The organism is Pseudomonas sp. MWU12-3103b, from assembly GCF_023100615.1.
Classification (GTDB): domain Bacteria; phylum Pseudomonadota; class Gammaproteobacteria; order Pseudomonadales; family Pseudomonadaceae; genus Aquipseudomonas; species Aquipseudomonas putida_A.
Window position 1 is genome coordinate 1 of the sequence record NZ_JALMEY010000020.1, and the last position, 57,671, is coordinate 57,671.

Here is a 57,671-nt window from a genome sequence, read left to right on the forward strand (position 1 = left end):
GCTTCTCTCGTCAGAGAGAGTTCCAACCGTCGCCGGGACTGCCATTAGGGAAAATCCTTCTGAAGTGACCACTCGGTTTTTGGTATGGTGCAGCTCGTTTTTTAACGGACTGATGTCATGCCCACGGATCGGCACTCAATTTATGTCAAAGAGTTGCTGTAGAAATGCCTGAACCCATCCCGATCAAGGATCACGAAAAAGAGACGCGTCTGGTCAACAAGCGGTTGATCGCCTGCGCTCTGTTCGTCTTTGCCATCAGTTGCGCTCTGGTGGTGCGTCTGTACATCCTGCAAGTGGTTGAATACGACTACCACTCGACCATCTCTGAAAACAACCGCGTGCACGTCTTGCCGATTCCGCCGACAAGAGGCCTGATCTACGATCGCAATGGTGTGCTGCTCGCTGATAACCGTCCCAGTTACAACCTGATCATTACCCGCGAACGCGCCACTGATGTTAATCAGGAGCTGGACGAGGTAATCAATCTGCTGCATTTACCCGCCGAAGATCGTACGATTTTCGATAAGGCCATGAAGCAGTCCCGTCACCCATTCACCCCGGTGACACTGTTCTACGAGCTGACGGAGGAACAAATCGCCGTGTTGGCGGTTAACGAGTTCCGTCTGCCGGGCCTTGATGTCGAGCCGCAGTTCGTTCGGCATTACCCGTTGGGGGCGCACTTCGCGCATTCGATCGGCTACGTTGGCCGGATCAACGAAAAAGAATCCAAGACCCTCGATTCGGTAGAGTACCGCGGCACGCAGTCCATCGGAAAAACCGGTATCGAACGCTTCTACGAAGCGCAACTGCACGGTCACGTTGGCTATGAAGAAGTTGAGACCAACGCCCAGGGCCGAGTATTGCGGGTGCTCAAGCACACCGATCCGGTCCCTGGCAAAAACATCGTTCTAAGTCTCGACGTCAAACTGCAAGAGGCTGCGGAAGCCGCACTGGGCGACCGTCGTGGCTCGGTGGTGGCTCTCGACCCGTCCACCGGTGAAGTGCTGGCCATGGTCAGCAATCCGAGTTTTGACCCGAACCTGTTCGTCACTGGCATCAGCTCCAAGGAATACTCGGCGCTACGCGATTCCATCGACCGCCCGCTGTTCAACCGTGTGTTGCGCGGTCTCTATGCGCCGGGCTCGACCATCAAGCCGGAAGTGGCAATCGCCGGCCTCGATGCCGGTGTCGTGACGCCGCAGACCCGCGTCTTTGACCCAGGCTACTACCAACTCCCGGATTTCGATCACAAGTACCGCAACTGGAACCACAGTGGCGATGGCTGGGTGGACATGGACGCGGCAATCATGCGCTCCAACGACACCTACTTCTACGATCTGGCACACAAGCTCGGCATCGATCGTCTGCACGACTATATGGCGATGTTCGGCCTCGGCGAAAAAGTCTCGCTGGACATGTTCGAAGAGTCACCCGGTTTGATGCCATCTCAGGCCTGGAAACGTGCCACACGTCGTCAGGCGTGGTTCCCGGGGGAAACGGTGATCCTGGGTATCGGCCAGGGTTACATGCAGGTTACGCCGCTACAACTGGCTCAGGCTACCGCACTGATTGCCAACAAGGGCGTATGGAATCGTCCGCACTTGGCGAAGACGGTCGATGGGGTGGCGCCGGTCGACGAGCATCCGATGCCGAATATCCTGCTTAAAAACCCGCGTGACTGGGATCAGGTCAACCACGGGATGCAGATGGTGATGCACGATGCCCGGGGTATCGCGCGCGCAGCAGCGGCAGGTGCGCAGTATCGCATTGCCGGTAAGAGTGGTACCGCGCAAGTGGTAGCGATCAAGCAAGGCGAGCGCTACAACCGGGAGAAAACCCTCGAACGTCATCGCGACAACGCCTTGTTCGTTGGTTTCGCTCCGGCGGAGCACCCGAAGATCGCCATCTCGGTGATGATCGAAAACGGTGAGGCCGGTGGTCGAGTGGCCGGCCCTGTGGTGCGGCAGATCATGGACGCCTGGTTGCTGGACCAGGACGGCCACCTCAAGCCGCAATACGCGGCGCCGGCCAAGCCGCCGGGAGATCCCCACGTCTAACCCGAGTCAGCTTCACAGCACCGCCTCACGCTGGCTGAGCTGTGAAGCTCTCACGTTTGGGCAACTGACTACTTGCAGCTGTAACCCTCCGGCATCGTGACGCTGTAGTTGCGTTGCATGCGATCCTGGAAGTTCAAATTCTGCAGGCCCTGCTCGACCAGAAACGCTTCGACCTTGGCGGCCTGACAGTCCTCGTTATAAGACGACGCCCGCAGCAGATACACCGTACGCTTACTCGCCTCATCCCGGGCGGTGACAGTGAAGGTACTGAGGGTGGTGTAGCCGATACGCTCTGACGTTCCCACCGGGCCATAGGTCGTATTGGGCTTACTGGTACAGGTCAGTCGGTCATCTTTCTTCTTGGCGTTCTTGCACACGGTCGTAGTGCTGGTTGGAACTTGCCCATAGTCGGTGGCGGTATAGCGATAAGACACTTGCCGGCTGCCGATATCGAGAGTGACGGTCATTTTGATCGGCGCGTGATTCCTGGGCAGGCTGGCGTCGGTATAAACCTCCTGAAAGCCCCTGTCTTTCAGTGCGTTGACCATGTCGCGAAGATAGTAGCGGGCATTCAGTGCGTTCTCATCGGCGCTGTTGGTCGAGGTCACCAACACGGTTGCCTTTCGATCGAACTGATAGTCCGGATCAGGTATTGCGTTGAGTGCTACGTCTATTTGCGTGGCGCAGCCGCCAAGCAACGCGGTCAGCATTAATAGGACGCAGAACAAATAACGGGACATGACAAAGACGCCTTGCAACTAAGGATTGAATAAAAGTTAAACGGATGAGGGGGCGATAAATAAACCGCCACCAGCGGGCTTAGTCTTTCTGGTATTCCAGCAGATCGCCCGGCTGGCAATCGAGCGCGGCGCAGAGCTTGTCCAGAGTTGCCATCTTCACGCCTTTGACTTTGCCGTTTTTGAGCAATGACAGATTCGCCTCGGTGATCCCGAGCAGGGCGGCTAACTCTTTTGAACGAATTTTTTGCGTGGCCATGACTACGTCAAGGCGGACAATAATGGTCATTATATTGTTCTATATGTATTGGCTTTGCTCATCGCTGAGTACTTTTGCGTCACGCATGATAATTGAAAAAATACAGAGTAATACGCCTTTGATTATTTCGTAGGCAGAAGCGGAGGACATGCCGATCGAGAACTGGAAAATCCGATCCCCCGGCGGCAGATCTATCGACAACGCCAGACCTTGCAAGGTCTCTATTATCGGGTAGGTTGCCGGAGAAACGATGCAGAGCACGCCTACTCGCCAGAGGACCCTGATGTTGCGGTCTGTCCAGGTTTCGCCGCGCGACAAGCGCAGAAAGAACAAACCGGTCAGCCATAACGCGTAAGCCGACAGGACCACGGGCAGGAAATCCAGAAAAACGATCAGTGCTGTGACCGTTGATGACAGCCAGGTGTCGGGATCAAGCAATGCCCCTTCGACAAACGGGTCAAGCAATTGCGGCGAGCCCTCAGCAAAGGCATAGAGCAGGCCCGCCAGCATTTCATCCTTTTTGAAGAACCAGATCGTTGCGTTGCCGCCGACCTCCGTTACCCCCAGAACCCAGACGAGAATTGCTGCCAGCAGCCCGATCCAATGCATGCGCTGCAGCGCCAATCCGTTGATGTGAGTACTCATGAAAATTCCTGGTTGCTACAATTTGGTAGCGAATTCTCGATGATAAATTATCTAATAACAATAATTAATTTTGATTTTGTTGCTTGAGCATCTTCTTCTGATCCGGCTCCGCATGGTCGCTCGCAATAGTGCGGGTAGTCGATAGGCTGGCCAACGCGCCGACAGGTGCTCCAAGTGTGGAATCAACAACCCTGTCGGCGAGACTGAAACCCCTGCAACATCAGGCCCCTGGCACCGGGCAACTCATGTCACCTTCCTGACACTTCAAATACTGCTTCAGCGCCTCGACCCGCACCTTGGTCACCTCGGTCAGGCAATTGCTGTAAATCAATGGATAAACACTCCCGCCGTCCACACCGGACGCGGAAAACTTGCATTCGGCATCACGAAAGCCGATCCACGCCCGCTGCGCGCTCACCAGAAGCTTTTTGCTGTCGGCGTTGTCCTTCAAACGATTAGTGATCTGCTGATACACCGCGTTCAGCTCCTTGTCCGCTGCCTTGAATTCCTGCCCGGCGCACTGGTTCATGGTGGCCTGATCGCTGGCGTTGGCGCAGTCGACGGCGGCGTGGGCGAGAGGCGTGAACAGGACGGGTGTCAGGGCCAGGAGCAGGCGTGGGAGCATGGTTAATCTCACTGTGTCGGATGAAAGTGCAGAGCAGTTTAGCGGCTATGGTGTTTCTATTCAGGAACGCGCAGTCGGGAGGCTTCGAGCAGGCGATCCGCTGTGGCTGCAATCTCCTCGCCGTCATGAAGTATTTCCAGCCAGTGAGCAGGAATCGCCCGAACGCCATAATAGGCCCCGGCCAATTGACCGACGATCGCGGCAGTGGTGTCAGCATCATCGCCGAGGTTGGCGGCTTGCAGAATCGCCGCTGTAAAACTGTCGGTGTGATGAAAACACCACAGCGCGGCTTCCAACGACTCAACGCTGTAGCCGCTGCCACGGATATCATTGACTGATTTGGCCAGATAATCTCCTCGAGCAATCGCGGCAACTTTAGGCTCAGTGAAAGCTGAGCGCGGCAGCCTGCACAGTTCGTTTTTGCAGGTACCGAACAGCGCGTTGGCGATCAGTTCGGCAAACAATTGACAGCATTCGATGGCTTCAGGGGCCGCGTGGGTTGTCCGCGAACTGTCGCTGGCGAACTGGCGGATCTGCTGGACGTCAGGGAAGAAAAACAGCACCACCGGCGCCAAACGCATGAGCGAGCCGTTGCCGGCGGTAAACGGGTCGGTTGACCCGGCAAAGGGCTGACCGGTTTGCTGATACTGCGACAGTGCCTGACTGACGGTCATGCCAATATCGAAACAATCCCCCGTCGAGCTCAGATACCCCCATCGCCACCAGTTCAGATAGCGTCCCATCTGGTCCGCCGCATCGAATGTGTTTTTGCTCAGAAGACTCTCCGCCAGGCACAGCGCCATCGAGGTGTCATCCGTCCATTGTCCGGGCTTCAAGTGAAAGGGGCCACCGCCGACCATGTCCGTCAGCGGCTGGAATGAGCCTCGTGGCTTGAACTCCACCGTGGTGCCGACGGCGTCGCCGCAAGCGAGACCGAGCAGAGCGCCGCGATAACGTTCGGATAGAGATGGCTGCATGCTTCGTCCTTGTTTGTTTCCATTTCGCTGGAAAAGGTAACAGGTTCAGCGAGAGGGTTGCGTCAGTCATTCACTCATTCAACGATCGGAAATGCCGCCGAATGTTTCCTTTGGACTGAACAGGTGCAGCCCTTTGATACAACTTCAGGTTGGACATGTGGTCATACAAGCCTACTGTTCAAAACAGGAGGTGACTTATGAAGCCGGTACCCAATAGTTTCGAACGCAAAATCATGCTCAAGGCGCCGCGTTCTTATGTCTGGCGCGCATTGGTCGATGCCGAGGCTTTTGGCCAGTGGTTTGGTGTGGCGCTGGAGGGCAGGCGGTTCATTGCCGGGGAATGGACGCAAGGGCAGGTCACGTATCCTGGTTATGAACACGTGTTGTGGAACGTGCTCGTCGAGCGGGTCGAGCCACAGCAGTTGTTTTCGTTTCGCTGGCACCCGTACGCGGTCAATCCACAGATCGACTATTCACAGGAGCCGACGACCCTGGTCAAGTTCGAGCTGCAGGATTACGAGGGCGGCACTTTGCTCAAAGTGTCCGAGTCCGGCTTCGCGCACATTCCCGACGTGCGGCAGAAGGAGGCGTATTACATGGACAGCCGTGGCTGGGAGGAACAGCTGAGTCGACTTGAACAGTTTCTCGCCGAAAGCGCCAAGACCCGCGAGCGTGATGGTGACTGACTGCGCAATCTTCGAACCCTGGTTGCAACGCTGGGCGCTGGTACCGGACGGTGAGCCGGTCATCACCCCCGGCAGCCGTCTGTTGCCGGTGCGTTTTGGCGACACGCCGGCCATGCTCAAGGTTGCGCTGGATACCGACGAGCAATTCGGCAATCGACTGATGACTTGGTGGGACGGTGAGGGCGCAGCGCGGGTGCTGGCCCATCACGAGGAAGGTTTGTTGCTGGAACGGGCTATGGGCCGGCGTTCGTTGATGCACATGGCGCTCAACGGTGAAGACGACGAAGCCACGCAGATCATGTGCACGACACTATCGCGCTTGCATGCGCCGCGCCCGACGCCGCCACCGCCGCTGGTGGAGCTGGCACCGTGGTTCGCCTCGCTGCGCGTGGCCGCGGCCGAACATGGCGGGACCTATGCCCTGAGCCTGCAAACGGCTGAAGCCTTGCTCGCAGATCCGCAGGACGTGGTGGTGCTGCACGGTGACATGCACCACGACAATGTTCTCGATTTCGCTGCACACGGCTGGCTGGCGATTGATCCCAAACGGGTCCGTGGCGAGCGTGGTTATGACTACGCGAACCTGATCTGCAATCCGGATCTGCCGACGGCTGGCGAGCCGCAGCGTTTGCGCCGTCAGCTCGAAGTGATTGTCGAGGCTTCCGGGCTTGATTGCCGACGCTTGCTGCAGTGGGTGCTGGCGTTTGCCGGGTTGTCGGCCGCCTGGTTCCTGGAGGACGATGCGCAGCAACAGGCTGCCGAACAGCTGCAGATCGCGCAAATCGCCGCTTGCCTGCTGGATGACTGAGAGGGCTAAGGGTTTTCGGAAGGGCTTCTATAGCGAATGTCTTACACGCGGTGGTAGCTTTTGCGACTATTGCCGATTGGATCCACGGCGTAATCTACACCCATCAACTGAGACACAGGGAGTGTTTCAGGATCACGGATGATCGACCATAGCAAGGATCGCTGCCGACAGGGAGTCGATAATGGTCTTGGGAAAAACCCGCTTCGGCGGGTTTTTTTTCGCCTGTACAAAAGCGCTGAAGGCTTGTGTCGAGCACCTGTAGCGAGAGGATTTATCCCCGATGGGTAGCGAAGCGACCCCAAAAAAGGGCCTGCTGCGCAGTCCATCGGGGATGAATCCCTCACCACAGGAATCAAGCAATCAAGAGGCGATCAGCTGCCGCAACACGTAGTGCAGAATCCCGCCGGACTTGAAGTACTCCACCTCATTCAACGTATCAATGCGGCACAGCACCTCGATTTTCTCCTGGCGCCCGTCTTCACGGGTGATCACCAGAGTCAGGTTCATGCGCGGGGTCAGCTCGACACCGGTCAGGCCCTGAATATCCAGGGTTTCCTTGCCGGTGAGGTTCAGGCTCTTGCGGTTCTGATCGAGCTTGAACTGCAGCGGCAACACGCCCATGCCCACCAGGTTGGAACGGTGGATACGCTCGAAGCTTTCAGCGATCACCGCTTTGACGCCCAGCAGGTTGGTGCCTTTGGCCGCCCAGTCACGGCTGGAGCCGGTACCGTATTCCTGACCGGCGATCACCACCAGCGGCGTGCCCGAGGCCTGATACAGCATGGCGGCATCATAAATCGGCATTTTTTCGCCGCTCGGGATGTAGATGGTGTTGCCACCTTCTTCGCCGCCGAGCATCTCGTTACGAATGCGGATGTTGGCGAATGTGCCGCGCATCATCACTTCGTGGTTGCCACGCCGTGAGCCATAGGAGTTGAAGTCCCGCGGCTCCACGCCTTTTTCGCGCAGATAGCGCCCGGCCGGACTGTCAGCTTTGATGTTGCCGGCAGGGGAGATGTGGTCAGTGGTTACCGAATCGCCCAACAGCGCCAGAACCCGCGCGCCCTTGACGTCGGTGATCACCGGCAAAGGTCCGGAAATGTCGTCGAAGAACGGTGGATGCTGGATGTAGGTCGAATCGTCCTGCCACACATAGGTGGCGGCCTGCGGCACCTGGATCGCTTGCCATTGCTCGTCGCCGGCAAACACTTCGGCGTATTCCTTGTGGAACATCGCGGTGTTCACCTGATTCACCGCGTCGGCGATTTCCTTGCTGCTCGGCCAGATGTCGCGCAGGTACACCGGATTGCCCTGCTGGTCGTTACCCAGCGGTTCAGTGCTGATGTCGGTGCGCACGCTGCCGGCCAAGGCGTAGGCGACCACCAGCGGTGGCGAGGCCAGCCAGTTGGTTTTCACCAGCGGATGCACCCGGCCTTCGAAGTTGCGGTTGCCGGAGAGCACCGACGCCACGGTGAGGTCGGCTTTCTGAATGGCTTTCTCGATCGGTTCCGGCAGTGGCCCGGAGTTGCCGATGCACGTGGTGCAGCCATAACCGACCAGCGAAAAGCCCAGTTGATCGAGGTATTGCGTCAGCCCCGCCGCCTTGTAGTAGTCGGTGACCACTTTCGACCCGGGTGCCAGCGAACTCTTGACCCATGGCTTGCGGGTCAGGCCTTTTTCCACGGCTTTTTTCGCCAGCAGACCGGCCGCCATCATCACGCTCGGGTTTGAGGTGTTGGTGCAGGAGGTGATCGCGGCAATCACCACCGCGCCGTTTTTCAGGCGATAGGTGTGGCCTTCGTATTCGTACTCGGTTTCGCCGACCAGATCGGCGTTACCCACGGCCACGCCACCGCCGCCCTCGCTTTCCAGACGGCCTTCTTCTTTGCTGGTGGGCTTGAATTGCAGGTCCATGAAGTCACTGAAGGCCTGCGCGACGTTCGGCAGCGAGACCCGATCCTGCGGACGCTTTGGCCCGGCCAGGCTGGCTTCGACGCTGCCCATGTCCAGCGCCAGGCTGTCGGTAAACACCGGTTCCTGACCGGGCAGGCGCCACAGGCCCTGAGCCTTGGTGTAGGCCTCGACCAGTTTCACCACTTCGGTCGGGCGACCGGACAGGCGCAGGTATTCCAGAGTGACGTCATCGACCGGGAAGAAGCCGCAGGTGGCGCCGTATTCCGGGGCCATGTTGGCGATGGTCGCGCGGTCGGCCAGTGGCAGATCGGCGAGGCCGTCACCGTAGAATTCGACGAATTTGCCGACCACACCTTTCTTGCGCAGCATCTGCGTGACGGTCAGCACCAGGTCGGTGGCGGTGATGCCTTCCTTGAGCTTGCCGGTGAGTTTGAAACCGATCACTTCCGGAATCAGCATCGAAACTGGTTGGCCGAGCATCGCGGCTTCTGCCTCGATCCCGCCAACGCCCCAACCGAGCACACCGAGGCCGTTGATCATGGTGGTGTGGGAGTCGGTGCCGACCAGGGTGTCGGGGAAGGCGTAGGTGCGGCCGTCCTCATCCTTGGTCCATACCGTGCGCCCGAGGTATTCGAGGTTGACCTGGTGGCAGATCCCGGTGCCCGGCGGCACCACGCTGAAGTTGTCGAACGCGCTCTGGCCCCAGCGCAGGAACGCATAGCGTTCGCCGTTACGCTGCATTTCGATATCGACGTTCTGTTCAAAAGCGCTGGCGGTGGCGAATTTGTCGACCATCACCGAGTGGTCGATCACCAGATCCACCGGCGACAGCGGGTTGATTCGCTGCGGATCACCACCGGCCTTGGCCATGGCGGCGCGCATCGCGGCGAGGTCGACCACGGCGGGTACCCCGGTAAAGTCTTGCATCAATACTCGGGCAGGGCGGTACTGGATTTCCCGGTCGGAGCGGCGCTCCTTGAGCCAGGCGGCAATAGCCTTGAGGTCGGCGCCGGTGACAGTTTTTTCATCTTCCCAGCGCAGCAGGTTTTCCAGCAGGACTTTCAGCGACATTGGCAACTGGTCGATATTGCCCAGGCTTTTCGCGGCATCCGGCAGGCTGAAATAGTGGTAGGTTTTTTCGTCTACTTTCAGAACTTTGAGGGTCTTCAGACTATCGAGGGACGGCATTACGATCACTCCTTTGAGTCCGCACGGCTACGGACGGAGGGGACGGGCAGAGCTATCAACGTAGCCCTGTTTTCAGTAGCTGGCTAATAACTGGACTCTATGGGCAAGTCCAAGGTTCCGAACTCGGCTATCATGCGCCGGTTTTCGTGACAGGCTTTGCTTCACCGCAAGGCTTGAGCAGCAGGGGCCGAATGTCCGCCCTCTGCCCAGGAGTAAGAATGAACACCCTATTCATGCATTGCCGGCCAGGCTTCGAAGGCGAAGTCTGTTCGGAGATTTCCGACCTCGCCGCCCAACTCAACGTCGCCGGTTACGCCAAGGCCAAACCGGCCACCGCGTACGCCGAGTTTGTCTGCACCGAAGCCGACGGTGCCGAACGGCTGATGCGCGGTCAGCATTTCGCCGAACTGATTTTCCCGCGGCAATGGGCGCGGGGCGTTTTCATCAATCTGCCGGAAACCGACCGTATCAGCGTGATCCTCGAGCACATGGCGGACTTCCCGGTCTGCGGCAGCCTGTGGCTGGAAGTGGTCGACACCAACGACGGTAAAGAGCTGTCGAACTTCTGCAAGAAATTCGAAGGCCCGCTGCGCAAGGCGCTGACCGGTGCCGGCAAACTGGTGGACGACGCGAACAAACCGCGCCTGCTGCTGACCTTCAAAAGTGGTCGCGAAGTGTTTCTCGGCATGGCCGACGCCGGCAACTCGGCGATGTGGCCGATGGGCATTCCGCGCCTGAAGTTTCCGCGCGAGGCACCCAGCCGTTCGACTTTGAAACTGGAGGAGGCCTGGCACCACTTCATCCCGCGTGATCAGTGGGACGAGCGCCTGCACAGCGACATGACCGGCGTCGATCTCGGCGCAGCACCGGGCGGCTGGACCTGGCAATTGGTTAACCGCGGCATGCTGGTGACCGCCATCGACAACGGCCCGATGGCCGAGAGCCTGATGGACACCGGACTGGTGCAACACTTGATGGCCGACGGCTTCACCTTCAAGCCTAAGCAGCCGGTGGACTGGATGGTCTGCGACATCGTCGAGAAGCCGGCGCGTAACGCGGCGATGCTTGAAGAGTGGATCGGCGAGGGCCATTGCCGCGAAGCGGTAGTCAATCTCAAGCTGCCGATGAAGCAGCGTTATGCCGAAGTGAAGCGCTTGCTCGAACGCATCGCCGATGGCTTCAAGGCGCGCGGGATCAAGGTGGATATTGGCTGCAAGCAGCTGTATCACGACCGCGAGGAAGTGACCTGCCACCTGCGTCGGCATGACATCAAGAAAGCCAAATCCCGCTAAGTCACCACTAAACCCTGTGGGAATGATCTCTGTGGTGAGGGGATTTATCCCCGATGGGATGTAGCGCATCCCCTGTCTCTGGGGCCGCTTCGCGACCCATCGGGGATAAATCCCCTCGCTACAGATGACTGAGCACCCGGCAATGCGCGACAATGCCGGCCAGTTTCAGGAGTGAATCATGAGTGAAATGATCGATACCCCGGTCGACGGCACCCTCGACGCCACCGGTCTCAATTGCCCGGAGCCGGTGATGATGCTGCATCAGCACATCCGCGACCTGGTGCCTGGCGGTCTACTGAAGGTGATCGCCACCGATCCCTCGACCCGTCGCGACATTCCCAAGTTCTGCGTGTTTCTCGACCACGAACTGGTAGGGCAGCACGAAGAGGCTGGTACTTATCTGTACTGGATCCGCAAGAAACAAGCCTGACCCTCAGGCAAACGCAAAACCCAATGTGGGAGCGGGCTTGCTCGCGAAAGCGGTGTGTCAGTCACTGTAAATGTCGACTGAAACACCGTTTTCGCGAGCAAGCCCGCTCCCACATTTTTTTATCCTGCGTAAGGGCTTCAGCCGGCGCTGCGACTCATACGGATCCGCTTGCGCGCACTGCGGGTCAGGCGGATCGACAGCATGAACGCCGCGCAGCTCAGACCAACGATCAAACCCTGCCACAAGCCGCTCGGGCCACGCGGCTCGCCGAGCCAGTCGGTCAGGCCGAGGGCGTAACCCACCGGCAGGCCGATGCCCCAGTAGGCGAACAGGGTCAGGATCATCGTCACCCGGGTGTCCTGATAACCGCGCAGAGCGCCGGCAGCCGTCACTTGGATCGCATCGGAAAACTGAAACAGCGCCGAGTACACAATCAGCATCGCCGCGATGTGGATCACCGTCGGATCAGCCGTATAGATCGACGCAATCGGCTCGCGCAGCAACAGCATCATGCTCGCCGAAATACAGGCGTAAGCCAGTGCAGTGCCCATGCCGACACCGGCGGCAAAGCGTGCTTCACGCGGCTCTTCACGACCCAGTGCCTGGCCGACGCGTACGGTCACCGCCATGCCCAGCGAATACGGAATCATGAACACCAGCGAGCTGACGTTCAGCGCGATCTGATGCCCGGCCACCACGGTGGCGCCGAGGCTGCCAATCAGCAGGGCGATCACCGCGAAGATGCTCGACTCGGCAAAAACGGCGATGCCAATTGGCAGACCGATTGCCAGCAGACGCTTGATCACCGCCCATTGTGGCCAGTCGAAGCGGCTGAAGATCTCGCTCGAACGATAGGCCGGCGCCCAGCGCTCGTAACCGGCCAGCCCCAGCGCCATGACCCACATCACGATGGCCGTGGCCCAGCCGCAACCCACGCCGCCCATGGCCGGCACGCCGAAGTGGCCATAGATGAAGATGTAGTTCAGCGGAATGTTCAGCGCCAGACCGCACAGGCCCAGCACCATCGCCGGACGGGTGCGACCGATGCCGTCACTGGTGCAGCGCAGCACATGATAGAACGCCACCGCCGGCAGGCCGCTGGCAATGCCGTGCAGGTATTGCATGCACGGGCCGATCAGCTCGGGATCGACCTTCATCAGGTGCAGCACCGGTTCGGCGGCGACCAGCATCGCTGTCGCGATCAGGCCGACTACCAGCGCCAGCCACAGCGCCTGACGCACGATCGGGCCGATTTCGCTGTGGGTGCCGGCGCCAAAACGCTGGGCGACTTTCGGCGTGGTGGCCAGCAGGGTGCCGGTCATCAGCAGAAACACCGGGACCCAGATCGAGTTGCCCAGCGCTACCGCCGCCAGATCTTTAGGCCCAACGCGGCCGGCCATCACCGCATCGACGAAGCCCATGGCGGTGGTCGCCAGCTGCGCGATGATGATCGGCAAGGCCAGGGCGAGCAGGTTCCTGAACTCCAGGCGAATTCGCGCGGGGCGGGTGAGTGAGGCAGCGAGAGGTTGATCAGTAACAGAATTCACAGGCAAAGCGTCCACAGGTGTTGATGCGCAAGGCGCCGCATTCTACGCCGCTGACGTGACAGTCAGGAAAAATCCTCTGTTGCGGATTTGTAATCATCGATGCCATCCACTGTGGCGCTGGCCCAACGGTGGATCTGCACCTAAACTGCCGATCCCCTCAAGGAGCCCGCCATGCTGATTGTTGCCGACGAAAATATTCCGCTGCTCGATGCCTTTTTTGCCGGTTTCGGCGAGATCCGCCGGGTGCCGGGCCGTTCCATCGATCGTGCAACGGTCGAGCAGGCCGATGTGTTGCTGGTGCGCTCGGTGACCAACGTCAACCGCGCGTTGCTCGAAGGCAGCAAAGTGCGTTTCGTCGGCACATGCACCATCGGTACCGATCATCTGGATCTCGATTATTTCAACGAGGCCGGCATCAGCTGGTCCAGCGCGCCTGGTTGCAATGCGCGGGGCGTGGTCGATTACGTGCTGGGCAGCCTGATGACTTTGGCGGAAATTGAAGGCGTAGGTCTGCCACAACGTACTTACGGCGTCATCGGTGCCGGTGAAGTCGGCGGCCGGTTGATCAAGGTCCTCAAGGGCCTGGGCTGGAATGTCAAAGTTTGCGATCCGCCGCGTCAGGCAGCCGAGGGTGGCGATTACGTCAGCCTCGAGCAAATCATCGAGCAGTGCGACGTGATCAGCCTGCACACGCCGCTTACCCGTACCGGCGAAGGCGCGACCTGGCATTTGTTTGACGAACAGCGTTTGCAACAGCTCCAACCCGGCACCTGGCTGATCAACGCCGCCCGTGGACCGGTGGTGGATAACGCTGCGTTGCGCAAAGTGCTGCTGAAGCGCGAAGACCTGCAAGCGGTGCTCGACGTCTGGGAAGCCGAGCCTGAAGTCGATGTCGCCCTCGCCGAACTCTGCGTGCTCGCCACGCCGCACATTGCCGGTTACAGCCTCGATGGCAAACAGCGCGGGACGGCGCAGATTTATCAGGCCTATTGCGCATTTATCGGTCAACTGCCGAGCATCCAGCTCAGTGACCTGTTGCCGGCACCGTGGCTGTCAGAAGTGACCCTGCACGCCGACAGCGATCCGGCCTGGGCGCTGGCGATGCTGTGCCGCGGGGTGTACGACCCGCGCCGCGATGACGCGGATTTTCGCCGGAGCCTTGTAGGCAATGTCGGTGAACAGCGTGCGGCCTTCGATGTGTTGCGCAAGCAGTATCCGGTGCGGCGCGAGATCGAGGGGCTGAAGGTGCGGATCGACGGTGATTCGCCGCAGTTGCAACAGATTGTGGCGGCGCTGGGGGCGGTGGCTGTCTGAAAATCCCTGCGCAGAACAAAACGGCAGGCAGAAAAAACCCGGCCAAACAGGGGCCGGGTCAGGAAGACGGTGGCTATATCACTTTTGTTCGGCAGGCTTGACCAATCGCTTCTCCAGTTCGCGGCACGCGTCCTGGATCATGTCTTCAGTGATCGGTACTTCACGCCCATCCTTGTCGATAATCGAGCAACCCAGAGGTTGGCCGGGCTTGGTGCGGATCACTTGAATCTTGTCATCGCTGCTGTGTTGCAAGGACATGGCCTGTCTCCTCATCAGGTTGTGCACGTAGATTAAAACCGCCACGTGACCAGGCTGTGACAACACCCTTGGGTCTGTCAAAAGCGGCACCTCCAGTCCAACAGAAATGACCGCTCGTCTCAACCGGGACATTAGACCAATAGCAACTATGGCCTAGTCTTTGGGGGCATATTTAACCTGACTCATTGTGATTTACAGAGTTCCGCCCCATAGAAGGTTTAGGCTAGCCCTTTCACCAACACGGATGTGTACCTGAATGATCTCGAAGCTTTCTTCCCGGCACCGTCGAGCGCTGAGTCTGACCAGTCGATTTCTGGCGCCTTATCGTTGGCAAGTCGGCGCTGCGCTGCTGGCGCTGATCGTCACCGCGGCCGTCACTTTGTCGATGGGGCAGGGGATCAAATTGCTGGTCGATCGGGGCTTCATGACGCAGTCGCCGCATCAACTGAACCAGAGCATCGGTATCTTCATGCTGATGGTGCTGGGCCTGGCAGTCGGCACGTTCGCGCGTTTTTACTGGGTGTCGTGGATCGGTGAGCGCTGTGTGGCGGATATCCGGCGTGAGGTGTTCAACCATCTGGTGTACCTGCATCCCGGGTTTTACGAAAACAACCGCAGTTCGGAGATTCAGTCCCGGCTGACTGCCGACACCACGTTGCTGCAATCGGTGATCGGCTCGTCACTGTCGATGTTTTTGCGCAACCTGTTGATGGTGATCGGCGGGGTGGTTCTGCTGTTTATCACCAACCCGAAACTCACCAGCATCGTGGTGATTGCCTTGCCGTTCGTGGTCGCGCCGATTCTGATTTTCGGTCGGCGCGTGCGCAATCTATCGCGGCTGAGTCAGGACCGGGTGGCCGACATTGGCAGCTATGTCTCCGAAACCCTGGGCCAGATCAAGACCGTGCAAGCCTACAACCATCAGGTGCAGGACGAGCGGCGTTTCGCCACGACGGTCGAGGACGCGTTCGACACCGCACGCAAGCGCATCTTTCAACGCTCGTGGATGATCACCGTGGTGATCGTGCTGGTGCTCGGCGCGGTGGCGGTGATGTTGTGGGTCGGTGGCATGGACGTGATTGCCGGGCGCATCACCGGTGGCGAACTGGCGGCTTTCGTTTTCTACAGCCTGATCGTCGGCAGTGCGATCGGCACGTTGAGTGAAGTCATCGGCGAGTTGCAGCGTGCGGCGGGTGCCGCTGAGCGCATCGCGGAACTGCTCAGTTCGCAGAACATCATCCAGCCACCGACCCTCGGGCTGGTGACGTTGCCAGAACGGATCAAGGGCGAACTGCAATTGCAGAATGTGCGCTTTTCCTACCCGTCGCGTCCGGACAGCTACGCCGTCAACGGCTTGAGCCTGACCATCAGGGCCGGCGAGACCCTGGCCCTTGTCGGGCCATCCGGTGCCGGCAAGTCCACGGTGTATGACTTGCTGTTGCGCTTCTACGACCCGATTGAAGGGCGGATTTTGATCGACGGCGTGCCGCTGACCAGCCTCGACCCGCTGGATCTGCGGCGCAATTTCGCCCTGGTCTCGCAATCGCCTGCGCTGTTTTTCGGCAGCGTCGAAGAGAATATTCGTTACGGCAATGCAGATGCGACGCTGGAACAGGTCAAGGAAGCGGCAAGAATTGCCCACGCCCATGACTTCATCGAGAAGATGCCCAATGGCTATCAGACCCACTTGGGGGACGCCGGCCTCGGACTTTCCGGCGGCCAGCGTCAACGCCTGGCGATTGCCCGCGCGTTGCTGGTGGATGCGCCGATTCTGCTGCTGGACGAAGCCACCAGCGCCCTCGATGCGCAGAGCGAGCACTTGATTCAGGAAGCGTTGCCAAGCCTGATGCAAAATCGCACCACATTGGTGATCGCGCATCGCCTGGCCACAGTGAAAAACGCCGACCGGATCGCGGTGATGGATCAGGGTAGCCTGGTGGCCATCGGTACCCATCAGGAACTGATCGTAAGCAATCCGCTGTATGCGCGGTTGGCAGCGCTGCAGTTCAACGACGGGCATGCGGTGGCGGTGTAGGAACTGCCGCAGATCTTTGCTGACGGCAAAAAAAATGCCCGCATCGATTGATGCGGGCATTTTTCATTTCAGGTATTCAGCACCTGTCATTGATCGTCGAAATACCGCTCATGCCAGTCCACCAGCGGCTGCGGCGAATTGAGCTTCTGCCCGTAGATCACCGAGTATGACAGCACGTTTTGCACGTACTGGCGGGTTTCGTCGAACGGGATGCTTTCCACCCACACGTCGAAGCTCAGGTGATCGGCACCGCGCAGCCACTGGCGCACGCGGCCGGGGCCGGCGTTGTAGGCGGCGGAGGCCAGGACGCGGTTGCCGTTGAACTGGCTGTGCACCTGGCTCAGGTAAGCGGCGCCGAGCTGGATGTTCTTGTCCGGATCGAGCACTTGCTGCGGCGAGGCCAGCGGGATGCTGAACTTGCGTGCGGTTTCCTTGGCAGTGCCGGGCATCAACTGCATCAGACCGCTGGCACCAACGCCGGAGCGGGCGTCGTCCATGAAGGCACTTTCCTGGCGGGTGATGGCGAACACCCAGCTTGAGTGCAGGCCGCGCGTCTTGGCTTCACGCACCAGGGTGTCGCGGTGGGCCATCGGGAAGCGGATATCCAGGTCGTCCCAGTATTGCGCCTGACTGATGGTGCGGATGGCCGGGAAATACCATTTCAGGTCGTAGGCCAGTTTGGCCTGAGCGACCATTTCGTCACGATTGAAATGGCGACTGACGTGATACCACTCGCGGCGCCCGTCAACGATCTGCCCACGCGCATGGAATTCCAGCGCGCGCCGCACGCCGGGAGTGTTGCGCACCTTGTTGATGGTGGCCTGACTGAGTACCAGCGGCTTGTTCATCAGCGAGTAAGGCAGTTGCGAGCGGTCGGCAGCGAGGAAACCGTAGAAGTCGCGTTCCTTCGCCAGATTTTTGTACAGGGTCTGCGCTTCCGGGTTCTGCGGTTGCGCCAGTTCCAGGCTGCGGGCCTGCCAGTAACGCCAGCGGTTGGTGGTCGCCAGATCCTGTGGCAGACGACGGGTCAACTGATACGCATCGTCCCAGCGTGCCAGTCGCAGCAGCAAACGCAGGCGCCATTCGGACACGGTGTTGTCACGCAGTTCCGGATCGTATTTGGTCATCACGTCCAGCGCGCGGCTGTCGAAACGCCGGGCCAGGGTCAGGCCGATTTCCCGGGCAATCGCGACTTTCTCGTCACGGGAGAAATGCATGCTGCTGGCGTATCCGTCGAGCAGGGCCATGGCCTTGTCCGGATCCTGACGGGCGAGGCGGCGCAGGCCGAGGCTGACCACGTCGGACATCGGCTCGTCGGCCGGGGTGAAGCGCGACGGCTGATTGAGCAGCTCGGGTTTCTGCGCCACATCTACCAGCAGCCGACCGCGCGGGGCGAGGGTGGTCAGGCCGTTGACCAGACTGTTAGCCAGTGGATAGTTGCGCGCCTGGGCGGCGAGTTTGGTGCGTTCCCAGCGTTTCTGTTCGGTCAACTGGCCGTCGGCGGCCCAGATGCCGAACAGCCCGTCACAGGCTGCCGGTTGCGATTTACCGGTCAGCCACAGTTTGTCGGCGTTGGCATAGCCCTCGGCCTTATGGCCGCTGCTGATCTGGAACTGCGCATTGAGGCAGTCCAGTTCGGTGAAGTTGAGTTTCGGATCGTAATACTTGGTGAAGGTCGCCCAATCGCCACGGTCGGCGAGCCAGCGCAACCAGCGCAGCTTCATCCAGTTGGCCTGGGGCAGGTCGCCGTGCTCGGCGAGGAATTTCTCGATTTCGGCGTTGCTCGCGGTCTTCAGACGCGCGGTCAGTTCATCGTAGGCCAGGTACGGTTCCAGCGGGTAATCGGCAAGGGCCTGGCTATAACGGAAGTACGGGCCGGTATCGCCCTTGGCCAAGGCACGCTTGGCTTCATCGTAATACTGGCGTTGGGTGGACAGGTCCACCGCCTGGGCGGATTGAGCGGCAGCGGCGGTAAGTAGCAAACAGGACAAGACACTGAAAAGGCGACTGCGCATGAGACATCCGGGCAGAGAAATCATGACAAGCACCGGCCGCGGCCAGCACTGAATTGTCTGTAGCTTAGCCTTTTGCCAGCAACGGGCGAAAGCTTTGCCGGTCTTGCAGCACAAGTTCGCAACAAATGTTGTGCAGAGTGCTTCGGCAGACAAATTGCCGGCCTGCTGAGAGCCTAACTCAGGTAGAATGCGCGCCCGGTTTTTGGAGAAGCTCATGACCCTGCTCAAATTCAGCGATGTGTCCCTTGCATTCGGCGCGATGCCGTTGTTGGACAAGGTGTCCTGGCAGATCGCCCGTGGTGAGCGGGTGTGCATCATCGGCCGCAACGGCACTGGCAAATCCAGCATGATGAAACTGGTCAAGGGCGACCAGAAGCCCGATGACGGCTCGGTGTGGCGTGCCCCCGGTCTGAAAATCGGTGAATTGCCGCAAGAATTGCCGGTGGCCGACGGGCGGACCGTATTCGACGTGGTTGCCGAAGGCCTCGACGGCGTTGGCGCCTTGCTCGCCGAATACCATCACCTGAGCCAGAACATCGTTACCGACGCCGATCTGGACAAGCTGATGCACGTTCAGCATGACCTCGAAGCCCGTGACGGCTGGCGCTTGCAGACCCTGGTCGACAGCACTCTGAGCCGCCTGCAACTGCCGGCCGACAAGACCCTCGCCGAGTTGTCCGGCGGCTGGCGTCGTCGCGTGCTGCTGGCGCAGGCGCTGGTGTCTGAACCGGATCTGCTGCTGCTCGACGAACCGACCAACCACCTGGACATCGGTGCGATTGCCTGGCTCGAGGAGGCCCTGAAGGATTTCCAGGGCGCCGTGCTGTTCATCACGCACGACCGTTCTTTCCTGCAGAACCTCGCCACGCGCATCCTCGAACTGGATCGCGGCGGCCTGATCGACTGGAACGGCGACTACGCCAGCTTCCTGGTGCACAAAGAAGCCGCGCTGGCCGCTGAAGAAACCGCCAACGCCCTGTTCGACAAGCGTCTGGCTCAGGAAGAAGTGTGGATCCGTCAGGGCATCAAGGCTCGTCGAACCCGTAACGAAGGCCGTGTGCGCGCGCTGAAAGCCCTGCGTGTTGAGCGCAGCGAGCGTCGCGAGCGTACCGGCAAGGCGAATATCCAGCTGGAAACTGCCGACAAGTCCGGCAAGCAAGTGATGGTGTTGGAAAATGTCAGCTTCCATCACCCGGACGGTCCGTACCTGATCAAGGACTTCTCGATGGTCCTGCAGCGCGGCGACCGTATCGGTCTGCTCGGCGCCAACGGTACCGGCAAGACCACCCTGCTGAAGCTGATGCTCAACGGTCTGCAACCGACCAGTGGCAAGGTGGAAGAGGGCACGCGCATCGATGTGGCCTACTTCGACCAGTTGCGCCATCAGCTGGATCTGGAAAAGACCGTGATCGACAACGTCGCCGAAGGTCGCGATTTCATCGATATCGACGGCCAGAGCCGCCACGTCCTGAGCTACCTCGGTGACTTCCTGTTCAGCCCGCAGCGTGCGCGCACGCCGGTCAAGGCGCTGTCCGGTGGCGAGCGTGCGCGTTTGCTGCTGGCCAAACTGTTCAGCAAACCGGCGAACCTGCTGGTCCTCGACGAACCGACCAACGACCTCGACGTGGAAACCCTCGAGCTGCTCGAAGAAGTGCTGCTGACCTTTAACGGCACTGTGCTGATGGTCAGTCACGACCGGGCGTTCCTCGACAACGTGGTCACCAGCACCCTGGTCTTCGAAGGTGAAGGCAAGGTTCGTGAATACGTCGGCGGCTATCAGGACTGGATCCGTCAGGGCGGTTCGCCGCGCCTGCTGGGCGTGACCGAGAGCAAGTCGGGCAAGGCTGATCTGAATTCGGCTGTGGTCACCGCTGAACCTGTCGTGGCTGCCGCACCTGCCGCTGCCGCGCCGGCAGCCAAGAAGAAGCTGAGCTATAAGCTGCAGCGCGAGCTGGAAGCATTGCCGGGCGACATCGATGCCAAGGAGCAGCAGATCGCGGCCGTCGAAGCCGAAATGGCTGAAGCCGGCTTCTATCAGCGTCCGCCAGCAGAAACGGCCAAGGTGATTGCTTCGCTGGAGCAGTTGCAGGCTGAGCTGGATGCACTGGTGGAGCGTTGGGCCGAGCTGGATGCCTGATTGATCCGGCCATGAAAAAGCCCGGCGTTCAGTGATGAGCGCCGGGCTTTTCATATACGGATATAGGTGAAGATTCCAATGTGGGAGCGAGCTTGCTCGCGAAAGCGGTATGTCAGGTAGCATCAATGTTGAATGTTCCGACGCCTTCGCGAGCAAGCTCGCTCCCACAGGGTTTTGTGTTTCAGCGTTTGATCAGGTGCACCGCGAGCACATCGCAAGGGGCGCCATGCAGCACGTCGTTGGCTGTGGAGCCCAGCAATAGCGCCAGACCATGACGGCCGTGGCTGCCGACTACGATCAGGTCGCAATGGTTTTCCTTGGCGAAATGATGGATTTCCTGGCGTGGCTGGCCATAGGTCAGGTGGCAATTGGCGCCCTCAAGTTCGGCGTATTTGGCTTTCAGGCGTTCAAGTCGCTCCTTGGCCTGATCGAACTGCTGCTGTTGCAGTTGTGACAGATCCATCGGCACGTCGCCGCCAAACGCCATCGCCATCGGTTCGACGATATGCACCAGCGACAGCTTGGCGCCATTGCTCGCCGACAGCTCTCGGGCGCGGTGAATCACAGGGTCGCACTCTTCGGTCAGGTCTACGGCGACCAGGATATGGTTGTAGGGCATGAGGTGCTCCTCGTGACGGTTCAATATTGTTAAGTATGGCTGGTTTCAAGCGCATTGGTTCCAAAGTGACACAATGCGCTCACCTTAAGTCGGGAGTAGAGATATGACGGTCTGGTTGGTGGTGTCAATCCTGCTGGTGGTTTTGAGTCCACTGGCGTGGTTGCGCCCGTCGCGCGTGCAGAGCGGCCGCATGGCCCTGCGCATGGAGGCGCGACGCATCGGGCTGGCCATGCAGCTGGCGCCTCAGGAGTGGCCGCACTGGCTGTCTCAGGAGCCGCCCAGCCCGTGCGCGCAATATCATCGGCCACGGCGTGGCACTCAGCCGGCGTGCTGGACCTACTGGCAGAAATCGCCGGGAGTATGGGTCAATCAGTGGCAGGAAGTCTGCGAGGACCGGTTGCTGCTCGATCATTTCGAAAAGTTGCCGGGCAACGTGTTCAAGGTCGAGGCCGACAAGCAGATGATCGCGCTGTACTGGGGCGAGAAGGGCGAAGCCACGGTTTTGCAGGCTATCGACGCGACTCTGAAAGCGCTGGCCTGACTCGCGGACTTTTCCCACTGCAAGGGTGGGGAGCGTCCGGCAGACGAGCAATAAAAAGCCCGACATGATTCATCGGGCTGGGTGGCCAGGCAGGCCGGTAACTGTTTTTTATCGCTGACTCGTTTTTTAGTGGCAGCGAATCTCCCTGTAGTCCAGCCAGCGTAGCCTGTTAAACAAGGCTCGCCGGGAATTAGGGCGACTTTTCTAACTATTGATTCTATGAATGGCTTTGCATGCAGCTGCGTGTTGCGGATCTGTGTGCAACGGAAATGACCACAAAGTCGCATTTCAACCCGTATTTTGGGCGATTGACAATTGTTGGAAATTCCGTGAAGGTGACGTACCCAAATCAAACGGGCGTATGAATTGAGCGTTTGTCTTACAGACTGCTCCTACAGAATCCCGACTATCGCGTTGGCGGGTGTGCCGGGTGGATTGGCGTCAGCATCGACGAAAAAGCGTCCTGCCGAGCCATTTACCTGCGTCCGACGTGTACTGTTCAGCTTCCATATCGTGGAGATCAGTTGATGATTTACGAAGGTAAAGCCATCACGGTTAAAGCTCTTGAAAGTGGCATCGTCGAATTGAAATTCGACCTCAAGGGTGAGTCCGTCAACAAGTTCAACCGTCTTACCCTGAACGAACTGCGTCAGGCCGTGGACACCATCAAGGCAGATGCTTCGATCAAGGGCGTGATCGTCAGCAGTGGCAAGGACGTGTTCATCGTCGGCGCCGACATCACCGAATTTGTCGACAACTTCAAGCTGCCGGATGCCGAGCTGGTTGCTGGCAATCTCGAAGCCAACAAGATCTTCAGCGATTTCGAAGACCTCAACGTTCCGACCGTGGCCGCGATCAACGGCATCGCCCTGGGTGGCGGTCTGGAAATGTGCCTGGCGGCGGACTACCGCGTCATGTCGACCAAGGCCAAGATCGGTCTGCCGGAAGTCAAACTGGGCATCTACCCAGGCTTCGGCGGCACCGTGCGTCTGCCGCGCCTGATTGGCGTCGATAACGCCATCGAGTGGATTGCCGCCGGCAAGGAAAACCGTCCTGAAGACGCGCTGAAAGTCAGCGCCGTCGACGCCGTGGTTGCTCCAGAGAAGCTGCAGGAAGCTGCCCTTGAACTGGTCAAGCGCGCCATCTCCGGCGAGTTCGATTACAAGGCCAAGCGTCAGCCAAAACTTGAAAAACTCAAGTTGAACGCCATTGAACAAATGATGGCTTTCGAAACCGCCAAAGGTTTCGTGGCAGGGCAGGCAGGCCCGAATTACCCGGCGCCGGTCGAAGCGATCAAGACCATCCAGAAAGCCGCGAACTTCGGTCGTGACAAGGCGCTGGAAGTCGAAGCCGCCGGTTTCGTCAAACTGGCCAAGACCTCTGCCGCGCAGAGCTTGATCGGTCTGTTCCTGAACGATCAGGAGCTGAAGAAAAAGGCCAAGGCCTACGACGAAATCGCCAAGGACGTGAAGCAGGCTGCCGTACTGGGCGCCGGCATCATGGGTGGAGGCATCGCTTATCAGTCGGCCTCCAAAGGTACGCCGATCCTGATGAAGGACATCAACGAGCACGGTATCGAGCAGGGGCTGGCCGAAGCCGCCAAACTGCTGGTTGGTCGCGTTGACAAAGGCCGCATGACCGCCGCGAAAATGGCTGAAGTGCTCAACGGTATTCGTCCGACCCTGTCCTACGGTGACTTCGGTCACGTCGATCTGGTTGTTGAAGCCGTGGTCGAAAATCCGAAGGTCAAGCAAGCGGTACTGGCTGAAGTCGAAGACAAGGTCAAAGAGGACACCATCCTCGCGTCCAACACCTCGACCATTTCCATCAGCCTGCTGGCCAAGGCCCTCAAGCGTCCGGAAAACTTCGTCGGCATGCACTTCTTCAACCCGGTGCACATGATGCCGCTGGTGGAAGTGATCCGTGGCGAGAAGTCCAGCGAGCTGGCAATTGCCACTACCGTTGCCTACGCCAAGAAAATGGGCAAGAACCCGATCGTCGTCAACGACTGCCCGGGTTTCCTGGTCAACCGCGTTCTGTTCCCGTACTTCGGCGGTTTCGCCAAGCTGGTCAGCGCTGGCGTGGATTTCGTCCGCATCGATAAAGTCATGGAAAAATTCGGCTGGCCGATGGGCCCGGCGTACCTGATGGACGTGGTCGGCATCGACACCGGTCACCACGGTCGTGACGTGATGGCTGAAGGCTTCCCGGATCGCATGAAGGATGACCGTCGCTCGGCCATCGACGTGCTGTACGAGGCCAAGCGTCTGGGCCAGAAGAACGGCAAGGGCTTCTACGCCTACGAAGCCGACAAGAAAGGCAAGCAGAAGAAGGTCGCCGATCCGTCGGTACTCGAAGTGCTCAAGCCGATCGTTTATGAGCAGCGCGAAGTCACTGACGAAGACATCATCAACTGGATGATGATCCCGCTGTGCCTGGAAACCGTGCGCTGCCTGGAAGACGGCATCGTTGAAACTGCCGCCGAAGCCGACATGGGTCTGGTCTACGGTATCGGTTTCCCTCCATTCCGTGGCGGTGCGCTGCGCTACATCGATTCGATCGGTGTTGCCGAGTTCGTTGCCCTGGCTGACCAGTACGCTGATTTGGGCGCGCTGTACCACCCGACCGCGAAGCTGCGCGAAATGGCCAAAAACGGCCAGAGCTTCTTCGGTTAAGCGCCCCCAACTAGAGTGAGAGTGAACTTATGAGCTTGAATCCTAGAGACGTCGTGATTGTCGACTTCGGTCGTACTCCGATGGGCCGCTCCAAGGGCGGCATGCACCGCAACACCCGCGCCGAAGACATGTCGGCGCACCTGATCAGCAAACTGCTGGAACGCAACGCCAAGGTCGATCCTGCTGAAGTCGAGGACGTGATCTGGGGCTGTGTGAACCAGACCCTGGAGCAGGGCTGGAACATCGCGCGCATGGCGTCGCTGATGACCCAGATCCCGCACACCTCGGCCGGCCAGACCGTCAGCCGTCTGTGCGGCTCGTCGATGAGCGCCCTGCACACTGCAGCGCAAGCGATCATGACCGGCAACGGTGACGTATTCGTGGTTGGCGGCGTCGAGCATATGGGCCACGTGAGCATGATGCACGGTGTCGATCCGAACCCGCACATGTCGCTGTACGCGGCGAAAGCCTCGGGCATGATGGGTCTGACCGCGGAAATGCTCGGCAAGATGCACGGCATCACTCGTGAGCAGCAGGATGCCTTTGGCGTGCGCTCCCACCAGCTCGCCCATAAAGCGACGGTGGAAGGCAAGTTCAAAGACGAAATCATCCCGATGCAGGGCTACGACGAAAACGGCTTCCTGAAGCTGTTCGACTACGACGAAACCATTCGTCCGGAAACCACCCTGGAAAGTCTGGCGGCCCTCAAACCTGCCTTCAATCCAAAAGGCGGCACCGTGACAGCCGGTACTTCGTCGCAGATCACCGATGGTGCTTCGTGCATGATCGTGATGTCGGCGCAGCGTGCACAGGATCTGGGGATCCAGCCGATGGCCGTGATCCGTTCGATGGCAGTGGCGGGTGTGGATCCGGCGATCATGGGCTATGGTCCAGTGCCGGCGACACAAAAAGCCCTGAAGCGTGCGGGCCTTGGCATCAACGATATCGACTTCTTCGAGCTCAACGAAGCTTTCGCTGCACAGGCCCTGCCAGTGCTGAAAGATCTGAAAGTGCTCGACAAGATGAACGAGAAGGTTAACCTGCACGGCGGCGCGATCGCCCTGGGTCACCCGTTCGGTTGCTCCGGTGCCCGTATTTCCGGCACCTTGCTGAACGTGATGAAGCAGAATAGCGGCACCTTTGGGGTGGCCACTATGTGCATTGGTCTCGGCCAAGGCATCTCCACCGTCTTCGAACGCGTTTAAGCGTCTCGTCGATGGAAGCCGGGGCCCAGTGCCCCGGTTTTTGTTTTTGCGGATTTATTTTTGTATTTATTTTGAAAAAATTTGAGTGAGGGCCGAAGCATGCCGATACAACCTGGGCTCTACCAACATTACAAAGGTCCGCAGTACCGCGTATTCAGTGTTGCGCGGCATTCCGAGACCGAAGAGGAAGTGGTGTTTTACCAAGCCCTGTATGGCGATTACGGCTTTTGGGTACGCCCTTTGAGCATGTTCGTCGAGTCGGTCGAGGTTGACGGCGAGCAGGTGCCACGCTTTGCTTTGGTGCACGCCGAACCGAGCCTTTTTTCCAAGACATAAGGCGAGTGCGCACAGAACCCTGTGCTTGACCTCACCTTGTAGCCACTATATATAGCGGTGCCGCGTCAGGCGCCAACCGCCTTTCACTTCTAGAATTCAGGAATTTTCTGATCCATGGGCAAATCGCTGGTCATTGTGGAATCCCCGGCTAAGGCCAAGACCATCAACAAGTATCTGGGCAACCAATACGTGGTGAAGTCGAGTATCGGCCATATCCGAGACCTGCCCACCAGCGGTTCGGCTAGCGCCAGCAAAGAGCCAGCCGCCAAGCGCGGCAAGGCTGCCGCGGGCGAGGGGCCGGTGCTCACGCCGAAAGAGAAAGCGCGCAAGCAACTGGTCTCGCGCATGGGTGTCGATCCGGAGCATGGCTGGAAAGCCCAGTACGAGATCCTCCCGGGCAAAGAGAAGGTCATCGAAGAGCTGCGCCGGCTCGCCAAGGATGCTGACACCATCTATCTCGCAACCGACTTGGATCGCGAGGGGGAAGCCATTGCCTGGCACCTGCGCGAAGCCATCGGTGGTGACGACAGCCGCTACAAGCGCGTGGTGTTCAACGAAATCACCAAGAAGGCGATTCAGGAAGCTTTCTCCGAGCCGGGCGAGCTGGACATTGATCGTGTAAATGCCCAGCAGGCGCGTCGTTTCCTCGACCGCGTTGTGGGTTACATGGTCTCGCCGCTGCTGTGGGCCAAGATCGCCCGTGGCCTGTCGGCCGGTCGCGTGCAATCGGTTGCCGTGAAGCTGGTGGTCGAGCGTGAGCGCGAAATTCGTGCATTCAACCCGGAAGAGTACTGGGAAGTGCACGCTGATCTTGGCACCGCCAAGGGTTCGACCGTACGTTTCGAAGTGGCGCGCGAGAAGGGTGAAGCCTTCAAACCGCTAAACGAAGCTCAGGCCACAGCCGCGCTGGAGAAGCTCAAGTCCTCCAGCTACAGCATCGTCAAGCGCGAAGACAAGCCGACCAGCAGCAAGCCGTCGGCGCCGTTCATCACGTCCACCCTGCAGCAGGCCGCGAGCAACCGCCTGGGCTTCGGCGTGAAGAAAACCATGATGATGGCCCAGCGTCTGTACGAAGCCGGCTACATCACTTATATGCGTACCGACTCGACCAACCTCTCGGCTGATGCCGTGGCGATGGCGCGTACCTATATCGAGGACGAGTTCGGCAAGAAGTACCTGCCGGAAACGCCGAACGTCTACAGCAGCAAGGAAGGCGCACAAGAGGCTCACGAAGCGATTCGTCCTTCCGATGCCAACACCACGCCAAGCAAGCTTGCAGGCATGGAGCGTGATGCTGAGCGCCTCTACGAGTTGATCTGGCGCCAGTTCCTCGCTTGCCAGATGCTGCCGGCGCAATACCTGTCGACCACCGTCAGCGTTGCCGCTGGCGACTTCGAGCTGCGTGCCAAGGGCCGCATCCTCAAGTTCGACGGTTACACCCGCGTTCTGCCGCAAATCACCAAGCCTGGCGATGACGATGTTCTGCCGGACATGGCGCAGGGCGATGCGATGAAGCTGATCAAGCTCGATCCGTCGCAGCATTTCACCAAGCCGCCGGCCCGTTACTCGGAAGCCAGCCTGGTCAAGGAAATGGAAAAACGCGGCATCGGTCGTCCTTCGACTTACGCAGCGATCATTTCGACCATTCAGGATCGCGGCTACGTGACCCTGCACAACCGTCGTTTCTACTCGGAAAAGATGGGCGATATCGTCACCGAGCGTCTCTCGGAGAGCTTCTCGAACCTCATGGACTACGGCTTCACCGCCGGCATGGAAGAGAACCTCGATGATGTGGCTCAGGGCGAGCGCGACTGGAAAAACGTGCTGGACGAGTTCTACGGCGACTTCAAGAAGAAGCTCGAAGTGGCCGAGAACCCGGAAAGCGGCATGCGTGCCAACCAGCCGGTCATGACTGATATTCCGTGCACCACGTGCGGTCGTCCGATGCAGATCCGTACGGCATCGACCGGCGTGTTCCTCGGTTGCTCGGGCTACAGCCTGCCGCCAAAAGAGCGCTGCAAGGCCACCGTCAACCTGGTGCCTGGCGACGAGATCGCTGCGGACGACGAGGGCGAGTCGGAGTCGCTGGTGCTGCGCGGCAAGCATCGCTGCCCGATCTGCAGTACCGCGATGGACGCTTACCTGCTCGACGAGAAGCGCAAACTGCACATCTGCGGTAACAACCCGGATTGTGCCGGCTATGAAATCGAAGAGGGCAACTACCGCATCAAGGGCTACGAAGGTCCGAGCCTGGAATGCGACAAGTGCGGCAGCGAGATGCAGCTCAAGACCGGCCGTTTCGGCAAGTTCTTCGGTTGCACCAACCCGACCTGCAAGAACACCCGCAAACTGCTGAAGAGTGGTGACGCGGCGCCGCCGAAGATGGACCCGGTGAAGATGCCTGAGCTGAAATGCGAGAAGGTCAACGACACCTACATTCTGCGCGACGGTGCTTCCGGTCTGTTCCTGGCGGCCAGCCAGTTCCCGAAAAACCGCGAGACTCGTGCTCCGCTGGTGATCGAGATTCTGCCGCACAAGGATGAGATCGATCCGAAGTACCACTTCCTCTGCGAAGCACCGCAGAAGGATCCTGATGGTCTGCCGGCAGTAATCCGTTACAGCCGCAAGACCAAGGAGCAATATGTGCAGACCGAGGTCGACGGCAAGCCTACCGGCTGGAAAGCGTTCTACGACGGTGGCAAGTGGACTGTTGAAGACAAGCGCACGAAAGCCAAGGCTGAGTAAGCGTTAGCCTGATCCACAAAAGGCCGCATGATGACCCTCGGGTTTTCATGCGGCCTTTTTGTTTTGTGCTTGCGGTCGGATCCGCTGATCCACGACACTGTCGGGTCTGTGTGACGCAATTATTTCGCTGTGGAGACTGCCGGCATGGCGCACGAACTCTATACCCGCACCAATCAGAAGATCTATTTCGCCGGCCTGTCGCTGGAGGCTCTGGCTCGCGCCGAAGAGGGGCGGGCGATGAATTCGTTGGCGCTGATTCAGGCTGGCCGCGAATCAGCATTGTTTCACCTCTATGGCGCGCTTCTGGGCCTGTGTCACGAGATCGCCGGTTTTTATCGTCTGCCTCAGGCCAATGCGTCGCGAGCGGAAGCGTTGCTGACTCGCGAAGTCCTGGAATCGATTGCGATCCCTGAGCTGGCCGAGATGGTTGAGCTGGCTGGTAACCCTGAAACCTGGCTGGCGAAATTGCTGGCGGCGCACTCAGCGTTGTTCCAGCCGCCACGGGTGCCACACAAGCCCAAAGGCGATGTGACACAGCCATTGATTCAGGCCATTAATCTCGATGAAGAAGAGGCGCCGCAGGAGTTGAGTCGGGAAGAGCTGGAGAGCTGGCGGCAGAATCTCAAGGGCCTGGCAATCCGCTTTCGCGAAGGCTTGAACGAATGCTGAGGACAATTGACACGGTGGCAATCTGAAACATGCTGCTGGTCAAGATCCCGAGCGAAGCCCGAATGATGTCTATATAATCCCTGCCTTTCGTGGAGAACAGACCTATATGCCAACGTCCTTTCTAGAAATTGTCGAGTTACCAGACGGCCGAATCGAACTGCGCAGGGCTGAGGACGAGGGTTCTCTGGTGACGCTGGATTTCTCCGAGGATGCTAAAGCATTCCTGCAAGGCCAGCATGTGGAAATCGCGAAAGCGATGTTGAGCGTCGGCGTACAGATGGCCGGCCGTATGGTTGAAGGCGAATTTGATAAGGAAGAAGGGCCGCGGGTTCTTCACTGAGATCCGCCTGTCGGCGCTTGCCGCTGCAACATCAGATCGGCTTCTCTGTCCCTGGAGAAGCCCTGCGCTTCACACAGCGCGCGTTACAAGTGAATCAACCCAATCGAATGTTCAGGCTCTGAGCGTCGCCCGTGCGGGCTGCGCTGATCAGTTGTTGCCGTGAACTTGTGTTCAGCGGATTGAGCCAGGTTACCACCGTATGGCTACGACCCAGGCGCAGTGCTTCGCAGGCCAGTTGCTGAGCGCTTTGCGCACCACGAGGTTGCAGTAGCAGAATGCGTTCACGGTTCAGGCCGGCCTCTCGCAGCCAGATCTGGGTCAGGCTGGCTGGAGGGGCGATCAGCGTCAGCCAGCGCGCGTCCTGATCTTCACTCAGTTCGCGAAGAATCGGGGCAAGCAGGTTCAGGCAGTTCCCGGCCGCACCGCGCAGTGACAGCTCACTGAATACTTCCGGTTCGGCAATCCATGGGCGCTCGACCACATCTTTCAGGATCGGTGCCATCGGTTGTGCCAGAAACGCTTCGAATAGAGGCAGTTGTGTTTGCTGAGGTGTGTGTGGGAACTGCATAAAGCCTCCTTTAGCGGCGGATTACGCCGACACTCAAGCCTTCGATCACCAGTTCCTGATCTTTCAGGTCGACTTCGATAGGGGCAAACTCAGGGTTTTCGGCAATCAGCCAGACTTTGCTGCCTTCGCGCTTGAAGCGCTTGACCGTCACTTCATCGCCGATCCGTGCAACCACCACCTGGCCATTGCGTGCTTCGCGGGTGGTGTGAACCGCCAGCAGGTCACCGTCGAAAATGCCGATGTCCTTCATGCTCATGCCGTGTACGCGCAACAGGTAATCGGCCCGTGGGTGAAAGAACGCAGGATTGATGTTGCAGGACTCTTCGATGTGCTGCTGGGCGAGGATCGGTGCGCCGGCAGCGACCCGGCCAATGATCGGCAGGGTAGAGTCGTCAGCCTTGGCTTCGAAGCCGGGGATACGAATACCGCGGGAGGCGCCCGGAGTCATTTCGATTGCACCTTTGCGGGCGAGGGCCTTGAGGTGTTCTTCCGCCGCGTTGGGCGACTTGAAACCGAGCTCCTGAGCGATTTCCGCGCGGGTTGGCGGGTAGCCGTTGTCTTCGAGGCAGCGTTTGATAAAGGCCAGAATCTCGGCTTGGCGTGGCGTCAGCTTTAGCATATTGATCGCTCTGTCTTTTTATACAGTGACTGGGATTATATACAGTGAAGCGGTCTTGGCAATGCCCGTTTTTTTGCAGCCCGCCGGACGGTCGGTTCCCGTGCTTATTAATGCGCCGGTCGAGTGTGGTTAAATAGCTGACCGACCATTCCCAAAACGAACTGGCAGGCTTGACAAGGCTTGGGCTGAAACGTATGTTTCAAACAAGTGTTTGTCAGGCGGAGTAGCCATGGCCCAGTCGGAAACCGTTGAACGCATTCTTGATGCTGCCGAGCAGTTGTTCGCGGAGAAAGGTTTCGCTGAAACCTCATTGCGTTTGATCACCAGCAAGGCCGGGGTAAACCTGGCGGCGGTGAATTATCATTTCGGCTCCAAGAAAGCGCTGATCCAGGCGGTTTTCTCGCGCTTCCTCGGGCCGTTCTGCATCAGCCTCGATAAAGAGCTGGAGCGTCGCCAGGCCAAGCCTGAAAACAAGCCGACCCTTGAAGAGTTGCTGGAAATCCTCGTCGAGCAAGCGCTCGTGGTGCAGCCACGCAGCGGTAACGACCTGTCGATCTTCATGCGTTTGCTCGGTTTGGCGTTCAGCCAGAGCCAGGGTCACCTGCGTCGTTATCTGGAAGACATGTACGGTAAGGTGTTCCGCCGCTACATGCTGTTGGTCAACGAAGCGGCTCCGCGCATCCCGCCAATCGAGCTGTTCTGGCGCGTGCACTTCATGCTCGGCGCTGCGGCGTTCAGCATGTCCGGGATCAAGGCCTTGCGCGCGATTGCCGAGACCGATTTCGGCGTCAACACCTCGATCGAACAGGTGATGCGTCTGATGGTGCCGTTCCTTGCCGCCGGCATGCGTGCCGAAACCGGTGTCACCGACCCGGCGATGGCGACTGCGCAGCTTCGCCCGCGCAGCAAATCGACTCCGGTGGCCGCCAAGGTTTAACCGCACACGGGTGGGCGCGGCTGCTTGTATCCGCTAAGCTAGCCGCCCATGCCGACTTTCGTTCTGAACCCGATCTCCATAGAAATTATTGGCCTGCCGAGCATTGCTCACGGTAGCGATTTCTGGCGGATCGGGTTTTTCGTTTTCAAGGAATCTCTATGACTGCTGGCCTGCAAGGCTCGTTGATGGTGGACGTCGCCGGTACCTGGCTGACGGCCGAAGATCGCCAATTGTTGCGCCAGCCCGAAGTGGGCGGCCTGATCATTTTCGCGCGCAACATCGAGCACCCGCGCCAAGTGCGCGAGCTGAGTGCTGCGATCCGCGCCATTCGCCCGGATCTGCTGCTGGCGGTCGACCAAGAGGGCGGCCGGGTGCAGCGTCTGCGTCAGGGCTTCGTGCGCCTGCCCGCGATGCGTGCCATCGCCGACAACCCGAACGCCGAATACCTCGCCGAACAATGCGGCTGGGTCATGGCCACCGAAGTGTTGGCGGTCGGCCTCGACCTGAGTTTCGCCCCGGTGCTGGATCTGGATTACCAGCGCAGCGCCGTGGTTGGCACGCGTTCGTTCGAAGGGGATCCCGAGCGCGCCGCATTGCTCGCCGGGGCGTTCATTCGCGGCATGAACAGCGCGGGCATGGCCGCTACCGGCAAGCATTTCCCCGGTCACGGTTGGGCCGAAGCCGACTCCCACGTCGCGATCCCGAATGACGAGCGCAGTCTCGACGAGATCCGCGCCAACGACCTCGTACCGTTCGCCAGACTCAGCAAGCAACTCGCTGCGGTCATGCCGGCGCACGTCATCTATCCGCAAGTCGATTCGCAGTCGGCCGGGTTCTCCCGTCGCTGGTTGCAGGACATCCTGCGCGGCGAGTTGCAGTTTGACGGCGTGATCTTCAGCGACGACCTGTCGATGGCCGGCGCCCACGTGGTCGGCGACGCTGCCAGCCGGATCGAAGCCGCGTTGACTGCCGGTTGCGACATGGGCCTGGTGTGCAATGACCGCGCTGCGGCCGAACTGGCCCTGAGTGCTGCGCAACGGATGAAGGTCAAGCCGTCCGCACGCATTGCGCGGATGCGCGGGCAGGCGTTCGCCAGCACCGACTACCGTCAGGATCCGCGCTGGCTCACCGCCATCGGCGCGCTCAAAGACGCTCAACTGATCGATTAAGGATTTTTGCTATGACGGTTTACGCAATCATCGGTGGCACCGGCCTGACCCAGCTCGAAGGCCTGAGCATTCGTCAGTCGTTGGCGGTGGATACGCCTTACGGTTCGCCGTCGGCTGAAGTGCAGATCGGCGAATATGCCGGTAAGGAAGTGCTGTTCCTCGCCCGTCACGGTCATCCGCACCGTTTCCCGCCGCACAAGGTCAACTACCGCGCCAACCTGTGGGCGCTGAAGCAGGCCGGCGCCGAGGCGATCATCGCGGTCAACGCGGTGGGCGGGATCCATCCGGCCATGGGTACCGGGCATTTCTGTGTGCCACACCAGATCGTCGATTACACCAGTGGCCGCGAACACACGTTTTTCGCCGATGATCTGGAGCACGTCACCCATATCGATTTCAGCTTCCCTTACAGTGAGCCGCTGCGTCAGCAATTGATCGTCGCGCTGGCTGCCGAAGGCTGCGAATACAGCGATCAGGGCGTGTATGCCTGCACCCAGGGCCCGCGTCTGGAAACCGTGGCCGAGATCGTGCGTCTGGAGCGTGACGGTTGCGACATCGTCGGCATGACCGGCATGCCGGAAGCGGCATTGGCCCGTGAGCTGGATCTGGATTACGCCTGCCTGTCTCTGGTGGTGAACCCGGCAGCAGGCAAGACCACGGCGGTGATCACCATGGCCGAGATCGAGCAGGCGCTGCATGACGGGATGGGCAAGGTGAAATCGACGTTGGCGCGGGTGTTGGCCAGCTAAGGACTGTCCATGAGCATTCTCATCGAACAGCTTAAGTCGTTGGCCTGGGCCCGGGCATTCACTAGCAACGCGCTCGCCAAGGCCCGGGCTTATGCCGCCGATGATCGGGTAGAGATCATCGAGATCGATGACAGAAAGATCGAGGCGTTCTGCGTCGGTTCGGAAGATCAGGCGTATGAACAAACCATTTACCTGTCCGAAGATCGGCTGGGTTCCGTCACCTTGCGTTGCCTGTGCACCTGTCCTGTCTCAATCGACTGCAAACACTGCGCTGCGGTGCTCTATCACCTGCAGGGCCGTGATCATGAAGCGTCCGAAAGTGACGCTCAGGCCCAGTTGGGTCGGGCGCTGGAACATTGGCTTTCGACCATTCCCGTGCCGGCCAAGCCCATCGGAGAAGGCGCGCAAACCGCAGGCACGCGCCTGTTTTACAAGCTCAAGCCAACGTCAGTGAGCGGCAAGTGGCTGCTCGATATTTTCAAGGTCTCCCAGCTCAAGAACGGCGAGTTGCGCGAAGTCAAACCGATGTATTCGCTGGCGGAAATGCTCATGCGTCAGCCCGGCTACCTGTCCGAGCTGGATCTGCGCGTCGCCAGGCTGCGGGTTGCCATGCACTCCCACCACGCCTATTACAGCGGCTATCCGCTGGAAGGCAGCAGCGGCGCGGAACTGCTGGAAATGCTCCTGCGCACCTCGCGCCTGTTCCTCGACTTCGAAAACTTGCAGCCACTGACGCCGGGTGCGAAACGCATGGGTCTGTTCTCTTGGGCCGAGCAGGCCGACGGGGGGTTCCGCGCCCAGTGGAGCAGTGCCGAGGCTGCGCAGGAAACCGTGCTGGCGCTGGAGCCGCTTTATTACATCGATCGTGAGCAGCGACAGGTTGGCCCTCTGTTCAGTGAGTTGGAAGAAAAACTGGCCTGCCATTTGACCCTCGCCCCAGACATCCCGGCGCGTCAGGCGATGCAGTTCAGCCATCGCATGAGCGCGATGACCAAAATCCCGCCGCCGCACAAGCTCACCGAACGAATCATCGATGACGTGCTTCCGCAGCCGCAACTGACCTTGGTCAGCGGCCGGGAGCGTTCGCGCTGGGAATACATTCTGGAGCACCGCGCCGCTCTGGTGTTTACCTACAACGGTCATCCGGCGGTGGATCGTAATCCGGAAGTGATGATCCTCAATGGCACTGAAGCCCAGCGCATTCGACGCCAGCCTGCGATGGAAAAGAAGCTGCGCCAGAGCCTGCAAAAGCTCGGCTTCAAAAAAGCCACGCGCAAGAGCGCTATGGATCGTCCCGGCGAGATGTTCACTTTGCCGGATGATTCCGCCTGGCTCGGATTCATGCATGAAGGGCTTGCCACACTGCGCGCCGCGGACTGGGAAATCGAAATCAGTCCCGGCTTCCATTTCGATGTGCAGCCGGTCGAACACTGGTACGCGGAGGTCGAAGAAGAGGCCGGGCATCAATGGTTTGATCTGCAACTGGGCATCGTCGTCAATGGCGAGCGCTACAGCTTGTTGCCGATCCTTCTGCATCTGTTGCGCACCCAGCCACGTTTGCTCGACCCGGTGAACCTGGCGCAACGCAGCGACGACGAAAAACTCCTGATCGAACTCAAACCCAGCGGTTTTGGCGACCCGGCAGGCGCCAAGGTGGCGTTGCCGCTGAGTCGGGTCAAACCACTGATGGCGACGCTGGGCGAGCTGTACCTGGGCGGACATCAGGGCGATGCGCTGCGCTTGACTGCTCCAGACGCCGCGCGCCTGAGTATGCTCGATGGCGTGCCACTGGAATGGCAGGGCGGCGAACGCCTGCGCACTTTTGCCAAGCGGCTGCACAATTCCAGTCACACCCATATTGCTGCGCCGGCCGGCCTTAATGCGCAACTGCGCCCATATCAGCTCGAAGGCCTTGGCTGGATGCAGACTCTGCGGGAGCTGGAGGTCGGCGGCATTCTTGGCGATGACATGGGCTTGGGCAAAACCCTGCAGACCCTGGCGCATCTGCTCACGGAAAAGCACGCCGGGCGCCTCGATTGCCCGGCACTGGCGGTGATGCCGACCAGCCTGATTCCCAACTGGCTCGACGAGGCCCAGCGCTTCACGCCTCAGTTGAAGGTCCTGGCGCTGCATGGGGCCGGGCGGCAAAAAGACTTCGCCAATCTCGCCGAATACGACTTGGTGCTGACCACTTACGCCTTGCTGCCCAGGGATCTTGAAACGCTGCGGCCGCAGTCGTGGAGCGTGCTGATTCTCGACGAAGCGCAGAACATCAAGAACCCGCTGAGCAAAGCGGCGCAGGCCGCACGTGACTTGCAGGCCCATCAGCGCTTGTGTCTGAGCGGCACGCCGCTGGAAAACCATCTCGGCGAGCTGTGGTCGCAGTTTCATTTCCTCATGCCTGGCTGGCTGGGCGACAGCAAATCCTTCAACCGCGATTACCGCACACCGATCGAGAAACATGGCAATGTCCAGCGCATGCAGCACCTGACGGCGCGCATCAAGCCGTTTTTGCTGCGTCGCAAGAAAGATCAGGTCGCCACTGAGCTGCCGCCGAAAACCGAAATCATCCATTGGGTTGAACTCAGCGACGGCCAGCGCGACGTCTATGAAACGGTGCGCGTGGCGATGGACAAAAAGGTGCGCGACGAAATTGCCCGCAGTGGTGTGGCGCGCAGTCAGATCATCATTCTTGATGCCTTGCTCAAGCTGCGTCAGGTCTGCTGCGATCTGCGCTTGATCAACATGCCTCTCACGGCGAAGGCATTGCGCTCGGGCAGCGGCAAGCTGATCAGCCTGATGGAGATGCTCGAAGAGTTGCTCGGCGAAGGTCGGCGCATCCTGCTGTTCTCCCAGTTCACCTCGATGCTGGCGCTGATCGAGCAGGAGTTGCAGCAGCGCGCTATCGGTTATTCGTTGCTGACTGGCGACACCACCGACCGGCGCACGCCAGTCAAGAATTTCCAGGGCGGCAAGGTGCCGTTGTTCCTCATCAGCCTCAAGGCTGGCGGTACTGGTCTGAACCTGACGGCTGCGGACACGGTGATCCACTTCGACCCGTGGTGGAATCCGGCAGTGGAGAATCAGGCAACCGATCGCGCTTATCGTATCGGGCAGAACAATCCGGTGTTTGTTTACAAGCTGATCGCTCGCGGCACGGTAGAGGAAAAGATACAAGCGTTGCAGCAGGAGAAAGCAGCGCTGGCCGGGGCGGTGCTTGAAGGTGGTACGACGGGTGGATTCAAACTGGAACAGAGTGATATCGAAGCGCTGTTTGCGCCGTTGCCCGCTTCCAGGCAGTAAGCTTCAGTTTGAACCTTCAACTGAGGTGATCCGTTCGCGAGCAGGCTCGCTCCCACAAGGGGAAATGCGATCCAACTGTGGGAGCGGGCTTGCTCGCGAAAGCTATCTAGCAAACACTGCACATCTCAACGCTTGTCGAACTTGTCCGGCAACGGCGCAAACAGCGCTTCAATATCATCGCTCTGCAGTTTCCAGTCCCCGGCCTTACGCCCATCCAGCACGCCTGCCGCCAGGTCGGATTTTTCCTTCTGCAGGTGCTGAATCTTCTCTTCCACTGTGCCCCGGGCAATCATCTTGTAGACGAACACCGGTTTTTCCTGGCCGATTCGATAGGCGCGGTCGGTTGCCTGGTTCTCGGTCGCCGGGTTCCACCACGGATCGTAATGGATCACCGTGTCCGCTTCGGTCAGGTTCAGGCCGACGCCGCCGGCCTTCAGGCTGATCAGAAAAATCTGACGCTTGCCGCTCTGGAATTCCTTCACCGGCGTGCGCCGATCGCGGGTCTGGCCGGTCAGCAAGGCGTAGGCCACGTTGCGTTTCTTCAGTTCGTCCTCGATCAGTGACAGCATCGAGGTGAACTGCGAGAACAGCAGAATCCGCCGACCTTCTTCGAACAACTCTTCGAGCATTTCCATCAGGCTGTCGAGTTTGCCCGAGCTGCTGCCACGGGCGGGCAGGGTGGCGTCGTTGACCAGGCGCAGATCGCAGCAGACCTGACGCAGCTTGAGCAGGGCTTCAAGAATGATGATCTGGCTGCGCGCCACGCCTTTGCGAGTGATCTCGTCGCGGACTTTTTTGTCCATTGCCAGGCGCATGGTTTCGTAAACGTCGCGCTGCGCCTCATTGAGATCGACCCAGTGGATGATCTCGGTTTTGGGCGGCAGTTCGGTGGCCACCTGTTCCTTGGTGCGGCGCAGCAGAAACGGTTTTATCCGCCCATTGAGGTGCTGCAGCCTGACTTCGCTGGCGCGCTTTTCGATCGGCACGCGGTAGTCGGCATTGAAGCTTTTGACATCGCCCAACCAGCCCGGCAGCAAAAAGTGGAACAACGACCACAACTCGCCGAGGTGGTTTTCCAGCGGTGTGCCACTTAGGCACAGGCGCTGGCGCGCGTTGAGTTCGCGAGCGGCCTGCGCGGCCTTGCTGTTAGGGTTCTTGATGTACTGCGCTTCGTCGAGCACCAGAACGTGCAGCGGCTGTTGTGCCAGCCGTTCGACGTCCTTGGGCAGCAGTGCATAGGTGGTCAGGATCAGGTCGAAGTCGGCCAGATGCTCGAAATGCTTTTTGCGGCCGGCACCGTACAGCGCGACCACTTTCAGTTGCGGCGTGAAGTGCGCGGCTTCGTCGAGCCAGTTCGGGATCAGGCTGGTGGGCATCACCACCATGCACGGTCGATCCAGACGCCCGGCGTTTTTCTCACTGAGAATATGCGCCAGGGTCTGTAAGGTTTTACCCAGACCCATGTCGTCCGCCAGAATCCCGCCGACCTCAAGCTGACGCAGGGACTGCATCCAGCTCAAGCCTTCGAGCTGATAAGGACGCAACGTCGCGTTCAAGCCCTTCGGCGCTTTGGCCGTGTAATCGCGAATGTCGCGCAGGCGTTGGGCGAAACTGCGGATCTGCTCGCCGCCTTCCCACAGCAGTGGAATGCCTTCCAGCGAATTGAGGCGCGTGGCGTCGGCCTTGCTCAGGCGCAGGGTGGTTTCGCCCGGTTCCTGCAAGTAGAACTCGCCCAGCGTTGCCAGTACCGGTTTTAGTCGGCCAAGGGGCAGCGCCACTTGCAGCGGCCCGTGCTCACTGTTGCGTTGCGGCACATTGACCAGAATCAGCTCGTCATCGCGGCGCCGCGCCAGGCGTTCCGGGTTAAGGATTTCCGTGTGCGAGCGCATCAGGTTGAGCAGGATCGGCAGCAGGCTCAGGCGCTCACCATTGACGATGATCCCCAATTCCAGATCGAACCAGTCGCGTTCCGGCGCCTGTTCGACGGTGGCGTACCAGTCGTCGACGGCGGTCAGGTCGAAACCGAACTCCTCGTCGATCTGCAATTCCCAGCCTTGGGTGCGCAGCTTCGGCAGTTCGTTGAGGGTAAACGTCAGCCAGGCGCTGTCGTTGACCATCTCGTACAGCTCACCGGCGCTTTCCGGCAGCGCTTTGCTCTGGCGCGTGGCGATACGGAAGCCGAGGATTCTTAACTGTTCGCGGTAGGACTGTTCCACTTCCGGATGGCGTTTTATCCGCAGGGTCTGCGTTTCCTGGCGAATCAGAATGTCGCTGTTTTTCTGCCCGCTGACGTACTCATCCAGATAGCTGAACGACAGCGCCGCACGATGCTGGATGTAGCGCTGCATCTTGCCGTTGCGCGGTTCGAACGCGCTGAACTCGACGCTGGCCAGCCACAGGCGCGGCAGCGGTTGCACGTTGTCCACCAGCACTTGCGGCGGCGCCTTGGGGCTGCGGTTCTCCAATACAGCCTGGAGCTTTTCCAGCAGCTCGGCGTCTTTCGCAGCGGCAGGGTACTCGAGGGTTTCCTGCACTTGCAGGAGTACTGCGGCGCAGTGTTTGCAGTTATTGCGCACCGGGCAGGTGCAGGTGGCGTCAACCAGCAATAGGGTGTCTTTGGCTGACTCGCGCAGGTGAATGGTCTGACGGTAGACGTTACCGCCAGAGCCTTCGCAACTGGCGGTAATGGTCGCATCGCCCACCTGCGCGATGCGTACCCGGTTCTCCAGGGCGTAGCGGCGGCCACGCTCCAGGCTCTGTTCCTTGAATCGGCTGACCCAAGAGGGTGCCAACGGTTTACTCAGGGGCGGGGACATAAGGACTTCGATCAGTCCGGAATCGCTTCAGGGGCTTGCCGAGGGGCGGGCGCCGTCAGGGAGGTGATCTTGATCAGCAGCGCCAGGTGGCCGTTGTCGAGATAGTTGAGCTGGCCGTTCTTGGTGTGGCTGTCCTGCTTCAGGCGTTCGCTGGCAGTGACTATGCCGTTGGCGTCGATCTGGTTGACCCAGAAGTCGGCGTTCACGTCGGTGAAGCGCCCGAGTTTCAATTCCAGGGTGCCCTCGATCGGGAACTGGCCGAACTGTTCCTTGCCGTCGCTGACGGCCACCTTGGTCGGCGCTTCGCCGAGGGTCTGCTGCCAGGCCTTGTGCATCAGCACACTGTAATCACCGCTGGCGCTGAGTTTGCTGGCAACGTCGCCGAGCGCAGGTGTGCGCAGGCTGTCATCACCCAGGCGTTGAGCGCCGGTGGCCCAGTCTTCCGGGGCGGCGCGGCTGACGATAGCCGGCACGGCGTTCTGGCGCACCAGAATCATTTCGACCTGATACAGGTCATCGGCGAAAACCGAAGGGGCTACCAAGGCAAGTAGCAAAGTCAGTGAGCGAAACAGGCGCATGCGGCGTCCTTCAAACAGTTTTCGGGAGGAGGCGCTCGAACAGCGCCTCTACAGTATTAAAGCGCTCTTCCGGGCGTTCCATCGGCACCTGGAACTTGAACATCGTGGCGCCTTCGAATTTGTAGCGTTTTGGCTGAGTCTGGATCAGTTTGATCAGGGTCATCGGGTCGACCGGCGTCTGCGCGGCGAACTCGATGCGTCCACCCTGCGGGCCACCGTCGACTTTCTTGATACCCAGCTGTTCGGCCTGCAACTTCAGCGCAGTGATGCGCACCAGATTCTTGGTTGGTTCAGGCAGCAGGCCGAAACGATCGATCATCTCCACTTGCAGATCCTTCAGGCCTTCCTCGTCGGTGGCCGAAGCGATGCGCTTGTACAGAATCAGGCGGGCGTGAACGTCCGGCAGATAGTCTTCCGGAATCAGCGCCGGCACCCGCAGGTTGACCTCCGGGCCTCCGCCGAGCGGTTGATCGAGGTTCGGCTGTTCGCCCTTGCGGATCGACTTCACCGCGCGCTCGAGCATTTCCATGTACAGCGTGAAGCCCACGGCCTGAATCTGCCCACTCTGGCCGTCGCCCAGCAGTTCGCCGGCACCACGGATTTCCAGGTCGTTGGTCGCCAGCACGAAACCGGCGCCCAGATCCTGGGTGTTGGCAATCGCTTCCAGACGTTTTTCCGCGTCCGAAGTGATTTGCTGGCGCGGCGGGGTTAGCAGGTACGCGTAAGCCTGGTGGTGACTGCGGCCGACACGTCCGCGCAACTGGTGCAATTGCGCCAGACCGAACTTGTCGGCGCGCTCGATGATGATGGTGTTGGCGCTCGGCACGTCGATGCCGGTCTCGATGATGGTCGAGGCAATCAGCACGTTGAAGCGCTTGTGATAGAAGTCGCTCATCACCTGTTCGAGTTCGCGTTCGCGCATCTGTCCGTGACCGATGCCGATCCGTGCTTCCGGCACCAGTTCGGCGAGATCGGCAGCGCACTTCTCGATGGTCTTCACGTCGTTGTGCAGGTAGTAAACCTGCCCACCGCGCAGCAGTTCACGCAGCAGGGCCTCTTTGACCGTGCTCTTGTTCTGCTCCATGACGAAGGTGCGCACCGACAGGCGTCGCGCCGGCGGCGTGGCGATGATCGACAGATCGCGCATGCCCGACACCGCCATGTTCAGCGTGCGCGGAATCGGCGTGGCGGTCAGCGTGAGAATGTCGACTTCGCTGCGCAGGGCCTTGAGCTGTTCTTTCTGCCGGACACCGAAACGGTGTTCTTCGTCGATGATCACCAGACCCAGGTTTTTGATCTTCACGTCGTCGGACAGCAGCTTGTGCGTGCCGATGACGATATCGATCTTGCCCTCCGCGAGATCGGCGATCGCCGCGTTGACTTCCTTGGCCGATTTGAAGCGGCTCATCACCTCCACGGTCACTGGCCAGTCGGCGAAGCGGTCGCGGAAACTGTTGTAGTGCTGCTGGGCGAGCAGGGTGGTCGGCACCAGAATCGCTACCTGGCGCCCGCCATGCACGGCAATAAACGCGGCGCGCATCGCCACTTCGGTCTTGCCGAAGCCGACGTCGCCGCAGACCAGGCGATCCATCGGCTTTGGCGCGAGCATGTCTTCGCGCACCGCTTCGATGGTGGCTTGCTGGTCCGGCGTTTCTTCGAACGGGAAACCGGCGCTGAAGGTCGCGTAATCGGCTTTCGGGTCGGCAAACGCGTAGCCTTCGCGGGCGGCACGACGGGCATAGATGTCGAGCAGCTCAGCGGCGACATCGCGCACCTGTTCGGCGGCTTTGCGCTTGGCTTTCTGCCAGGTCTCGGAGCCGAGGCGGTGCAGCGGCGCCAGTGAGTCATCGCTGCCGGTGTAACGGGCGATCAGGTGCAGGTTGGCCACCGGCACGTAGAGCTTCGCGTTCTCCGCATATTCCAGAGTGAGGAATTCTGCAGCCTGGTTGTCGATTTCCAGAATCGTCAGGCCCAGATAACGCCCGACACCGTGATCGATGTGCACCACCGGCGCGCCTTCGCGCAGTTCGGTAAGGTTTTTGATCACTGCATCGTTGTTGGCGTCGGCGCGTTTTTCCCGGCGACGACGCTGCATGACGCGCTGACCGAACAACGGGCTCTCCGCCACCAGCGCCAGCGCCGGGTCATCGAGCATCAATCCTTCGTCGAGCGGCGCAATGGTGATCGCCAGACGATCCTTGCTCGAAACGAAGTCCGGCCAGCTGTCGACGGTTTTCGGTCGCAGCTTCAGACGTTCCAGCAGTTCCAGCAAGACTTCACGACGGCCCGCGGACTCGGCGGTGAACAGCACACGCCCGGGGAATTCATCGAGGAACGCCGAGAGCGCCGCCAGCGGTTGCGTGGCCTTGGCTTCGATCGCCAGGTTCGGCAGCGCTTGCGCCGGGAAGCGCTCGCGGCCGGCACCGGATTCGACGTCCTGCTGACTGGCGACTACCCGTGGCCAGCTCTTGAGGCGGGCGAAGCAGTCTTCCACCGGCAGGAACAATTCCGCTGGCGGCAATAAAGGACGCGATGGATCGACGCGGCGCTCTTCGTAGCGATTGCGCACGTCGTTCCAGAAGTTTTCTGCCGCTTGTTCGATACCCGGCAGCGAGAACACTTGAGTGTCCTGCGGCAGGTAATCGAACAGTGTCGAGGTTTCGTCGAAGAACAGCGGCAGGTAGTACTCGATACCGGCCGGGGTGATGCCGCTGCTCAAGTCCTGGAAGATCGGGCAGCGCCGGAAGTCGACATCGAAACGCTCGCGAAAGCGCGCCTTGAAGCGGGTGACCGCATCTTTCTGCAGCGGGAACTCTCGGGCCGGCAGCAGCTTGACCGAATCGACCTTGTCGATGGAACGTTGGTTTTCCGGGTCGAAGGTGCGCAGGGTTTCGATTTCGTCATCGAACAGGTCGATGCGATAGGGCAGTTTGCTGCCCATCGGGAACAGGTCGATCAGCGCGCCGCGCACGGTGAACTCGCCGTGCTCGTAGACCGTATCGACGTAGCGATAGCCGCTGGCCTCGAGGCGCGAGCGCATCTGTTCGACATCGAGCTTCTGCCCGACATCCAGCACCAGACTGCTGCCGAGCAGGAATTTGGTCGGCGCCAGGCGATGCAGGGCGGTGGTGATTGGCACCACCAGCACGCCGTGCGCCAACTCCGGCAGTCTATAAAGGCTGGCAATGCGCTGGGAAATGATGTCCTGGTGCGGCGAGAACAGATCGTACGGCAGGGTTTCCCAGTCGGGGAAATGCAGTACGGGCAAATCCGGGGCGAAGAAACTCAGCTCCTGTTCCAGCCGTTCGGCACTCTGGCTGTCGGCGGTCAGTAGCAGGGTGAAGCGCTTGGCAGCGCTGGCAGCCTCGGCAATCGCGAGGCTGAGGGCAGCACCGGGCAGGTTGCCCCAATGCTGTTTACCTGCCGCGGCAGGGAGAAGCGGTAGACGCAGAACGGGCACGGAAGGTTGAGCTCCAGGCTTTGCGACAAAGTCGGTAATTGTAGCGGCGTCAGGTGCCGGCTGTCAGTTGCAGACTGCGTCTATCTTCGCGCTTTGCGCAAAATGTAGTGGTAACCATAAAAACGAGCACTTTTTTAGTGGTTATGTAGTGCCGAAATCGACTGGTGTTACGGAGGGTTACAGACATCGTCTAACAGTCGTCGAAAAATTGACTGCGCTGGAAGCCCCGGTTTTACTGGGCTGGCGCGGGGCGTAATTTTTTTGAACGGAATTTTGTTACCGATTGCGCGACAAGCGCGCATTGCTACAAGAGGTTCTCGGCGGCATAATGTAGCCCCTTTTTTCTGCCCCTACATGTGGAAGGTTCCCGTGACTCAGAAGCCCGACCAGTGTCTTGGTGAATGGATCGACCGTGAAGCACTCGCAGAAGCGATGATTCCGCTTATCGGTCAGCTCTACCGCAATAACAACGTGGTGAGCTCGATCTATGGCCGCAGCCTGATCAACCAGTCTGTCATCGCGATTCTCAAAGCTCACCGCTTTGCTCGCCACCGTTCCTCCGACGATAGCGAACTCTCCGTCCACGAAACATTCCCTCTGCTGAAAGCCATGAGCGAGCTCAAGCTCGGCGCGGCTTCGGTAGACCTGGGCAAGTTGGCGTTCAAATTCCGCAGCGAAGGCAATGGCCGCAGCGCCGAGCAGTTCGTGCGTGAAGAACTGGCTGACGTGGTTGGTCAGCAAAACGCTTCGGCCCGTAAAGGCACTGACGTTGTGCTGTACGGCTTCGGTCGTATCGGCCGTCTGCTGGCGCGCATCCTGATCGAGAAAACCGGTGGTGGCGACGGTCTGCGTCTGCGTGCCATCGTCGTGCGCAAAGGCGCCGAAAACGACCTGACCAAACGTGCCAGCCTGCTGCGTCGCGATTCGGTACACGGTCCGTTCAACGGCACCATCGTCATCGACGAAGAAAACAACACCATCACCGCCAACGGTAACCTGATCCAGGTGATCTACGCGAAGAACCCGACCGAGGTGGATTACACCCAGTACGGCATCAAAGACGCGCTGCTGGTGGACAACACCGGTGTATGGCGCGACGCCGATGGCCTGGGTCAGCACCTGCAATGCCCGGGTGTGGCTCGCGTTGTTCTGACCGCGCCTGGCAAAGGCAAGCTGAAGAACATCGTTCACGGTATCAACCACAACGAAATCACCGCTGACGACAAGATCGTGTCCGCCGCTTCCTGCACCACCAACGCCATCGTGCCGGTGCTGAAGGCTGTGAATGACAAGTTCGGCATCATCAACGGTCACGTCGAAACCGTTCACTCGTACACCAACGACCAGAACCTGATCGACAACTTCCACAAGGGCGATCGCCGTGGCCGTTCCGCCGCGCTGAACATGGTCATCACCGAGACCGGTGCTGCCACCGCCGCTGCCAAGGCCCTGCCTGAGCTGGCCGGCAAGCTGACCGGTAACGCGATCCGCGTTCCGACGCCAAACGTGTCGATGGCCATTCTCAACCTGAACCTTGAGAAAGCCGCCAGCCGTGAAGAGATGAACGAGTACCTGCGCTACATGGCGCTGCACTCCGATCTGCACAAGCAAATCGACTTCGTCAACTCGCAGGAAGTGGTTTCCACTGACTTCGTGGGTTCGCGTCACGCCGGTGTGGTGGACGCTGAAGCGACCATCGTTCAGGACAACCGCGTTGTTCTGTACGTCTGGTACGACAACGAGTTCGGCTACAGCTGCCAGGTGGTTCGCGTGATGGAAGACATGGCCGGTGTAAACCCGCCCGCGTTCCCGCGCTAAGCCTTAGCTGCAAATGAAAACGCCCCGACTTTGGTCGGGGCGTTTTTTTATGCCTGCTGAATCTCTATTGCCTGTACCGGCCTCTTCGGGAGCAAGCCCCCTCCCACAGGTTTGGCGGTGTTCACATCACCGTGTTGGCACCACCGCACACTGTGGGAGGGGGCTTGCTCCCGAAGGCGTCCTATCGGGCGCCACCGACTATCGAGGCCTGCGCAGTCCGCAGCTCATGCTTGTTGCCACGGAACAGCACCAGCGTCGCAATCAGCCCCAGCACCGCCGCACCGCTGAGCCAGATCCCCGGCGCAGCCTTGTTGTCCAGCACATGGATCAGGTAAGTACAGGCCGCTGGCGTAAAGCCGCCAAAGGTCGCCGTCGCCAGGCTATAGGCCAGCGAGAACCCGGTCGTGCGCACTTCCACCGGCATGATTTCGGTCAGCGCCACCACCATCGCCCCGTTGTACGAGCCGTACAGGAACGACAGCCACAGTTCGACGATCAGCAAATGACTGAAGCTCGGGTTCGCCACCAGCCACGACAATGCCGGGTAAGCGGTCAGGATCGCCAGAATGGTCGCCGCCAGCAGTAGGGGTTTGCGCCCGATCTTGTCGGAGACCGCGCCCATCACCGGCAGCCAGAAGAAGTTCGACAGGCCGATACATACGGTCACCAGCAGCGCGTCGAAGTCCGACAGATGCAGTTCGGCCTTGCCGAAGGTCGGGGTGTAGGCGGTGATCAGGTAGAACGAAACCGTGGTCATCACCACCAGCGCCATGCCGGCGATGACGATGCCAAAGTTCTGACCGATTGAGCGGACGATTTCCCGCAGCGTAGGGCGATGTTTACGCGCCTGGAATTCCGGGGTTTCCTCCAGCGAACGCCGAATGACGAAGATCACCGGAACGATCATGCAGCCGATCAGGAACGGCACGCGCCAGCCCCAGTCACCCATCTGTTCCGGGCTCAGCCAGTGGTTGAGGCCAACCCCGAGCAGGCCGGCAAACACCACCGCCGCCTGCTGGCTGGCGGATTGCCAACTGACGAAAAAGCCTTTGCGGCCCGGCGTGGCGATTTCCGCCAGATACACCGAAACACCGCCCAGCTCGACGCCGGCCGAGAAGCCTTGCAGCAAGCGACCGAATAGCACGATCAACGGCGCTGCGACACCCAGAGTGGCATAGCCCGGCACGCAGGCGATCAGGATCGTACCGGCGGCCATCAACGCAAGGGTAATGATCAGGCCCTGGCGACGACCGTGACGGTCAATGTAGGCACCAAGGAAGATCGCGCCCAGCGGACGCATCAGGAAGCCAGCACCGAAGGTGGCCAGGGACAGCATCAGGGAAGCGAAGGCGCTGTCGGCCGGGAAGAAGGTTTTGGCGATGGCCGTGGCGTAGAAGCCATAGACCATAAAGTCGAACATCTCGAGAAAATTGCCGCTGACAACGCGAAAAATCGCTTTGCCTTTGCCCGTGGTCGAGGACATTTTCAGTTACTCATTATTGGTTTCTTATGACGCGTTGCATCCGTTGGGGAGCGTGCGGGCCTTTGATCCATAATGGCTGGCGCGCTTTTATGGGGAGATGAAGAATTGTTCACTGGACGGTGGGTTTGGCTTGTGAGTGTGGCGGTTGTCCTCGCTGCCTGTGGCAACGGTGAGTCCATGGAAAGCTTTGGGGGCCCGACCATGGGCAGCACGTATTCGATCAAGTACGTGCGACACACCGGTGTTGCCGAACCGGCGCAAGTTCGCCGAGAAGTGGAGGCTATCCTCGCGGAAGTGGATCGGCAGATGTCGACCTATCGCAGTGACTCCGACATCGAACGTTTCAATGCCTTGCCAGCGAACAGCTGTCAGACCATGCCGGCTGCCGTGCTCGAATTGGTCCGTGTCGGCGAGCAGCTGTCGGAGCAAAGCGAAGGTTCCTACGACCTGACTGTCGAACCGCTGATGAACCTGTGGGGGTTCGGCCCGCAAGGGCGTGAAGAGAAAGTCCCCGACTCCGCCGCGCTGGCCGAAACCCTGCAGCGAGTCGGCTACCGCCATTTGCATATCGACGGCGACCGCTTGTGCAAGGACGCCGCTGTCGAAGTCGACTTCAACAGCATCGCCGCCGGTTACGCGGTCGACACCATCGCCGCCAGGCTCGAGTCGATGGGCATCCATGACTATCTCGCCGAAGCCACCGGTGAGCTAAAGGCCAAGGGCAAGAAGCTTGATGGCTCATCCTGGCGTATTGCGCTGGAAGAGCCGCGAGACGATCAACAGGTGGCCGAACGGATCATTCAGGTCGACGGCTACGGGGTTTCCACCTCCGGTGATTACCGCAACTATTTCCTGCAAGGTGGCCGGCGTTATTCCCACACCTTCGATGCGCGGAGCGGGGCGCCGGTCCTACACAACCTGGCGTCAGTCACGGTAATTCATCCTTCAGCGTTGATGGCCGATGGACTATCGACGCTGTTGCTGATTCTCGGGCCTGAAAGGGCTTGGGACTATGCCGAAAAACATGACATTGGTGCATTCTTCGTGATTCGTGCCGATACAGGTTTTGTTATCCGCACCAGTGCGGCTTTCGAACGCCTCAGTGGCGCAAAAGTTGACTGAAAACAGTACGAAAGCTGGCGTTGTAGTGCAGGCAAAAGTAGCCTACGACGCGACCAAGGGTTAATGTGCGCGGCGTTGACGCTTCTATAGACTGTGTCCGGGTTCTTTACTGACCCCCAATTGTTCCTTCGCGCCGCGATTCGGCGTGATTTAGCCGCCGGTGCTGCTGGCACCGCGGCCTGTTCTGAGGAGTACGCATGGCTGTCTACAACTACGACGTAGTGGTGTTGGGTTCCGGCCCGGCGGGAGAAGGCGCGGCAATGAACGCCGCCAAAGCAGGGCGCAAGGTGGCGATGGTCGACAGCCGTCGCCAGGTCGGCGGTAACTGCACCCACCTGGGAACCATCCCGTCCAAGGCCCTGCGTCACTCGGTGCGGCAGATCATGCAGTTCAACACCAACCCGATGTTCCGGGCGATCGGCGAGCCGCGCTGGTTCTCCTTCCCGGACGTGTTGAAAAGCGCTGAAAAGGTTATTTCCAAACAGGTCGCTTCGCGCACTGGCTACTACGCTCGTAACCGCGTCGACGTGTTCTTCGGCACCGGCAGCTTCGCCGACGAGCAAACCATCGAAGTGGTCTGCGCCAACGGCGTGGTCGAGAAGCTGGTGGCCAAGCACATCATCATTGCCACCGGTTCGCGCCCTTATCGCCCGGCGGACATCGATTTCAATCACCCGCGTATCTACGATAGCGACACCATCCTCAGCCTCGGCCACACCCCGCGCAAACTCATCGTTTACGGCGCCGGTGTGATCGGTTGCGAATACGCCTCGATCTTCAGCGGTCTGGGGGTACTGGTTGAACTGGTGGACAACCGCGGTCAGTTGCTGAGCTTCCTCGACTCGGAAATCTCCCAGGCGTTGAGCTATCACTTCAGCAACAACAACATCACCGTGCGCCACAACGAAGATTACGATCGCGTTGAAGGCGTGGACAACGGTGTGATCCTGCACCTCAAGTCCGGCAAGAAGATCAAGGCCGATGCCTTGCTCTGGTGCAACGGCCGTACCGGTAACACCGACCAGCTCGGTCTGGAAAACATCGGGGTCAAGGTCAACAGCCGTGGCCAGATCGAAGTCGACGAGGCCTACCGCACCTGCGTGCCGAACATCTACGGCGCCGGCGACGTGATCGGCTGGCCGAGTCTGGCCAGTGCTGCCCACGACCAGGGTCGTTCGGCTGCCGGCAGCATCGTTGATAACGGTAGCTGGCGCTTTGTGAATGACGTGCCGACCGGCATCTACACCATTCCGGAGATCAGCTCGATCGGCAAGAACGAGCAGGAGCTGACCCAGGCCAAAGTGCCGTATGAAGTCGGCAAGGCGTTCTTCAAGAGCATGGCGCGTGCGCAGATCGCCGGCGAGCCGCAAGGCATGCTGAAGATCCTGTTCCACCGTGAAACCCTGGAAGTGCTGGGCGTTCACTGCTTCGGTTATCAGGCGTCGGAGATCGTGCACATCGGTCAGGCGATCATGAGCCAGCCGGGCGAGTTGAACACCCTGAAGTACTTCGTCAACACCACGTTCAACTACCCGACCATGGCCGAAGCCTATCGGGTAGCGGCGTACGACGGCCTCAACCGGCTTTTTTGACGGGCTCCGGCCGGTGGCCTGAGCCGGCCGGGGAGACCGATTTCAGCAATTCTCGAGGGTGGCAGTGGCCAAACCGGGAAAGTCTGTAATCAGGCTGTCAACGCCGAAGTCGGCGAGTCTGCGCATCAGCGCAGGCTCGTTGACGGTCCACACCGAGACATGCAGCCCCTGACGCTGCGCCTTCTGCAGGCGTTCCGGCGTACACAGCGTCCAGTTCAGAGCCAGAATCTCACAGCCATAGCTGGCGGCGACCTTTAGCGGGTCGAGCCAGGCGTATTCGGCCACCAGTCCACGCGACACGTCCGGCACCAGGTCCAGCGCCGCTTTCAGCACTTCCCGCGAGCTCGAAGTGATGGTGACCTTGTCCAGCAAGCCATGACGCTGAGCCATTTCGCGAATCGCCAGTACGGTAGTCGCGGCGCGGGTGCGTGAAGCGCTTTTGACTTCCAGTTGCCAGTGCTCGAAATCACATTTTTCGAACAGCTCTTCCAGTGTCGGAATCGGGCACGGTTTGATCCAGCCCGGGCCGCCCTTGCGCGCGTCGTAGGTCACCAGTTCGGCGGCGGTGTGTTCGACCACCTTGCCGCGCCGGTCGGTGGTGCGCTTGAGGGTCGGGTCGTGGATCACCATCAGCTCGCCGTCCTTGGACAGGTGCAGATCCAGTTCGCAACGGCGCACGCCGTGCTTGAGACATTCCTGAAAACTGGTCAGGGTATTTTCCGGTGCTTCGCCCTTGGCGCCGCGGTGGCCGTAGATGAGGGTCACGGTGCTTCCTTAATTTAAATGCCTGATTCGTTCTGTTCACGGGCCAGGCGTCGTTCCTGGGCCTGTTTCTGCAAGATATAGCGGGCGAGCAACTGGCGCTGGGCGTCGGTCAGGTGTTCGAACTCGGTGCCGACGTCGTAGCCGTCGCCCTTGCGATCGCAATGAGTGACGCGGGCGCGCAGCAGCAGGCCCAGTGCCTGCGGCATCAGCACCAGTTTCACCGACAGGTGTGCGCCAGTGGCAATCGGGGTCGGGTGCTGAAAGTCGATCCCGCCTTCGGAGATGATCACCGGTTGCGGCTCGCCGATATGGCCGAGCACGGTCAGGGCGACCACCTGGCTGAGCAGGTCGATGCGTTTGTTCTGGGATTTGAGAAACGCGGCAATCGCCCGGTCGCGCTCGCTGATCTGGCGTAACAGGTGCTGCGACTCGAATTCGCTCAGGTGCAGTTCGCTGAGCAGGTTGAACAGCGGGGAAGCATCCTGCAACACTTCCTGGCCTGCGGCTTCGGGAGCGGACAGGGGCCGAATTTCCAGTGCGATCATGTCCTCGATACGGTAGTATTCGCGGCGATCTTCTTCATCTAATGTCGACATGGCGAACCCATGGTAGCGGCGGTGGTCTGAGTGTAAAGCTGGTTATCGACCCCCGCCACAAGGACGTTCCTTTTCCCTCCGAACAAGCCCCGACATGTTCAGACCTCTCTTCGTATTTATCGGCACGCGTTATACCCGTGCAAAGCGTCGCAATCATTTTGTGTCATTCATTTCCCTGACTTCGATGATCGGGCTCGCCCTCGGCGTGATCGTGATGATCGTGGTGCTTTCGGTGATGAACGGCTTCGATCATGAGATGCGCACCCGCGTGCTGGGCATGGTGCCCCACGCGACTCTTGAAACCGGCGAACCGATCAACGATTGGCAGAGCCTGGCCGCCAAGGTCAAGCGCAACCCTGAGGTGACGGCCGTTGCGCCGTTTACTCAGATGCAGGGCTTGCTGACCAACAACGGCCAGGTGTCCAAGGTGTTGCTCAACGCCATCGACCCCGCGCTCGAGCGCAATGTGTCGATCATCGACAACTTCATGAAGCAGGGCAAACTCGACGACCTGACGCCGGGCAGCTTCGGCATCGTCATCGGCGACAAGGCCGCGACCAAGCTCGGCGTGGGCCTCGGTGACAAGGTCACCTTCGTCGCGCCGGAGGTCAGCGTGACCCCGGCCGGGATGTTCCCGCGCATGAAGCGTTTCACCGTGGTCGGCATTTTTCATGTCGGCGCCGGTGAGCTGGACGGCTATCTGGGCGTCACCAACCTGCAGGATCTGGCGAAGATGCACCGCTGGAAACCTGATCAGGTGCAGGGCATCCGGTTGAAGTTCGATGATCTGTTCCAGGCGCCGCGCGTGGCCTGGACCATCGCCCAGCAGTTGGGCGAAGACCATTACTACGCCCGCGACTGGACCCGCACCCACGGCAACCTGTATCAGGCGATCCGCATGGAAAAAGCCATGATCGGTCTGCTGTTGCTGCTGATCGTCGCGGTGGCTGCGTTCAACATCATTTCCACGCTGGTGATGGTGGTAAATGACAAGAAGAGCGACATCGCCATTCTGCGTACCCTCGGCGCCACGCCGGGGACGATCATGCGCACGTTCATGGTGCAGGGCACCGTGATCGGCGTGGTCGGTACGGCGATTGGTGCGGTGCTCGGTATTCTCGCTGCGCTCAACGTCAGTGCGGCGATTTCCGCCCTCGAAGGGCTGATCGGCCACAAGTTCCTCAACGCCGATGTGTATTTCATTGATTACCTGCCGTCGCAGGTGCAGAGCCAGGACGTGGTCATGGTCTGCGCTGCTGCGTTGGTCCTGAGTTTCCTCGCCACCCTGTATCCCGCCTGGCGTGCTGCGCGCACCCAGCCGGCGGAGGCGCTACGTTATGAGTGAGTCGGGCATGAGTGATAAAGCAATTTTGAGCTGCCGCAACCTGGGCAAATCCTACGAGGAAGGCCCGGAGTCGGTGCAAGTGTTGGCCGGTCTGCAACTGGAGTTGCACCCGGGCGAGCGTGTGGCGATCGTCGGCAAGTCCGGTTCCGGCAAAAGTACCTTGCTCAACCTGCTGGGCGGTCTCGACACGCCGACTGAAGGCAGCGTCTGGCTCGACGGCGAAGAACTGTCGGCGCTGAGCGAGAAGAAGCGTGGCCTGCTGCGTAACCGTGCCTTGGGGTTCGTGTACCAGTTCCACCACTTACTGCCGGAGTTCACCGCGCTGGAAAACGTCTGCATGCCGCTGCTGATCGGCAAGACTGCGATCCCGGAAGCACGTCAGCGCGCTACGGCGTTGCTCGAGCGCGTAGGTCTGGGTCATCGTCTGGAGCACAAACCGGCCGAGCTGTCCGGTGGTGAACGCCAGCGTGTGGCTATCGCCCGTGCACTGGTGAACAATCCGGGCCTGGTAATGCTCGATGAGCCGACCGGCAACCTTGATTCGCACACCGCCGAAGGCATTCAGGACTTGATGCTGGAACTCAGCACCTCGATGCGCACCGCGTTCCTGGTGGTGACTCACGACATGAACCTGGCCCGCCAGATGGACCGCGTCCTGCAGTTGCAAGAAGGTTGCCTGACCGCCATTTGACCGACCGAAACCCGGTGCCTGTGTAAGGCATCGGGTCTTTTATTTTTATACGGTGCCCCAGCGAATGTTCAGACCGTTATCGATCTTTATCGGCACGCGCTATACCCGCGCCAAGCGCCGCAATCGCTTTGTTTCGTTCATCTCGATGACTTCGATGATCGGGCTCGCCCTCGGCGTGCTGGCGATGATCGTGGTGCTGTCGGTGATGAACGGCTTCCAGCGTGAAATGAGCTCGCGCATCCTCGGCATGGTGCCGCACGCGACCATCGTTGGCGTCAAGCCGATCGATGACTGGCAGCCGGTCGCCGCCGCCGCGCTGAAAAATCCTGAAGTGACCGCCGCCGTGCCGTTCACCGAGATGGAAGGCATGCTGTCCTACAAGGGCCTGATGCAGCCGATCCAGATCAGCGGTGTTGATCCGGCCCAGGAAGGCAAGGTGTCGATCGTGGCCCAGCACATTGTGCAGGGACGTCTCGATGACCTGAAACCGGGCGAGTTCGGTGTAGTGATCGGTGAAATCACCGCGCGCCGCTTCCGCCTCAACGTCGGCGACAAGATCACTCTGATCGTGCCGGAAGTCAGCACCGCACCGGGTGGCATTACCCCGCGCATGCAGCGCCTGAACGTGGTCGGTGTGTTCAAGGTCGGCGCTGAACTGGACGGCTCGATGGGGCTGATCCACGTGGCCGATGCCGCGACTATGCAGCACTGGCAGCCGAATCAAGTGCAGAGCGTGCGCCTGGCGGTGAAGGATCTGTACGCCGCGCCGAAAGTCTCCTCGGACATCGCCGCAGGCCTCGGTGCCGAGTTCAAGGCTGACGACTGGACTCACACCCAGGGCAGCCTGTTCAGCGCGATGAAAATGGAAAAAACCATGATCGGCCTGCTGTTGCTGATGATCGTCGCTGTGGCGGCGTTCAACATCATCGCCACGCTGATCATGGTGGTGAACGACAAAGGCGCAGACATCGCGATCCTGCGCACCATCGGCGCCACGCCACGGCAGATCATGGCGATCTTCATGGTGCAGGGCACGGTGATCGGCATTGTCGGCACACTGATTGGCGGCGTGCTCGGCGTGATCGCGGCACTGAATGTCAGCGAGATGGTCGGCTGGGTTGAGCGCGTTACCGGGCAGCACATCTTCAGTTCCGACGTGTACTTCGTCAGCAACCTGCCTTCGGAATTGCAGGGCGGGGATGTGCTGTTGATCTGCTCGGCGGGCTTTATTCTGAGCTTCCTGGCGACGGTGTACCCGGCGTTGCGGGCGGCGAAGATCGAGCCGGCGCATGCGCTGAGATATTCGTAAGCGCCAATACCGCCTTCGCGAGCAAGCCCGCTCCCACAGGGGATTTGTGTACGACGCAGATCCAATGTGGGAGCGGGCTTGCTCGCGAAGGGGCCGGAACTGTCGGCCTCAATCCTTCTTGGGCAACTCGATCACAAAGCGCGTCCACTCCGCAGCCGATTCGCAATGAATCTGCCCACCATGGGCGCGGACGATCGATTGGGTAATCGCCAGACCCAGCCCCGCATGTTCACTGCTGCCTTCCTGCCGCGCCGGATCTGCTCGATAAAACCGGTCAAACAGCCGTGGCAACAACTCTGCCGGAATGCCTTCGCCACTGTTCTCCACCGACACCTGCGCTATGTGCGGTTGATCGACGATGGACAGGTGCACGCTGCCTGACGCCGGGGTGAAGCGCAGCGCGTTATCCAGCAGATTCGACAAGGCCCGGCGCAACATATTGCGATCACCTTCCATGCGCGCATGACCTTCGCGGCTCAGTTTCACCCCGGCGTCCTCGGCCAGTGGCGCGAAAAACTCAAGCAATACATCGCTCTCATCCGCCAACTCCAGCACCTCACGCTTGGGCATCAGCAAACCATGGTCAGCCTTGGCCAGATAAAGCATGTCGTTGACCAGTTGCGCCATCCATTGCAGTTCTTCGAGGTTGCTGTGCAGGGCTTCGCGGTAATCCTCGAGCGGCCGCGGGCGGGTGAGGGTGACCTGGGTGTGGGTCAGCAGGTTCGACAGCGGAGTGCGCAGTTCATGGGCGATGTCGGCAGAGAACGCCGACAGCCGTTGAAACGAGTCATCGAGGCGTCCGAGCATGGCGTTGAAGCTGTGGGCCATTTCCGCAAGTTCGGGGGGCATTTGCGCTTCCGGCAGTCGGGCATTCAGCGATTGTGCGGAAATCCCACGCGCTACTGCACTCATACGGCGCAGCGGACGCAAGCCGCTGCGTGCAGCCCAGGCGCCGAGCAGCGCAGTGGCCAGCGCCGACAACCCGACAGTCAGCCAAATGAGATGCTGCATGCGTTGCAGGAAGTGCTGGTGATGGGTGATGTCCAGCAGCAGAGTGAGCTGTGGCGAGTCGGTTTTGTCAGGGTAGAGCGGGGCGTTGAGCACGCGGTAGTCGGCGCCGTCATGGCTGATGGTCGACAGGCCCGGCTGTTGCGGCAAGTCCTGCGGTAAATTGATCGAGCTGTCGTACCAGCGCTGGCCGTCACTGCCGGTAATACGCAGCGCCAGATCGGCCTGACGGCTCAGCTCATCCGCCAGCCGCGCCTCACGCTGAGCGGGTTGCACATCCTGCAAGGCTCGGCGCAAACCGATCAGCTTGCCGTCCAGCAATTGCTGATCGAGCTCAATGAAGTGCGCCTCGCTGGCGCGGCTGAACAGCACCCCGGCGAACAGCGAGACCACGGCGGTGCAGGCGGCAAACAGCAAGGCCAGACGCGAACTCAGGGACAGGCGACGCATCAGGCCGGACGCTCTTCAAGCACGTAACCCATGCCGCGCACGGTGTGGATCAGTTTGTTGGGGAAGTCATCGTCGATCTTCAGGCGCAGGCGCCGGATCGCCACTTCGATCACGTTGGTGTCGCTGTCGAAGTTCATGTCCCAGACTTGCGAGGCAATCAGCGATTTCGGCAGCACTTCACCCTGACGGCGCAGAAGCATTTCCAGCAGGGCGAATTCCTTGGCGGTGAGGTCGATGCGCTGGCCACTGCGTTCGACCCGACGGCGAATCAGGTCCAGACGCAGGTCGGCCAGTTGCAGACTGGTTTCCTGGGGCAGGGCGCTGCCCCGGCGCAGCAGGCTGCGCACCCGGGCCAGCAGTTCGGAGAAGGCGAAGGGTTTGACCAGATAATCGTCGGCGCCGAGTTCGAGGCCGTGCACCCGGTCTTCCACGGCGTCTTTGGCGGTGAGAAACAGTACCGGCGTGTCGAGGCCGGCGTTGCGCACCGCCTGCAGAATCTGCCAGCCACTGCGCCCGGGCAGCATCACGTCGAGAATCAACAGCGCATAATCCCCGCTCAACGCCAGTTGCTGACCGCTGACGCCGTCGGCCACCAGTTCTGTGTTGAAGCCGGCCTCGGTCAGGCCCTGGCGCAGGTAGTGGCCGGTTTTCGGTTGGTCTTCGACGATCAGCAGTTTCATGGGCGACTCGGGTTGTAGGAACAAAAGCGTTATACCGTGGGAGCAGCCGACACACGCCAACCTGACAAAGTTGTAATCTGCCTGTCAGGTAGCTGCCAGCGCAGGCGGGCTAGAGTTTCCCACAGGCTGAACCTTATCTTGTTGGAGTATGACTATGTTTTTGCGCAACCCTCTGGCCGTCGCCGCCTGCTTGCTAGCGCTGAGTTCACCTGTCTGGGCCGCACCCGCGCACAGCTATGATTTCGGCCAACCGGCACCAGCAGCCAAGGCTACTCGCAGCATTGAAGTTGTACTGAACGACATGTCGTTCGATCCCAAGGCGATTCAGGTCAAGGCCGGTGAGACGGTTCGCTTTGTGCTGGTGAATAAAGGTCAGTTGCTGCACGAATTCAACCTCGGTGACGCCGCGATGCATGCCCAACACCAGCAGGAAATGTTGCAGATGCAGCAAAGCGGCATGCTCACGCCTACCGGCATGAAAGAAATGTCCCACGACATGGCGGGCATGGATCACGGCAGCATGGACCACGGCATGAAGCACGACGACCCCAACAGCGTG

At 59.9% G+C, this 57,671-nt stretch carries 46 protein-coding genes (1 of these 46 running past the window's edge); 26 read left to right on the plus strand and 20 right to left on the minus strand.

Features of this window, described 5'->3' with window-relative positions; all coding sequences use genetic code 11:
- Positions 1-164 precede the first annotated feature (164 nt).
- Positions 165-2,057, plus strand: a complete 1,893-nt coding sequence (mrdA, locus tag M0808_RS25040; RefSeq protein ID WP_027611428.1) for a penicillin-binding protein 2 — start codon at positions 165-167, stop codon at positions 2,055-2,057.
- A gap of 68 nt (positions 2,058-2,125) precedes the next feature.
- Here the strand turns inward: mrdA and M0808_RS25045 are convergent, their stop codons facing one another.
- From M0808_RS25045 to M0808_RS25065, 5 genes are all read right to left on the minus strand, one after another.
- A complete protein-coding gene (locus M0808_RS25045) occupies positions 2,126-2,797 on the minus strand; it encodes a hypothetical protein (protein ID WP_247842741.1) in 672 nt (223 codons plus the stop codon).
- 79 nt (positions 2,798-2,876) lie between these two features.
- Positions 2,877-3,083 carry a helix-turn-helix transcriptional regulator gene (locus M0808_RS25050; RefSeq protein WP_003226632.1) on the minus strand — a complete coding sequence of 69 codons (207 nt, stop codon included), beginning with the start codon at positions 3,081-3,083 and terminating at the stop codon, positions 2,877-2,879.
- Positions 3,084-3,092: 9 nt separating this feature from the next.
- Positions 3,093-3,698, minus strand: a complete 606-nt coding sequence (locus M0808_RS25055) for a DUF2975 domain-containing protein (RefSeq protein WP_247842743.1) — start codon at positions 3,696-3,698, stop codon at positions 3,093-3,095.
- A gap of 220 nt (positions 3,699-3,918) precedes the next feature.
- A complete protein-coding gene (locus M0808_RS25060) occupies positions 3,919-4,323 on the minus strand; it encodes a lysozyme inhibitor LprI family protein (protein WP_139055648.1) in 405 nt (134 codons plus the stop codon).
- Between the two features lie 56 nt (positions 4,324-4,379).
- A complete protein-coding gene (locus M0808_RS25065; RefSeq protein ID WP_183781267.1) occupies positions 4,380-5,300 on the minus strand; it encodes an ADP-ribosylglycohydrolase family protein in 921 nt (306 codons plus the stop codon).
- Between the two features lie 197 nt (positions 5,301-5,497).
- Between M0808_RS25065 and M0808_RS25070 the strand changes: the two genes are divergently transcribed.
- Both M0808_RS25070 and M0808_RS25075 read left to right on the plus strand, forming a co-directional pair.
- Positions 5,498-5,986, plus strand: coding sequence for an SRPBCC family protein (locus M0808_RS25070; RefSeq protein WP_247842745.1), 489 nt, complete (start codon positions 5,498-5,500; stop codon positions 5,984-5,986).
- Positions 5,979-6,794 carry an aminoglycoside phosphotransferase family protein gene (locus M0808_RS25075; protein ID WP_247842880.1) on the plus strand — a complete coding sequence of 272 codons (816 nt, stop codon included), beginning with the start codon at positions 5,979-5,981 and terminating at the stop codon, positions 6,792-6,794. The genes M0808_RS25070 and M0808_RS25075 overlap by 8 nt, the downstream gene beginning before the upstream one ends.
- A 360-nt stretch (positions 6,795-7,154) precedes the next feature.
- Here the strand turns inward: M0808_RS25075 and acnA are convergent, their stop codons facing one another.
- The gene (gene acnA / locus M0808_RS25080; RefSeq protein WP_247842750.1) at positions 7,155-9,896 is read right to left on the minus strand and encodes an aconitate hydratase AcnA; all 2,742 of its coding nucleotides are present in this window, start codon (positions 9,894-9,896) and stop codon (positions 7,155-7,157) included.
- 218 nt (positions 9,897-10,114) lie between these two features.
- On the opposite strand from acnA, the gene rlmM reads away from it, so the two are divergent.
- Together rlmM and tusA are read left to right on the plus strand one after the other, a co-directional pair.
- Positions 10,115-11,188 (plus strand): 23S rRNA (cytidine(2498)-2'-O)-methyltransferase RlmM, encoded by a 1,074-nt coding sequence (gene rlmM, locus M0808_RS25085; protein ID WP_247842752.1) that lies wholly within the window; start codon positions 10,115-10,117, stop codon positions 11,186-11,188.
- A 178-nt stretch (positions 11,189-11,366) separates the two neighbouring features.
- A complete protein-coding gene (gene tusA / locus M0808_RS25090) occupies positions 11,367-11,618 on the plus strand; it encodes a sulfurtransferase TusA (RefSeq protein ID WP_003226616.1) in 252 nt (83 codons plus the stop codon).
- A 137-nt stretch (positions 11,619-11,755) separates the two neighbouring features.
- On the opposite strand, the gene M0808_RS25095 is transcribed toward tusA, so the two are convergent.
- Entirely contained in the window at positions 11,756-13,165 is a 1,410-nt protein-coding gene (locus M0808_RS25095) for an MATE family efflux transporter (RefSeq protein WP_103369120.1), read from the minus strand.
- A 171-nt stretch (positions 13,166-13,336) separates the two neighbouring features.
- Here M0808_RS25095 and pdxB point away from each other — a divergent pair, with 171 nt between their 5' ends.
- Entirely contained in the window at positions 13,337-14,479 is a 1,143-nt protein-coding gene (pdxB, locus tag M0808_RS25100) for a 4-phosphoerythronate dehydrogenase PdxB (RefSeq protein ID WP_247842753.1), read from the plus strand.
- A gap of 78 nt (positions 14,480-14,557) precedes the next feature.
- On the opposite strand, the gene M0808_RS25105 is transcribed toward pdxB, so the two are convergent.
- Positions 14,558-14,737: a PA1571 family protein gene (locus M0808_RS25105; RefSeq protein WP_027611439.1), complete on the minus strand. Its 180-nt coding sequence runs from the start codon at positions 14,735-14,737 to the stop codon at positions 14,558-14,560.
- A gap of 256 nt (positions 14,738-14,993) precedes the next feature.
- On the opposite strand from M0808_RS25105, the gene M0808_RS25110 reads away from it, so the two are divergent.
- Positions 14,994-16,772: an ABC transporter transmembrane domain-containing protein gene (locus M0808_RS25110; RefSeq protein WP_247842754.1), complete on the plus strand. Its 1,779-nt coding sequence runs from the start codon at positions 14,994-14,996 to the stop codon at positions 16,770-16,772.
- Between the two features lie 86 nt (positions 16,773-16,858).
- On the opposite strand, the gene M0808_RS25115 is transcribed toward M0808_RS25110, so the two are convergent.
- On the minus strand, positions 16,859-18,787 hold the full coding sequence (locus M0808_RS25115) for a transglycosylase SLT domain-containing protein (RefSeq protein ID WP_027611441.1): 1,929 nt from the start codon (positions 18,785-18,787) through the stop codon (positions 16,859-16,861).
- Positions 18,788-19,001: 214 nt separating this feature from the next.
- Here M0808_RS25115 and M0808_RS25120 point away from each other — a divergent pair, with 214 nt between their 5' ends.
- Positions 19,002-20,924: an ATP-binding cassette domain-containing protein gene (locus M0808_RS25120; protein WP_098964816.1), complete on the plus strand. Its 1,923-nt coding sequence runs from the start codon at positions 19,002-19,004 to the stop codon at positions 20,922-20,924.
- 181 nt (positions 20,925-21,105) lie between these two features.
- Here M0808_RS25120 and M0808_RS25125 read toward each other — a convergent pair whose 3' ends face one another.
- Positions 21,106-21,543, minus strand: coding sequence for a universal stress protein (locus tag M0808_RS25125; RefSeq protein ID WP_098964814.1), 438 nt, complete (start codon positions 21,541-21,543; stop codon positions 21,106-21,108).
- 103 nt (positions 21,544-21,646) lie between these two features.
- Between M0808_RS25125 and M0808_RS25130 the strand changes: the two genes are divergently transcribed.
- The 7 genes from M0808_RS25130 to M0808_RS25160 all read left to right on the plus strand — a co-directional run bounded on the left by M0808_RS25130 (position 21,647) and on the right by M0808_RS25160 (position 30,054).
- A complete protein-coding gene (locus M0808_RS25130; protein WP_223008993.1) occupies positions 21,647-22,084 on the plus strand; it encodes a hypothetical protein in 438 nt (145 codons plus the stop codon).
- A gap of 527 nt (positions 22,085-22,611) precedes the next feature.
- Positions 22,612-24,759 carry a fatty acid oxidation complex subunit alpha FadB gene (gene fadB, locus M0808_RS25135; protein ID WP_139055641.1) on the plus strand — a complete coding sequence of 716 codons (2,148 nt, stop codon included), beginning with the start codon at positions 22,612-22,614 and terminating at the stop codon, positions 24,757-24,759.
- A 29-nt stretch (positions 24,760-24,788) separates the two neighbouring features.
- On the plus strand, positions 24,789-25,964 hold the full coding sequence (gene fadA / locus M0808_RS25140; RefSeq protein ID WP_007910465.1) for an acetyl-CoA C-acyltransferase FadA: 1,176 nt from the start codon (positions 24,789-24,791) through the stop codon (positions 25,962-25,964).
- A gap of 99 nt (positions 25,965-26,063) precedes the next feature.
- On the plus strand, positions 26,064-26,300 hold the full coding sequence (locus tag M0808_RS25145; RefSeq protein ID WP_247842756.1) for a DUF1653 domain-containing protein: 237 nt from the start codon (positions 26,064-26,066) through the stop codon (positions 26,298-26,300).
- Positions 26,301-26,414: 114 nt separating this feature from the next.
- On the plus strand, positions 26,415-29,045 hold the full coding sequence (topA, locus tag M0808_RS25150) for a type I DNA topoisomerase (RefSeq protein ID WP_095140031.1): 2,631 nt from the start codon (positions 26,415-26,417) through the stop codon (positions 29,043-29,045).
- A gap of 144 nt (positions 29,046-29,189) precedes the next feature.
- Positions 29,190-29,714 (plus strand): DUF6586 family protein, encoded by a 525-nt coding sequence (locus M0808_RS25155; protein ID WP_097088548.1) that lies wholly within the window; start codon positions 29,190-29,192, stop codon positions 29,712-29,714.
- Between the two features lie 106 nt (positions 29,715-29,820).
- On the plus strand, positions 29,821-30,054 hold the full coding sequence (locus tag M0808_RS25160) for a hypothetical protein (RefSeq protein ID WP_003226592.1): 234 nt from the start codon (positions 29,821-29,823) through the stop codon (positions 30,052-30,054).
- A gap of 94 nt (positions 30,055-30,148) precedes the next feature.
- Here M0808_RS25160 and sulA read toward each other — a convergent pair whose 3' ends face one another.
- Together sulA and lexA are read right to left on the minus strand one after the other, a co-directional pair.
- Positions 30,149-30,622, minus strand: a complete 474-nt coding sequence (sulA, locus tag M0808_RS25165; protein ID WP_003226591.1) for an SOS-induced cell division inhibitor SulA — start codon at positions 30,620-30,622, stop codon at positions 30,149-30,151.
- 10 nt (positions 30,623-30,632) lie between these two features.
- Positions 30,633-31,241, minus strand: coding sequence for a transcriptional repressor LexA (lexA, locus tag M0808_RS25170; protein ID WP_003226590.1), 609 nt, complete (start codon positions 31,239-31,241; stop codon positions 30,633-30,635).
- 229 nt (positions 31,242-31,470) lie between these two features.
- Here lexA and M0808_RS25175 point away from each other — a divergent pair, with 229 nt between their 5' ends.
- The 4 genes from M0808_RS25175 (at position 31,471) to M0808_RS25190 (ending at position 37,399) form a co-directional block, all read left to right on the plus strand.
- Positions 31,471-32,178 (plus strand): TetR/AcrR family transcriptional regulator, encoded by a 708-nt coding sequence (locus M0808_RS25175; protein ID WP_007961819.1) that lies wholly within the window; start codon positions 31,471-31,473, stop codon positions 32,176-32,178.
- Between the two features lie 158 nt (positions 32,179-32,336).
- Positions 32,337-33,347 (plus strand): beta-N-acetylhexosaminidase, encoded by a 1,011-nt coding sequence (gene nagZ, locus M0808_RS25180; protein ID WP_247842765.1) that lies wholly within the window; start codon positions 32,337-32,339, stop codon positions 33,345-33,347.
- Positions 33,348-33,358: 11 nt separating this feature from the next.
- Entirely contained in the window at positions 33,359-34,096 is a 738-nt protein-coding gene (locus M0808_RS25185; RefSeq protein ID WP_027611451.1) for an S-methyl-5'-thioinosine phosphorylase, read from the plus strand.
- Positions 34,097-34,105: 9 nt separating this feature from the next.
- Positions 34,106-37,399 carry a DEAD/DEAH box helicase gene (locus M0808_RS25190; protein WP_247842767.1) on the plus strand — a complete coding sequence of 1,098 codons (3,294 nt, stop codon included), beginning with the start codon at positions 34,106-34,108 and terminating at the stop codon, positions 37,397-37,399.
- Between the two features lie 125 nt (positions 37,400-37,524).
- On the opposite strand, the gene M0808_RS25195 is transcribed toward M0808_RS25190, so the two are convergent.
- Genes M0808_RS25195 through mfd form a run of 3 tightly spaced genes read right to left on the minus strand, consistent with a single transcriptional unit; the run spans position 37,525 to position 44,253 of the window.
- Positions 37,525-40,215: a DEAD/DEAH box helicase gene (locus M0808_RS25195; RefSeq protein WP_247842768.1), complete on the minus strand. Its 2,691-nt coding sequence runs from the start codon at positions 40,213-40,215 to the stop codon at positions 37,525-37,527.
- Between the two features lie 11 nt (positions 40,216-40,226).
- The gene (locus tag M0808_RS25200; protein ID WP_247842769.1) at positions 40,227-40,793 is read right to left on the minus strand and encodes a CsiV family protein; all 567 of its coding nucleotides are present in this window, start codon (positions 40,791-40,793) and stop codon (positions 40,227-40,229) included.
- A gap of 10 nt (positions 40,794-40,803) precedes the next feature.
- The gene (mfd, locus tag M0808_RS25205) at positions 40,804-44,253 is read right to left on the minus strand and encodes a transcription-repair coupling factor (protein WP_150369287.1); all 3,450 of its coding nucleotides are present in this window, start codon (positions 44,251-44,253) and stop codon (positions 40,804-40,806) included.
- 354 nt (positions 44,254-44,607) lie between these two features.
- Between mfd and M0808_RS25210 the strand changes: the two genes are divergently transcribed.
- Positions 44,608-46,071, plus strand: coding sequence for a glyceraldehyde-3-phosphate dehydrogenase (locus M0808_RS25210; RefSeq protein ID WP_003226583.1), 1,464 nt, complete (start codon positions 44,608-44,610; stop codon positions 46,069-46,071).
- 181 nt (positions 46,072-46,252) lie between these two features.
- Here the strand turns inward: M0808_RS25210 and M0808_RS25215 are convergent, their stop codons facing one another.
- The gene (locus M0808_RS25215) at positions 46,253-47,554 is read right to left on the minus strand and encodes an MFS transporter (protein ID WP_247842771.1); all 1,302 of its coding nucleotides are present in this window, start codon (positions 47,552-47,554) and stop codon (positions 46,253-46,255) included.
- A gap of 72 nt (positions 47,555-47,626) precedes the next feature.
- Here M0808_RS25215 and M0808_RS25220 point away from each other — a divergent pair, with 72 nt between their 5' ends.
- Both M0808_RS25220 and sthA read left to right on the plus strand, forming a co-directional pair.
- The gene (locus tag M0808_RS25220) at positions 47,627-48,676 is read left to right on the plus strand and encodes an FAD:protein FMN transferase (protein WP_247842772.1); all 1,050 of its coding nucleotides are present in this window, start codon (positions 47,627-47,629) and stop codon (positions 48,674-48,676) included.
- 197 nt (positions 48,677-48,873) lie between these two features.
- Positions 48,874-50,268: a Si-specific NAD(P)(+) transhydrogenase gene (gene sthA, locus M0808_RS25225; protein WP_003226580.1), complete on the plus strand. Its 1,395-nt coding sequence runs from the start codon at positions 48,874-48,876 to the stop codon at positions 50,266-50,268.
- 42 nt (positions 50,269-50,310) lie between these two features.
- On the opposite strand, the gene M0808_RS25230 is transcribed toward sthA, so the two are convergent.
- Both M0808_RS25230 and M0808_RS25235 read right to left on the minus strand, forming a co-directional pair.
- A complete protein-coding gene (locus M0808_RS25230; protein ID WP_003226579.1) occupies positions 50,311-51,033 on the minus strand; it encodes a glycerophosphodiester phosphodiesterase family protein in 723 nt (240 codons plus the stop codon).
- Between the two features lie 14 nt (positions 51,034-51,047).
- A complete protein-coding gene (locus M0808_RS25235) occupies positions 51,048-51,629 on the minus strand; it encodes a PilZ domain-containing protein (protein ID WP_007968195.1) in 582 nt (193 codons plus the stop codon).
- A gap of 94 nt (positions 51,630-51,723) precedes the next feature.
- Between M0808_RS25235 and M0808_RS25240 the strand changes: the two genes are divergently transcribed.
- The 3 genes from M0808_RS25240 to M0808_RS25250 all read left to right on the plus strand — a co-directional run bounded on the left by M0808_RS25240 (position 51,724) and on the right by M0808_RS25250 (position 54,974).
- Positions 51,724-52,974 (plus strand): lipoprotein-releasing ABC transporter permease subunit, encoded by a 1,251-nt coding sequence (locus M0808_RS25240; protein WP_041068963.1) that lies wholly within the window; start codon positions 51,724-51,726, stop codon positions 52,972-52,974.
- Positions 52,975-52,981: 7 nt separating this feature from the next.
- Positions 52,982-53,665 carry a lipoprotein-releasing ABC transporter ATP-binding protein LolD gene (gene lolD, locus M0808_RS25245; protein WP_164747873.1) on the plus strand — a complete coding sequence of 228 codons (684 nt, stop codon included), beginning with the start codon at positions 52,982-52,984 and terminating at the stop codon, positions 53,663-53,665.
- Between the two features lie 64 nt (positions 53,666-53,729).
- Complete coding sequence (locus M0808_RS25250; protein ID WP_041068958.1) at positions 53,730-54,974, plus strand: lipoprotein-releasing ABC transporter permease subunit; 1,245 nt, start codon at positions 53,730-53,732, stop codon at positions 54,972-54,974.
- Between the two features lie 108 nt (positions 54,975-55,082).
- Here the strand turns inward: M0808_RS25250 and M0808_RS25255 are convergent, their stop codons facing one another.
- On the minus strand, positions 55,083-56,432 hold the full coding sequence (locus M0808_RS25255) for a heavy metal sensor histidine kinase (protein ID WP_247842776.1): 1,350 nt from the start codon (positions 56,430-56,432) through the stop codon (positions 55,083-55,085).
- Positions 56,432-57,112 carry a heavy metal response regulator transcription factor gene (locus tag M0808_RS25260; RefSeq protein ID WP_098964794.1) on the minus strand — a complete coding sequence of 227 codons (681 nt, stop codon included), beginning with the start codon at positions 57,110-57,112 and terminating at the stop codon, positions 56,432-56,434. Before M0808_RS25260 ends, M0808_RS25255 begins: the two co-directional genes overlap by 1 nt.
- Before the next feature lie 154 nt (positions 57,113-57,266).
- Between M0808_RS25260 and M0808_RS25265 the strand changes: the two genes are divergently transcribed.
- Positions 57,267-57,671, plus strand: partial view of a cupredoxin family protein gene (locus M0808_RS25265; RefSeq protein ID WP_247842778.1) — the 5' portion only. 129 nt of this gene lie beyond the right edge of the window; 405 of the gene's 534 nt are visible here — the first part of the coding sequence; the start codon lies at positions 57,267-57,269; its stop codon lies off the right edge, out of view.

Excerpts from the sequence above, each read along its gene's own strand:
- mrdA (WP_027611428.1), top strand. The coding sequence starts at position 165 with ATGCCTGAACCCATCCCGATCAAGGATCACGAAAAAGAGACGCGTCTG.
- M0808_RS25045 (WP_247842741.1), bottom strand. The coding sequence starts at position 2,797 with ATGTCCCGTTATTTGTTCTGCGTCCTATTAATGCTGACCGCGTTGCTT.
- M0808_RS25050 (WP_003226632.1), bottom strand. The coding sequence starts at position 3,083 with ATGACCATTATTGTCCGCCTTGACGTAGTCATGGCCACGCAAAAAATT.
- M0808_RS25055 (WP_247842743.1), bottom strand. The coding sequence starts at position 3,698 with ATGAGTACTCACATCAACGGATTGGCGCTGCAGCGCATGCATTGGATC.
- M0808_RS25060 (WP_139055648.1), bottom strand. The coding sequence starts at position 4,323 with ATGCTCCCACGCCTGCTCCTGGCCCTGACACCCGTCCTGTTCACGCCT.
- M0808_RS25065 (WP_183781267.1), bottom strand. The coding sequence starts at position 5,300 with ATGCAGCCATCTCTATCCGAACGTTATCGCGGCGCTCTGCTCGGTCTC.
- M0808_RS25070 (WP_247842745.1), top strand. The coding sequence starts at position 5,498 with ATGAAGCCGGTACCCAATAGTTTCGAACGCAAAATCATGCTCAAGGCG.
- acnA (WP_247842750.1), bottom strand. The coding sequence starts at position 9,896 with ATGCCGTCCCTCGATAGTCTGAAGACCCTCAAAGTTCTGAAAGTAGAC.
- rlmM (WP_247842752.1), top strand. The coding sequence starts at position 10,115 with ATGAACACCCTATTCATGCATTGCCGGCCAGGCTTCGAAGGCGAAGTC.
- tusA (WP_003226616.1), top strand. The coding sequence starts at position 11,367 with ATGAGTGAAATGATCGATACCCCGGTCGACGGCACCCTCGACGCCACC.
- pdxB (WP_247842753.1), top strand. The coding sequence starts at position 13,337 with ATGCTGATTGTTGCCGACGAAAATATTCCGCTGCTCGATGCCTTTTTT.
- M0808_RS25105 (WP_027611439.1), bottom strand. The coding sequence starts at position 14,737 with ATGTCCTTGCAACACAGCAGCGATGACAAGATTCAAGTGATCCGCACC.
- M0808_RS25110 (WP_247842754.1), top strand. The coding sequence starts at position 14,994 with ATGATCTCGAAGCTTTCTTCCCGGCACCGTCGAGCGCTGAGTCTGACC.
- M0808_RS25115 (WP_027611441.1), bottom strand. The coding sequence starts at position 18,787 with ATGCGCAGTCGCCTTTTCAGTGTCTTGTCCTGTTTGCTACTTACCGCC.
- M0808_RS25120 (WP_098964816.1), top strand. The coding sequence starts at position 19,002 with ATGACCCTGCTCAAATTCAGCGATGTGTCCCTTGCATTCGGCGCGATG.
- M0808_RS25125 (WP_098964814.1), bottom strand. The coding sequence starts at position 21,543 with ATGCCCTACAACCATATCCTGGTCGCCGTAGACCTGACCGAAGAGTGC.
- M0808_RS25130 (WP_223008993.1), top strand. The coding sequence starts at position 21,647 with ATGACGGTCTGGTTGGTGGTGTCAATCCTGCTGGTGGTTTTGAGTCCA.
- fadB (WP_139055641.1), top strand. The coding sequence starts at position 22,612 with ATGATTTACGAAGGTAAAGCCATCACGGTTAAAGCTCTTGAAAGTGGC.
- fadA (WP_007910465.1), top strand. The coding sequence starts at position 24,789 with ATGAGCTTGAATCCTAGAGACGTCGTGATTGTCGACTTCGGTCGTACT.
- M0808_RS25145 (WP_247842756.1), top strand. The coding sequence starts at position 26,064 with ATGCCGATACAACCTGGGCTCTACCAACATTACAAAGGTCCGCAGTAC.
- topA (WP_095140031.1), top strand. The coding sequence starts at position 26,415 with ATGGGCAAATCGCTGGTCATTGTGGAATCCCCGGCTAAGGCCAAGACC.
- M0808_RS25155 (WP_097088548.1), top strand. The coding sequence starts at position 29,190 with ATGGCGCACGAACTCTATACCCGCACCAATCAGAAGATCTATTTCGCC.
- M0808_RS25160 (WP_003226592.1), top strand. The coding sequence starts at position 29,821 with ATGCCAACGTCCTTTCTAGAAATTGTCGAGTTACCAGACGGCCGAATC.
- sulA (WP_003226591.1), bottom strand. The coding sequence starts at position 30,622 with ATGCAGTTCCCACACACACCTCAGCAAACACAACTGCCTCTATTCGAA.
- lexA (WP_003226590.1), bottom strand. The coding sequence starts at position 31,241 with ATGCTAAAGCTGACGCCACGCCAAGCCGAGATTCTGGCCTTTATCAAA.
- M0808_RS25175 (WP_007961819.1), top strand. The coding sequence starts at position 31,471 with ATGGCCCAGTCGGAAACCGTTGAACGCATTCTTGATGCTGCCGAGCAG.
- nagZ (WP_247842765.1), top strand. The coding sequence starts at position 32,337 with ATGACTGCTGGCCTGCAAGGCTCGTTGATGGTGGACGTCGCCGGTACC.
- M0808_RS25185 (WP_027611451.1), top strand. The coding sequence starts at position 33,359 with ATGACGGTTTACGCAATCATCGGTGGCACCGGCCTGACCCAGCTCGAA.
- M0808_RS25190 (WP_247842767.1), top strand. The coding sequence starts at position 34,106 with ATGAGCATTCTCATCGAACAGCTTAAGTCGTTGGCCTGGGCCCGGGCA.
- M0808_RS25195 (WP_247842768.1), bottom strand. The coding sequence starts at position 40,215 with ATGTCCCCGCCCCTGAGTAAACCGTTGGCACCCTCTTGGGTCAGCCGA.
- M0808_RS25200 (WP_247842769.1), bottom strand. The coding sequence starts at position 40,793 with ATGCGCCTGTTTCGCTCACTGACTTTGCTACTTGCCTTGGTAGCCCCT.
- M0808_RS25210 (WP_003226583.1), top strand. The coding sequence starts at position 44,608 with ATGTGGAAGGTTCCCGTGACTCAGAAGCCCGACCAGTGTCTTGGTGAA.
- M0808_RS25215 (WP_247842771.1), bottom strand. The coding sequence starts at position 47,554 with ATGTCCTCGACCACGGGCAAAGGCAAAGCGATTTTTCGCGTTGTCAGC.
- M0808_RS25220 (WP_247842772.1), top strand. The coding sequence starts at position 47,627 with ATGGCTGGCGCGCTTTTATGGGGAGATGAAGAATTGTTCACTGGACGG.
- sthA (WP_003226580.1), top strand. The coding sequence starts at position 48,874 with ATGGCTGTCTACAACTACGACGTAGTGGTGTTGGGTTCCGGCCCGGCG.
- M0808_RS25235 (WP_007968195.1), bottom strand. The coding sequence starts at position 51,629 with ATGTCGACATTAGATGAAGAAGATCGCCGCGAATACTACCGTATCGAG.
- M0808_RS25240 (WP_041068963.1), top strand. The coding sequence starts at position 51,724 with ATGTTCAGACCTCTCTTCGTATTTATCGGCACGCGTTATACCCGTGCA.
- lolD (WP_164747873.1), top strand. The coding sequence starts at position 52,982 with ATGAGTGATAAAGCAATTTTGAGCTGCCGCAACCTGGGCAAATCCTAC.
- M0808_RS25250 (WP_041068958.1), top strand. The coding sequence starts at position 53,730 with ATGTTCAGACCGTTATCGATCTTTATCGGCACGCGCTATACCCGCGCC.
- M0808_RS25255 (WP_247842776.1), bottom strand. The coding sequence starts at position 56,432 with ATGCGTCGCCTGTCCCTGAGTTCGCGTCTGGCCTTGCTGTTTGCCGCC.
- M0808_RS25260 (WP_098964794.1), bottom strand. The coding sequence starts at position 57,112 with ATGAAACTGCTGATCGTCGAAGACCAACCGAAAACCGGCCACTACCTG.